Genomic DNA, 55,528 nt, shown 5'->3' with positions numbered 1-55,528 from the left:
GCCGAGGAACGTGCCGAGCACTGACCCCCCTGGGACCCCGGCGATCGTGGCCACCGTGGTGCCTGACAGCAACACGGCCAGCGCCCGACCTCTCTTGACGGGCGAGACCAGCGCGGCGGCGGTCGTCAGGGCTACGGCGAGGAATCCGGCGTTCGCGAGCGCCGCGACCACCCGGGTCGCGATCAGAACGGGCAAGCTCGAAGTGACAGCGCCCACGGCGTGGGCTGTCAGGAACACGAGGACGAACCCAAGCAGGCTCGAACGTCCAGGCCAGTTACGGGCAAGTACCGCCATGAGCGGGGCACCGACGGTCATGCCGATCGCGAAGGCCGATGTGAGCGTCCCGGCTGTCCCGACGGTGACGTCGAGGTCTGAGGCGATCTCCGGCAGGAGGCCGGCGAGCATGAATTCCGAGGTGCCCATGGCGAAAATCGCCATGGCAAGCAGATACAGCGGGAAAGGCATCGAGTGGCTCCGAGGTGAGGAGAAGCACGAGAAGGTCAGCTCGTCACCGCGGCCAGCCCGCCAAGGGCACAGTCGTCCGACGCATGATGCTGCGCCACGACAGGGCTACATGCTCAGTGGTTCAGGGGGCTGACGGCGTGACCGAAAGCCCCCACCCTGTCCGACTCAGGACTCGACATGGCCCGCACGCTACCCGACCCACGCACGCCGAGGCACCTCGGTTTCCTCGGCGTGGCCTGTGCCGGCAACGTCATCGGGGCGGTGACGCCGACCCGGGCGAAGAGGCCTGCCTGAAGAGACAATGTCGCTCCGCTGGTCCGCTGTCTAGGCTCGTTGACGACCAAGCCACATGATCAGCCGCCAGGGGGGCACGCGCGGCTGGGCGCGTCCGGTGCTCTGCGCTCTCCCCCTTGGTTCCGGCTGCCCACCACAGAGGACACCGTGCAACTCCCTTCCGTTCGTGACGCGTTCGGCGCGTTCGCCGCCATGGCGGCGTCGACACTCGTTCTGGCGGCCGCCGTGCCGGCCGCCGCGCACACACCACAACCGGTCGCCGGCACGCACACCTCGCCGTCGGCCTCCGCCACGCCTACGCCCACGCTCCGGCCGACCGCCGGCACGGGCACACCGCAGCCCTCCACGACGCCGCAGTCGTCAAAGACCCCGCATCCGTCACTCACGGCCGACCCGGCCCCCACCCGTTCCGCCACGGACGCCACGGACGCTGCAGACCCCACGGACCCCGCAGGCGACACGGACGCCGCGGACGGCTCATGGACGAGCGAGGCGGCGGAGGCGTTCTGGACTCCCGCGCGGATCGCCGCGGCCCTCCCGGACTCCCCGCGCCCCGTGGCGCCCACCGGCTGGAAGCCCTCGCTCTCCTCCGTGGCGGCGGCCGGCAAGAACGGCGACTACTTCGGGGGTGTCCCCACCGTGGGCACCTTCTTCCACTACGTCCGGGATCCCGCCACCGACAAACTGGTGGGCCGCTTCTGCTCCGCCAGCGTCATCGACAGCCCGCAGGGCAACGTCGTCCTGACCGCCGCTCACTGCTCGGGCGGCTCGAAGGGCATGTTCGTGCCCGGCTACGACGGCGCGGCGAAGAACCCCGCCCGCTACGGCCGGTTCCCGGTGCAGAAGTGGATCCGCGACTCGCGCTGGTACAGGGTGGGCACGCACCCAACCAGGGACGCCTACTCCGAGTTCGACTACGCCTTCGCCCGGGTCGGCCCGAACAGCCACCACCAGAGCGTGCAGAAGGCGGTCGGCGCCGCGCTCAAGCTCGGCCAGGTGGGCGGCCGTTACAACCAGACCGTGACCGTGATCGGCTACCCGGGAAGCCACAACAAGGACAACCGGCCGATCATCTGCTCCGATGTCGGCACCCGGCAACTGCCCGGCTACCGGCAGATGCGCATGGAGTGCGGCGGCTTCTACGGCGGCACCTCCGGCAGCCCCTGGATCACCGGCCTGAACAAGAAGACCGGCAGCGGCACGGTGATCGGCAACCTCGGCGGCTACTACGGCGGCGGCCTGGAGAACGACAGCGACCGCATATCCTTCGCCGTCACGTACGACAAGCGGACCATGGAGATCTACGACGCCGCGAAGCGGAACACCAACCCGCGTCAGTACCCGCGCGGCTACAGCATGTACCCCGAGGGCGGCCAACTGTGGACCCACGCCCAGAAGATGGCCTCCGGCGACTACAACCTCGACGGCAAGACCGACATGATCGTGGTCTGGTCCGACGGCGAGGTCACCTTCTACAGCGGCGACGGCAGGGGTGGCTTCTCCGGCGAGCACAGGATCACCAAGACCAAGACCTGGAAGGACGCCAAGATCATCGCCGGTGGTGACTTCACCGGCAACGACTCGGCCGACCTCATCGTGGTCTGGATCGACGGCGAGGTCACCCTCTACACCGGCGACGGCAAGGGCGGCTTCGCCAAGGAGACCCAGCTCGCGAAGCCGCACAGCACATGGAAGGACGCCACCCAGATCACCGCCGGACGGTACAGCGCCAACAAGTGGACGGACGACCTCATGGTCCGCTGGGTCGACGGGGAGCTCTCCCTCTACACCGACGTGGACGGCCGCGGCTTCCTGCACGAGCACAAGCTCGAGAACCCCAACCCGAAGTGGAAGGACGCGACGATCCTCACCGCCGGTGACTTCTCGGGCGGTGCCAACTGGGACGTGATGGTGCGCTGGTCGAACGGCAGGCTCTCCCTCTTCCAGGACGTCGATGCCTCCGGTGAGGGAACGGACGTGCAGCTGAAGTCCTCTAACGAGCTGTGGACCCATGCCTCCGTGATGACCGCCGGCGCGTACACATCGGGCCGCCCCAACGACCTGGTCGTGCGGTGGTCCGACGGCGAGACCACGCTGTACACCGACACGTCGACCACCCTCGGCCGTGAGCACATGCTCATCCCGCCGCAGGCCAAGTAGGCACCCTCACAGGAAGGCGAGGTACCCGCGATGTACCTGCGCGCAGCAGCAGCCACCCTCAGCCTCGCCGCGGCCGCCATCGGCCTGGTGAGCTCGCACACGGCGTTCGCGGCGGACGGTCCCAGCCTGAGCGTGACCGCCGCCGCGAACGGCGGCGACAGCGACGGAGACGGCCCCCTTCAGCAGGGCGCACCCATCGTGGTCACCTCCGACGTCGACCTGACGTCCCTGGCCGCGGACGGCAACGGCGGCTTCACCGTCAAGTCCCCCGCGTTCGCCAAGGACGTCACGGTCGAGATGCGGAAGAACAGCTTCGGCCAGGGCAGGGGCACCCTCCGCTGCGACATCGCTCCGGGGAGCTACCCGGTCGACATCGCCGGCCGCAAGGACGCCGCCGAACTGATCGGCAAGCGCGGCCATGTGACCATCACGGTCGCGGCCGACGACCACCAGTACTGCAAGCAGGCCTCCGGCTCCTCCAGCCACAAGATGGCCGTGACCGCCGCTGCCGGGGGCGGCGCCGTCGCCCTGGCCATCGGTGGCTACGCGGTCGTACGCCGCCGCAGGACCACGCGCGCCTGACGAAGGCACGGGCGCCCGCCACCGGCGGCTCCCGACCCTTCCGATCTGACCGTCCGTCGAGCCGCGCCGATCGCCGCGACACCTGGGCGATCAGCGCCGCGCCTTCGCGGTGAGCGGGACGGACAAGTTCACGGGGGTGATGCACGACCCGGCGCCCGCCTCGGGTACACCGCGCCAGAACGGCACCGTCGCCTGGATCGACTGCACCGTCCACGCCCTGCACACCGCAGGCGACCCCCTCGTCGTCGGCCGGGTCACCACCCGAAGTAGCTGGTCAGCGGGGTGGTGTGTGGGCTCGATTCGGGGTGCTCGTGCTGGTCGTGGGCGGCAGTCTGTGGTGCAGATCGTCTGGCAGGGCGGTTGTGTCGATGAGTTCACCGTCCTCGAACGGTCTACCCGGCGACAGGACCGTTCTCGACAGGAGCACCATGTCCACCATCCAGCCAGTGATCTTGACTGCCGACCACGACGTCCTGGCCGGCTTCTACACGAAACTGTTCGGAGCCGAGGAGATCTTCCGGGTGCCGGAGGAAGGTCCGGTCTTCTACCTCGGCTTGCGCATCGGCGACACCGACCTCGGGCTGGTGGCCAAGGCGAACCCGGCGGACCGAGAGGCGTCGCGGATCTTGCTCAGCATCAGTGTCGACGACGTCGATGAGACGCTCGGCCGGGTGACAGCGCTGGGCGGCTCGGTCCGCGGCGGCCCCAACGACATGCCATGGGGACAGCGCGTCGCCCACATCCAGGACCCCGACGGCAACCCGGTGAACCTCACCCAGCCGATCCCGACTCAGTGACGCTGTACCGTGTGCTTGTGCTGGGCGAGCTGCCAGCTCACGCCTTCAGCCTCAATCGCGCTACGCCGCGGGTATGCCTGGTCCCGGGCGAACCATGCCGACTGCAACAGGCCGGACGGCCGGCGGTGAAGTCGTGGACAGCGGCAGCGGCGTGGGCCACAACACCCAGTGGGCAGCGCGGCAGCGTGCTCTGCGCCACAGGTGTCGGTACGCAGAGCGCAGAGCTGCTGACGATGACGAGCACTGCGCCTGGCCGCACTCGTCCTGGCCGCGCACACCGGGGTCGCCCTGTGCACAGCATCGACATGGTCGTGCTCACCCGACCGGGCGGGCGCTCGCCTCTCCAGAGCGTCATGCCCGTCCACCTGCGGGCCTGCTGCACCGCTCAACCGGTGGTCGGCTGCTCCCTCCATGCTGACCGATCGCACGGTTCCTTCATCCCGCAGCCCGCGCCGATCCGGCGAAGCATGTCATGCATCGAGACTCCGTAAGTCCCAGTGTGCGTCGTCGGTATAGACAGCCGCGAAGCATGGTGCGAGGCGGTGCTGGTTGACAGCGTCGCCGCCGGGTCCCCTTGGCTCCGATGCCGCCGGAAGCCGGTGAGCCTGAACAGCGCACCTGGCCGGATGCGGCCAGGTGCGCTGAGACAGGGCGGCCGGCCGAGGGGAGGCACGGCACCTGGCGGCCCTTGTCCTGGCCCCGGTGAGCCGCCACTCCGGAGCCGACTCGGCATTCACGGCGCGCACGTCTCCGGCGCCGTACGGCCGGCCGACCCTGCGGGTGGACCGCGAAGGGGCGCTACCGCGGGGCGGTGGCCTGGGCGGCCTGCTCGATCAGGCGGGTGACGGCGTCCGGGTGGGAGACGGCCATGGCGTGGGAGGATTTGACCTCGACGACATGTGCCCCGGCCCGCTCGGCCATGTGACGCTCGGCGGCGGCAGGGATCGTACGGTCGTTGCGCGCAACGGCGTACCAGGAGGGCACGTCGTGCCAGGCTGCGTGCTCGCTGCGGGCGTCCAGAGCGGAGGCGTCGATGGGACGCTGCGCCGCGGCCATCACGCGGGCTTCGGCCGGGGGGGCGTCCGCGGCGAAGACAGCCGGGAACTTGTCGGGCTTGACGTACAGGTCGGTGCCAGTGCTGCCGTCGGGGCGGAGATAGGGCAGAGGGTTGAGAGCATCGGGCAGCTCGCTGCCGGGGTAGGCCTTGAGGATGTCGTTGGCGCTCTCGCCCTTCTCCGGGGCGATGGCGGCGATATAGACGAGAGCCTTGACCTGCGGGTTGGAGGCGGCCGCGTTGGTGATGACCTCGCCGCCGTAGGAGTGGCCGACCAGGACCACGGGGCCCTGCACGCTCTTGAGTACGTTCGCGACGTAGGCGGAGTCGCTCTGAAGGCCGCGCAGCGGGTTGGAGGGGACGACGACCCGGTAGCCCGCGGCCTGCAGGCGCTGGGTCACCTTGTTCCAGCTCGACCCGTCGGCAAAGGCGCCGTGCACCAGCACGACGGTCGGCTTGGCTGCCTTGTGATCGTGCCGCGGCGCCGCCGCCGCGACGGTCGAAGCCGTCCCGGCGACGATTGCCACGGTCGCCAGTGCGGAGAGCGTGAGCAGCCTCTTGTGGGAGTTCATGGCGTGTTCCGGTTCCTGTGAGTCGGGAGCACCGCACCACGGTCGGCGGGCGGCGCGTCGAGCACCCGGCGGCAGGCGGGGGAGGGCCGAGGGGTGGTTCGCCCTTCTGCCGCCTGCATGTCTTCCTTGACTTCGGAAAGCCCGGGGTGCCCCGGCCTCCAAATAGAAGCACACAATTAAATTGTGCACAACTTAGTTGTGTGAGTCGGGTCCGTGTCGAAGGGACCCTGCGGGCCTGCGGTCCTGCGGGCCTGGGGGCCCGCAAGCCCGAGGACCGACCCGTCCCGCGAGCCTTCACTCGCGCAACCGTCTTACGCCACCGTTATGCGGTGGCTATCCTTGCAGTCATGTCTGTCACCACCATGACCCTGCGTATCCCCGATGAGCTGGCCCCCTCGATCAAGGCAGCCGCCTCGGAGGCCGGCCTCAGCGTGAACGCGTATGTCGTGCGCGCTGCTCGGCGGGCCGCCACCCTCGACGCCGCGCACCAGCTCGCCGCGCTCGGCCTCGGCAACGACCTGGCAGACGAGGACGAGGGTGACACCCTGTGAAGCGCGGCGAGATCTGGACACTCCCCGACGGCCGCAACGTCCTGATCGTTTCCCTGACCGGCCTGGAAGAGGCCTACGGCGCGGTACTCGTGATCGTGCTGCACCCTTCCGGCCGCTACCCCGACACCGCCATGTCCGTCGTCATCGGTGACCCGTTCCCGTGCACTGCGGTGGCCGTCAACCTCCAACAGCTCAAGGGCACCCGTTTCGACGGCGCGAAACTCATGGGCGAGGTCGACCCTGCCGCGATGGCTCGCGTGGACCAGGCCCTGCGCGCCGTCCTCGACCTGTAGGCCCGGCTGTACGCAGGCTCTGCAGTCAGCTTGCACTCGCGCGCTGTCCCGCGCGTCGCCGCCCGCTTTTTTGACGCCGGGCAGGCCGACGCGACCGAGGAGCGGTTGGGCGCCGGTCGGGGTGGGCGGGTTGGCGAACGTCACCGAATGATCAAGATGGCGGCGTCCGACTGGTGCAGCCATGCCTCGCCTCGCCCGAGGTGGCAGTGGCCGATCCGATGTCGGACCGGCCACTGCCATGCCGGCGCGGAGCCGGGATTCTTCGGCGACGCCGGCGGTGCGGCAAGAGTGAGCGTGGATTGACCGGCTGGACGACGGGCCGATCAGGACCGGGCGGTGCTGGCTTCCAGCGGCAGGTATGGCGGACAGCGGCCGGCAGTAGCGCAGACAGACCGGCAGCCGCAGCCGCAGCCGTAGCCGCCAGCCATGCCGCTTCCCGGCTACCGCCAGCGCCCACGCACGCCCCGAACGCCGGAACCCTGCAGCTGGTGGGCCGGGGGGCCTGCGTCGCGTGCTCGTGCGCCAGCGGCCCCTATTTCCAGCACCAGCGCTTGATCTCCTTGTAGGGCTTGATGTCCTTGTCCTGCTTGCCGGCAGCCAGCTTCAGCTTGACCTTGCCGTGCTTGTCCAGTGCCTGCCAGGTGTGCCCCGTGCGATTCCACACCGAGCGCATGGGCCTGGTCCACGAGTGCCACGGGTCGTAACTTCCCTTGCCGCACTTCCAGTCCGGGAGGGCGGTAGTCCCCTGGGACTGGGAAGGCGTGGGCGTGCGGCTGAAGTTGCGGTTGCTCCACAGACAGAAGTCCTTCTTGTGGCAGAAGTCCGCTGCCGACTTCGCCGTCACCCCGTCCGACGCGGCTGCAGGGGTGATGCTCGCGCCGACCACCAGGGTGGCTGACGCCGCCGCAGTGGCGAGCAGGGCGAGTGGCTTGAGTCGAGCAGTCATGTGTCCTCCTTTTGATAGTGCTTGCCTGTATTGGATTACCGTCAAGATCGGCCAGCCGAAGGGCTGTTGAGGCACGTCTGGAGATCGCCCCCGTACCTCATACGGAAGGTACTCATCCGAGTAAGGGCTCTCGGCAAGGCTCGGCAGTGTGATCACCGTGACACGGGCCCCCAACCGGCCTGCTGGCAAAGCGCGCCGGTCCACGGCGATGGGCTATCGCCTCACGCATCGGTCTACGCCGGCTGCTGGCCCGGTATCCGGTCGAGGTGCCCCGAGTGCATCGGCCCGGTGCACCATGATGCGCGGGTCAGGGCGGAGACGATCGCCGCTTGTGTCCGCGTCTTCTGCCCCAGCCTCGTCACCATGTCGGCGATATGCGCCTTCACCGTGCGCTCCGCGATCCCCGGTTCCCGTGTGAACTCACCGTTGCCGTACCCCGTTCCCGGCAGTAGGAGAACCTCCCTTTCCCTTTCGGTCAGTTCGTGCAGCCGAGACAAGGCCTCCGTGGCCGGGTTGCGTCTGCGACCGAACGCCAACCTACCTGACGGTAATCGAAGGCTCGCACTTTTGCGAGCCGTCGAATTCTTGTGGCTGAAAAGGGCATTGACCACACGTGAGGGGCCCTTTCGGGCATTGCCCGAATGGGCAATGGCGCTCGAGAGTTCAATTCTTTAGGCTCCACCACGATCACATGGTGGGTGCTGATCGAGCCGATCTTGATGGCCTGGAGCAAGGCCGGGCTCGATCGCAGGCCGACCACCCGGCCGGCCGGCCCTTCCCAAACCCTCGCCGACATGATTCTCGACTACATATGCACCGGACGCCCGAAACCGGCCCAACGGCCCCCGGTCCGCCAGCGACCGGCCCGAGCCGTTCCGGACGGTCATTTTGGATGCGACATGCCCATGCTCCATGGTGAGATGCGCGGCATGAGCGACTCGTTGCGTGCCCGTATCGAGCAGTACTACGCCGCCGTGCCACTGCTGTTCGCCGACGCCGAAGAGTTCGGCCCGTTGCGGCTGTTCGTGCGCAAGGAACCAGGAGCCCCCTACTACGGCGGTCCGAGCCACGCTCAACCCATCGCGGAGGGCTCCGGGACCGTCACCGCAGCTGACATCGCCCGGGTGCGTGCCCGGCAGCGCGAACTCGGCGTGCCGGAAGCGTTCGAGTGGCTCGCCGAGGCGGCGCCGGCGCTTCGTGCCCGTATCGAGGCCGCGGGCCTGCCGGTGGAAGAACGCCCGCTGATGGTCCTCGACCTGCACCATCCGGTTCCTCCGCAGCCCCTGCCGGACGGCGTCACGCTCCGCGTGCTGACGGCCGACGACCCGGCCCTGCCCAAGGCACTCGCTCTTCCTCGCTTGGCTTTCGCCGAGCGGAGCACCGCTGTGGGTCTGGCGGGCCCTGCGGAACTGTCGGCGGCTGCTGACGAGTTGGCCGCGGACGACACGGTCGAGGTGGTCCGGCTCTCGATCCGCGCCGGGCACAAGGTACTCGTCGCTGCCCTTGCCCCGGACGGCACGCCCCTCGCTGCCGGTCACTACCACCCGGCAGGCGGCACCACTGAGATCGGCGGTGTCGGCACCCTCCCCACCGCTCGCCGCCAGGGCCTGGCCGCAGCCGTCACGGCGGCCCTGGCCGTTCATGCGCGCGGCCACGGGGTGCGGACCGTCTTCCTCGCCTATGCGGAGGAGACCGTCGCCCGCATCTATGCACGATTGGGATTTCGGCCTGCAGACGTCACCCTTCTCATCGCCAACCAACCCGCACGGTCGTAAGATCGCAGGTCAGAAGAACGTCCCGGCGGTAGCGTCCCCGCCACCATGAAGGCGGCACGCTCCCCGCGCTCGCGGGGATGGTCCCTACGAGGCACGCGCCGCCGTCGCCCTCGCCGACTCCTTTTCCCCCCGCCCGCGGGGATGACCCACGTGCGCCATGGCCCACGAACCGGCCGCCGCGTGCGCCCTGCGCCCGCGGGGGAGCCGGTCCCGGGCCGCGGGCGCCGGCCGCCTTTCACAGCGCCTCGCCGGCCGCGGCAGTGAGTGCGTTCCACGCCCAGACCGCCACCGCGCCTGCCACGGACGACGGCTGCCGAGGAACGGCGGTCCCGCTCCGCCGCCAGCCGCAGGCGCCGATCCGGCCGCCTACGAACTGGCGCCCGAACTGCGTTCGTTGGAGGGGTCAGCAGGCCTGGGCCAGCTGCTCGACCCTGTCGTGCAAGTGCTCGACGTGATGTTCGGATTCCGGCTTCATCAGAACGCTGCGCAGGACGCGGGCCCCCTCTGCGTCCCCGGTGATTTTGGGGTGGCGGGCGGTGAACGCCTCGTGGTCGGCCCTGAGGGTGCTGAGGAAGACGGGATCGGGGCCGGTCATGCCGTGGGTCAGGATGCGCGCGGATGCGGCGTCGATGCCGGTGAGGGTGGCGGGGTCGGTGGTGGGGAAGTAGGTGACGATGTCCAGCTGGGGTTGCTGGTAGAGCTCGAGGACGTCGGAAGCCTGGATCAGGTCCGCCCACTTCAGCGCTGCTCGCCGGCCGGCCGCCAGGACCCGGCCGAGGCCGTCGGGGGTGGGCGCGAGGAGCTGGAAGGTGAGCCACAGGGCGGCCGCCGAGGCGCCGGCGCGGGAGCACTCCAGGCTGATCTCGCCGAGGTGGAGCTCGGTGGAGGTGAAGTAGGTGTACGGCGAGTCGTGGAGGTAGAAGCGGCCCACCTCCGGGTCGCGGAAGAGGACGGCTCCGCAGCCGTAGGGCTGCAGGCCGTGCTTGTGCGGGTCGACCACGACCGAGTCCGCCCGCGCGATGGCGCGCCAGGGCTCGGCAGGCAGGCCCTCGGGGCCGTCGGCACCGGCGAGGAGGGCGAAGAAGCCGCCGTAGGCCGCGTCGACGTGGACGCGGACGCCGTGGCGTTCGGCGAGGGGCAGCACGTCGTGGACGGGGTCGACGGCGCCCAGGCCGGTGGTTCCGGTGGTGAGGACGACGGTGCCCACCTGCCCGGTGCCGAGCACCTCCTCCAGCGCGTCGAGGTCCATGCGGCCCTGGCTGTCGGTGCGCACGGGATGACTCGTCATGCCCAGGACCTGGCACATCCGGCCGTGGGTGTAGTGGGCGTCGGCGCTGTGGGCGATGCCGCGGCCGGGGTGGAGTTCGCGGGCGACGAAGAGGGCTTCGAGGTTGGCGATCGTGCCGCTGGTGGTGAGGTGGCCGAGGTGGGTGTCGTAGCCGAACATGGCGGCGAGCTGGGCGACGGCCTCGCGTTCCATCGCGGCGGTGGCGGGGCCGCCGTCCAGGGCGTGGTTGTTGGGGTTGATCAGCATGGCGGTGAGGTAGCCGACCACCGCGGCGGGATGCGGGGGCTTGAGCATCTGGCCCGCGTAGTGCGGGTGGAAGAAGGGGTAGTTGTCGTGCAGCCGTCCGGTGAACTCCGCGAAGACCGACGTGAAGCGGTCGTCGTCCACCTGCAGGGACATGTGGGGCTCATAGGTGCCGAAGGTGTCGGCCCAGCCCTGTACCGCGTGGGCGGCCCGGCCGAGCCAGTGCTGCAGATCCACGGGAGTCTCCCTCTCGCTCGCGAGTGGCCACCCACCATAGAATTTCGCTGACTAGTCAGCAATTGACTGCTCAGCAATTGAGACAGCAGTAGGTGCGGGAGCACTAGAGTCGACGGCGATGAATACCACCCCCCGGCACGACGACGAAGCCGCCGCCCGAGCCGCCAACAGCCCGCTCGTCCGCGACTTCGGGCTGCTGATCAAGTCCGCCACCCGCCTGGAACAGCACATCGACAGCGCGCTGCGAAAGGAGTGCGGGATCAGCCACACCATGCTGGAGGTGCTGATACGGCTGTGCCGCCGACCCGGCGAGGAGGTCTCCCAGCGACAGCTGGCCGACGACCTCACCCTCACCAGCAGTGGCACCACCCGCTTGATCGACCGCATGGAAGAGGCCGGCCTGGTCCGCCGCCTCCCGTCCCCCGCCGACCGCCGGGTGGCCCTCGTCGAACCGACCACCGAGGGACGCACGGCCTTCCTGCACGCCGCCGCCGTCCACGCACGCGTGGTGGAGGAGTACTTCGTCAAACCACTCGCAGCCGACGACTACACGCGCCTCATCAGCGGCCTGAGCGAGATCGACAAGGCACTGCGCGACGACACCCGGTAGGACAACCCCGACGTTCACCAGGGCCACGGCCGTTCCCGGTCACACACTCGGGCGATCCCGGCCGGCGAGCCCGAGCCGGCCAACGACAAGCGCCGCGCTCCGCACCCCTCTCGCCACGATGGCGTGACCCCGAGTTGGCGGTCGTCGTTTCGGCGATCAAGTCGACGGTCAACGGCGGCCTGGGCAAGCTGCGCGAACGCCAGGCGCTGTCCTGCGTGAACGACAGCGGAGCAGCCCCACCGAGTCCGGCGGCTTTCACCGTGGCTTCCCCGCTGTCCCGCGCTCGATCTGGTGCGCTTGTGGTGCAGCAGTGGGCGGAGGGCTCAGTCGCTCTCGCTTGGCGTCGCCGGCTCGCCGCCGGCCCTGTCGTACAGGCTGGCGCGGAGACGTGCCTTGGCCGCTTCGAGCCGAGGACCGTAGTCGGGCATGAAGATCTCGCTCAGCGTGTTGTCCAGGGTCCCCGAGATCGCATAGATCGGTGACCAGACGGCTCGGTCACGCACGATCCTCTCAAGGTCGTCGGACTGGAACATCGCTTGGTAAAGCCAGTCCGACAGCACGAACGCTTGATCGCGCGTGAGTCTGATGGTGATCGCTTCCTCGTCCACGACGTCAACCTAGTGCTTGACCAGGAACGCTCGCCGGGTGGTTGAGCAACGTTGTGGCCGTGGCCGAGGGCTATCGGCCTCCGGCGTTGCAGCGGCGCTACTTTGAGAAATACGCGGCCGGACTGCGAGCCGAGCAGCCTGGATGGACCGATGAGCAGATCCGGTCGGCGGCGAGTCGTTTCGTGTCGCCACCGGCGATCGCGCCGCACAGTGCGGGCGCGGCGGTGGATCTGACGCTCGTGGACGCTGACGGTCGTGAGCTGGATCTGGGTACGCCGATGAATGCGACTCCAGAGGAGAGCGCCGGCGCCTGCTACACCGACGCCCCCGGGATCGGCGCGCAGGCACGCGCCCACAGGGAGATCCTGAGGCGTGTGCTGACAGGCGTGGGCCTGGTGAACTACCCAACGGAGTGGTGGAACTGGTCGTTCGGCGACCGCTACTGGGCGCTGGCCACTGGAGCGGCAAGCGCCTGTTACGGACCGAGCCTGCATGGCGTGCACGAATGACGCTCTCGACTGAGCCGCGGTAGCCCGTCAGGCTGTCGCAGTGAGAGGGAGTCCGCCCCAGCGGATGCCTCCTGTGAGGTCCGGCGGGCCTGTCGCACCGGCTTGTGCGGCAGGCCCGCCGTATGCGTGCGGTTACTTCCCGCCGGCTCGCTCGAGTTCGCGGATGACGGCTTGCTCGTTCCGGCCGAGAACTGCCTTTTCCAGGCTGTTGTCGTCCGAGCGGGAGAAGCGTTCGCCCCGCGCGACATCCTCTTTGCTCAGGACGCGTCCACACCACTCGCCCTGGTCACCTATGTGGTCGTCGAAGGGCACGGCGGCGCCTTCTCCGAGGGCGGCCCAACCGTCGTTGGTCCAGCGGAGGGCGAGGAGGTAGGTGTGACCGGTTTCCAGCCGTGGTGCGTCGGTCGGCGTCCTCTTGATGCGGCTGCCGCTCGTGTACACCTGCCAGCCTGGGGCGGTCATATCGAAGGCCTTGCCCATTGCTCGCGTGGGGCGGCGGCTGGACCAGAGGACATTGTCGGTGCGGAACGTCACCGCGCGATCGACCTGGTAGCGAATCGGTCCCTTCGTGAAAGTGCGCCGGTTGGTGTCCCGTTCTTGTGTGGGAGTGGCCACTACGACGTGGTCGGCGTAGGCGATCCAGTCCTTGGCGGTCTGGGACGGATACGCGTCGCTGCCGCTTCCGCAACCGGCCACTGTGGTGAGGCCGGTTCTGCCGATGAGGGCACCGGCGGCGATCCCCGCGAAGGCCAGGACGCCGCAGACAGGCCTGCTCCTGACGGAGCCGCGTAAGGAAAATTGCATGACTGATACACCCTCCCCGTGTAGCGACACCGATCTTCCGGGCGCTGGATGACGTGCGCGGTGACGGAGTGGTCAAGATCCGTTAGGCGCGGCGATCACCATAGCTGCATGAGACGAACCGGGGCGTCGTCGATCCCGTCAAGCGTGGGGAGTGGTTGCTCCGGCAGGTCCGTGGCGGTCAGCCGTGGCCGGTGACGGTGCTGGACATGTGTGCGTGGGAGTTGAGGGGAAGGGACACACACGAATTGTGCGCGGCCTTGGCGGCGGTTCAGGTGGTCGAAATGATCGCTTGGGTGACAGCGGTGACGGCCGGGGCGGGGTGGCCGCAGAGGCGTGCCACGAGCACACGGCGGATCTCGGGGGGTGCGCCGTCGACGTGCAGCAGGCTCACCCCGGGCGGCAGCACCGGTGAGAGCCGGGAGGGCACTGTCGTCACACCGAAGCCGCTGGCGACCAGCTGGAGCTTCGTCAGCCAGTCGCGCACGGAGTGGATGATGCGCGGCCGTCCGGGCAGGCCGGGCCAGACGCCGAGCAGCGGTTCAGACCTTGATGACGGGGTGGCGATCCATGGGGCGTCGACCAGCTCGTCGACGTGCACCGTGGTGCGTCCGGCGAAGTCTCCGGTCGAGGGCACCGCCACGACGAGTTCGGTGTCCGCGACGGTCTCGACGTGCAGGCGCGGCGAGTCGCCGTCGAAAGGCCGGTGGGGTGGGCGGGACGTCAGTACGGCGAGGTCGAGCGAGCCCGCGCGCAACGCCCGGATCAGGGTGGGCGTGGTGCCCTCGCGGGTGGTGACCGTGATCTCCGGGTCGGTTGCCGCGAGGTGTGCGAGTGCGGCGGGCAGGATCGCGGAGCCCGCGCTCAGGACTACCCCGAGCCGCACCAGTTCGGTCCGCGCGACGGTGCCGGCGAGCTCACGCTCGGCCGCTGCGAGCGAGGCGAGGACCGTGTGGGCGTGCCGCAGCAAGGTCAAGCCGGACGGAGTGAGCCGTACCCCGTCCGGGCGGCGTTCGAACAAGGCGGTGCCCGCGCTGCGTTCGAGTGCGGCGGCCTGGCGTGAGACGGCCGACTGCGTGTAGCCGAGTCGGGCGGCTGCCGCGGTGAAGCTGCCGGATTCAGCGATCTGCCGCAGGACCCGGAGTCCCGCGCTGGAGACGTCCATGCGGTATACGCATACCACAGATGCCGGATCATCGCTTCCCGCATCCCCGCCCAGCTCCTAGTGTCGATCGCACGAGCACCGACGAACACGGAGGTCATCACGTGCGAGCAGCGGTTCTGACGCAGTTCGGCGCCCCGCTTACGGTGCGGGAGGTGCCCGACCCCGAGGCCGGGGGCGGTGAGGTGGTGGTCGAGGTACTCGCCGCCGGCGTGGCGCCCTACGCCGCCGAAGTCTTCAGCGGCAAACGGAACTACCCCCTCGTCCCTCCCGTCGTGCCCGGTGTCGGTGGAGTGGGGCGGATCATCCACGTCGGCCCGGACGCAACCCGGCTGCGCGTCGGCGACCTGGTGTGGTGCGACTCGACGGTGCGCTCGCGGGACGACGCCCTGACGCCCGACGTCACGCTCCAGGGCTGGAGCTCGCGCGGCGAGGGCGGCGCGCGGCTCGCCGAGTACCTGCACGACGGTTCGTTCGCCGAGCTCATGCGGGTCCCGACGGAGAACGTCTTCCCGCTGCCCACCGTGGCAGGGGACGATCCGGCCCGCTGGGCCGCACTCACGGTGCACGCCATCTCCTACGGCGGGCTGCTGGCGGGCGGGCTCGCAGCCGGAGAGACGCTGCTCGTCAGCGGAGCCACCGGCAACCTCGGCAGCAGCGCGGTCGCGGTAGCGCTCGCGATGGGCGCGGGCCGCGTGGTCGCCCCGGGCCGCAACCAGGCCGCGCTCGACCTCCTCGCCGACCGGTTCGGTCCACGGCTGCGCCCGATCCCGCTGACCGGAGACGAGGCCGCCGACCGGGCGGCGATGTCCACGGCGGCCGACGGCCCGATCGACATGGTGATCGACCTGCTCCCGCCGAGCGCACCCAGCTCGGCCTCGCGCGCGGCGGCCATGACCGTGCGCGAGTACGGCCGCGTCGTCCTCATGGGCGGCGTCGGCATGCTCGGCGGCGACGACCTCGCCCTCCCGTACCCATGGATCATGCGCAACTCGATCACCGTGCGCGGGCAGTGGATGTACCCGCGCACAGCCAATGTCGGCATCATCCGGCTCCTCGCCTCGGGCACTTTGGATCTCGCCCCCGAACGAGTCCGGTCGTTCGGCCTTGATGCCGTCAACGACGCCATCGCGTACGCCGCCGCGCACGGTGGCCCGTTCGACCGCACCAGCCTCACCCCATCAGCTGCCTGACACGGCCCACTGGTCCCCACCATCCGCAGGTGATCGCGAGGTGATCCAGGTGCGGCGCGGCCTCCCGCAGCCGGACCCGCAGTTCGCCGATCTGTGTGCGGAGGTCGTTGGCCCGGGCCCGGGCGGCGTCCTCCTGGAGGTCCAGTGCGTCGAGCAGGTGCCGAGGGTTCATGCGGCCACCGCCTGCGGTCCGCGTCAGGGGGGCGTTCGCGCCGGTGAGACGGCGGATCATGACGTGGGACATCGACCAGGAGCCGCGGGAGGCGTACGACGAGGGGCACTGCTCGGAGTCGCGGACCAGACGTCGGTGCAGTATCAAGATCCCGTAGGTCTGCTCGCCCCTTGGCCGGCGGCCTGCGGGCCGTCCTGGCCCACCGACACCCCTCACTGAGCCCCTTGCCCTCCGCGCCGGCCCGCCGCCCGCGGACAGCCTCCACGCGCGCGCCCTTGCAGACGTCGGCGCGGGCGGGACAGAGCAGCCGGCGGTGTGCGCTCTGGGCTGCCTGCTCGCATACGCCGCCAGCCAGGCCACCGAAGACGACGAGGCGATTCCCGCGACGTCGTCCGTCTCGTCGCCGACGTCCTGGCCGGCCGCACCGGCGACGAAGTAGTCGCCGTCGTGATCGGCGCGGAGCTGCCGATCCTTCACCGCCGAGCTACCGCGTTCACCGCCGCCCATCCCGAGCACTACGCCCTCGATCCCCAACGCCCCTCAGCGGCCGCCGCCTGGCTTGACCGCGGCACATCTGATCCGCTGTGGCTCGCCACCCTGGACCGCAGCTGGCTCCTTGCCGTGGTGCGCGAACGTGTACGGCGCGGCCACACGTGTTGCGTTCGCGCTCCGGCTGGATGCCCCCACGACCTGCGCGGCGACCCGTGCCGTGGGCCCATGGCGCGAGTTGATGGCCGGTCCGGACGTCGCCGCGGCAGTCTCCCCCTGCTCACGCCGCCGCCCTTCCCGTGCGGGGACGCCCGTGCTCTGGCGGCGCCGAGGGACAGCACTTCGGCACGCACGCGGCACGGCCACCCGCGAGAACCTGGTGACAACCGGGTGGCCCCGGCGTCAGCCCTTGATCGTCAAGAGGACGTCCAGGGCTTCGTCGCGGCTAGCGACACCTGCGCTGACCAGCAAAAAGCTCTCCCCGTGGGAGGGCTGAGGCTGTGCGCCCCCTGCAGGACTCGAACCTGCGGCCAAGCGCGGTGTCCGGTCTCTGTGCACAGGCCAGGGCTCTCACCGGACAGTCGGACGGGGGACACATGACGCCCCGACAGCCTTGGAACGAAGCTCGTCCATTGCGGTCGTTGGCCCGGCCCGTCCGGAGGATGCGATCGGCGTGGCGGACTACCGGACTGATGTTCCTATCTACGTTGCGCGGTAGGCGGCCCGAACAGGGTCCGACGAATGCACGAGGAGCATGATGTCTCTGCGTACAGTCCGAGTGGCGCGGAAGCGGCGGGTGCTGACCGCGGCCGCTCTGGCAGCGACGACGGCAGCTGCCGGCTTGGTCGGCGCTGCCCCCGCCCAGGCGGCCCCGCCGATCCGGGTGCAGTGCCCGACCGACAACCTGCAGACCGCGATCAACAATGCACCCCCTGGATCGACCCTGATGGTGAGCGGGACCTGCATGGGCAACTTCGGTATCGGCAAGACCTTGACCTTGAGGGGCCAGGGCCCCGGCGCGACGCTCGACGGCAACCACACCGGCACCACGCTGACCATCAACGGATCTGTCGGCGTACAACTGGCGAACCTGACCATCACCAACGGTTCGGGAAACAGCATCGGTGGCGGAATCCTGAACAACGGCGCCGCGCTGACGTTGAGCCGCGTCACCGTGACCGGCAACACCGCAAGCAACGACGGTGGTGGCATCTACAACCTCGCCGGGATGACGACGTTGAGCCAATCGACCGTGGAGAACAACAGCACCGGCGCAACCGGTGGCGGGCTCTTCAACGGCAACGGCAGCACGATGACGGTGGACCACTCCACAGTGCGGCACAACACGGCGTCGGCGCCGGGTGGCCAGGGTGGCGGCATCCTCAACGGCGTCGCCACGTTGCGGGTGTCCAACTCCACGATCGATGGCAACACCGGCACTGTCGGCGGTGGCATCTCCAACTCCGGCGTCCCCGCCACGGCATCACTGATCAACACCACCGTGATCAACAACACCGCCGTCACCGGCGGCGGCATCGCAAACCTCCCTGGCGGCACGGCAAGACTGACCAACTCCACCGTGACTGGCAACACCGCGACGGGCAACAACGGCGGAGGGATCGAGAACATCTCCGGCACGGTGACGCTGACCGGCTCCACCACGGTGACCGGCAACAACCCGGACAACTGCGATCCGCCCGGGTCCGTCCCGGGATGCACCGGCTGACCCCGTCAGCTGCCAGACGTCTGTCGGCGTCGTCACGCAGTCGGACGCTCGACCGCTCGATGCGGAACCGTGCATGCCGTGTGATGTCGTGCTGTGTCGTGGACATAGCCAAGCCGAGAACCGGCTCCTGTCTCCCCCCCCCCCCCGGGCGGGCTCTGCAGTGTTCGGAGCTGTCATGGGCTGCGTCGCCTGGTCACTGACGTGTGGGCGCGCGCGTCCTGCGGCGCCGACCGCCCCGTCGTGGCGAGGTCGCCCGACAGCGTCGTCCAGCCGGGCACGGAGGTCGAGCCGGGCGACCCGACGCACGTGGTCACCGTGGTCCAGCAGGACCGCTGGAACGACGACGGCGCCCGCGACCTGACGACCGGCTGGACGGGGGGGCGGCCGCACCTTACACCGGAGCATGTTGTCGTTCAGCCTGTGCGCCCCCGGCGACGCGGACTGCGAACGGGCCTCCGACCTCTGGGCGAGCACCGGACGGGACGGTACCGGCCACGCCGACGGAGAGGGCGTCGACCTCACGAGGAGCACGGTCAGCGCCCTCCTGGCCGCCACGTCCCGCGACGGCAGCCGCACCCGGAGCAAGGCCCGGTCGCTCGCCGACACCAGCGCGGTGCCCGACACCCAGACCATCGGCCATCCGATCGTCTCGACCGGCGCATCGGCACCCTGCACGACTTCTTCGACCGGATCACGGGAAGGAGCGAGACAGGGCGGACTCAATAGGCGACGCGGTCGGCGGAATGACATCGACGGAGCGGCTGATCGGGCGATTCTCCGGGCACGCACGCTACTCCGGCCGTCTGCCCTGGATACCCATCGCGATGAGTACGACTGGGAGGGGCAGGGCCGACGGCCGCGTCCCGCGCGAAACCGGAGACTTCACCATGTTCAGCAACACAGCTCCAAGGAGAGCGCGTCGGTGGCTGCCTGCGACGGTGGTGGCGTCGCTAGCCGTTGGCCTGCCCGGCGCCGCACCGGCGTCCGCGGCACCAGTCGCACTGGTCCGCTGCCCGGCCCAGAATCTGCAGACCGCGATCAACGCCGCTGCCCCGGGATCGACAGTACTGGTGACGGGGACCTGCACCGGCAACTTCAACGTCATCAAGCATTTGACCTTGATCGGACTCGGCGGCGCAGTCCTCGACGGCAATCACACCGGTACCACCGTCACCGTGGCCTCGGGCGTCCGGGCCCAGCTGACCAATCTGACCATCACCCATGGCAACGGCCCCGGCAACGGTGGTGGCGGCGTACTGAACAGCGGCACATTGACGCTGACCCGCTCCACAGTGAGCGACAACACCACAATGGGTAACGGCGGCGGCATCTACAACAACTTCGGATCCACCGTGACGTTGACCAGCTCTAGCGTGAGCGCCAACACCACGCCCAATGGCTTTGCGGCGGGCATCTACAGCAATGGCACGGCATCGCTGACCAACTCGACAGTGAGCGGTAACACCGCGTTCGAGGGTGCTGGTGGCATCGCGAACATTGGTGCCAACGCCGACGTGTTGGCCGTTCTCGTGCTGACCCGGTCGCAGGTACGCGACAACACCGCAGGTGGGCAAGGCGGCGGCATCCTCAACATCGAAGGCACGGCACGGCTGACCAGTTCCGCGGTGACCGGCAACCGTGCCGGTGCCGGCGGTGGCATCTTCAAGGTCGGGGATGGCTCAGTGGTACTGACCCGGTCGCGGGTCAGCGGCAACACTCCGGACAACTGCGAGCCGCCCGGCAGCGTCCCCGGCTGCACAGGCTGACGACCTCGATCCGCCGCCGCACGCCACCACACACCGCAGCCGGGACCCCCTCCATCCCGAGAGGGCCTCTCACCAGCAAGAATGAGGATTGTCGAGGTCCTTGTTCCTGCCACCGCCGGAGGCACTTCCCAGGTGAAGCACTCTATCGAGGTTAGCGCCGGCTACGTTCGCCCCTCCTGCTGCGGTTCGTGGCCGATATTGTCGTAAAGCATGGGGACTTGGGGAAGCGGCGGCACACGGTCAGAAGCACAGGGCGTACGGCGCCCGCAGCCTTCGCCGAAGCCGGATGTGACGCAGGGCGCGGTCGTCGTCGTGTTCGGCATCATGGGCAGTGAGCTGCGCGATGCTAAGACCGGTGACTTGTTGGAGGCATCGCCATGGAACCGGAAGAGATTGCCCAGCTGCGTACCATGTTCGTCTTCGCCCCCGGATTGTGGCAGCCCTCGTCCAGCACATCGAAGACACCGGCGGCCTCGGCCGAGAATGCCGATGACGCGGCGGTCGGCATGCACGTACCACATCAGAACCGCTCCCCTCGGCCCTGCAGCGCGACTTCCGGTCGTAGTCGCAGTAGCGGCCATTGCCGGCGCTGGGGTGCCCTCTCCGCGTGAGGAAACCGCCATTGATCATCTCTGAGAGCACCCTGACGCCGGAGACCGGCGAGTACGGCTACCTCCTCGCGCTCGGTGAGGACTACGAATGGCCGCCTCAGTGGCCATACGGCTGGCGGTGCGGACCCATCGGCACCGACACGGCTCATATCCTCACCGACACCGATACCGGCACCATCACCATCACCGTCCAGACCCGTGACGAGCCGCCCCCACCCGAGACCGACCCAGCGTGGGGGCCCGCAGAAGAGATGAGCCTGCACGCCACCCAGGACACCCCCGTCATCTACATCCTCGGCAGCGGTGACTTCGACGAAGCCGAGCCCGAAGACGGCCCGCTCCAACTGCCCACCTGCCAGGTGTCAGCATGGATCCGCATGCGCTTGTACTGCCACACCCCGGCCCCTGAGTTGTCCGGCACCGGCGGACGCGGCGAGCGCCACCTGATCCAGCTCTGGACCGCCCCGGAGCAACCGCCGGTGCACCCGGAGCTGACCGAATCCGATCTCACGCGCCGCCACGCCTACAAGGAGGACTTCGACCAGGGCGCCGCCGCCTGGCGCCAGTAGTGCATCGACCGGAACGTGAACGGATAGGGCCCGGGCCTTAACCGTGGGAGATGCTGCATCGGGCGTTGAGTTGCTTGATGCACGGGGCCTATTGTCCAAACGGTCCTCAGAAGCCATTTCAGCTGGTGTGGTCTTGCGGCGGTCTGGTGACCTGCGATCGCGGGCGTCCGGCGTTGCTGTCCGATACCTGCTGAGGCAGCAACGGCAGCCGGTGGAACGCGGAACGCAGGCGAGGCCGGACTGTGCTCCGTGTGGGAACCGCTCCTGCGCCAGTCACTCGACTTCTGACAGCGCGGCCTGCTGTCATCGCTGCGGGCACGGCAGCAGTGACAGCGGCATGCGCTGCGGCTGCTACTTCAGGCCGAGCTTGGCTTCCGCGGTGACGGAGACCAGGTGGCCGTACTCGGCGTCGTGCAGACTGTGCCTGTGGGCCCGCCGCAGCGACCACGCGCTGATACCTGGTAATGGTTCCCCGTTCTGCGAGCCGTGGCCACCGGATGAGACGGTCACTGTCACCTGAAGACTTGAGACAGCGTCAGGTCAAGGCACCAGTCCGACTGCCCCACCAGCAACTGCCCCTTCTGCCTCAACGGGCGGCTTCAAACACCAACTCCTCAGCCTGGTCGCAGACGTCATCGGCCTCACCGATGCCTACAACTGCATCTGTCGGCAACCAACTGCCCCCTTCCGCCCTCTTCCTGGTCGACAGACGGATGCGGTCGAAGCGGCCCAGCCATCTCCGACCAGGGGGGAATCGTTGTTCCGCAATGCAGTTCGGGCCGTGGGCGTCGCCGGTCTTGCCGTGGTGCCCGTACTGGGAGGGGCGGCGGGGGTGTCGGCCGCCGAGGGCGCGAGCCCGTCTCCGGCCGTCCGCTTGGAGTACCACGGTGCTCAGAACCTCGCCCTGGAGGCTGGTGACGACCTCTGGTTCAGCCTCGAGGGAATGTCACCGGGATGGGACAAGGTCAAGGTCACCTCCCCAGCACTGCAGGAGCCGATCACTCTGACTCCTCTGAAGAAGGGGTCGACGCAGTCGGTGCAGGTGGACGCGGAGGGCTCAGAGCACCGCATCCGTTCGGGTCTGCGCCCGGGCACCTATCCGGTCACCGCGACCAGCCATGGCCGTATCGTCGCGAAGGCCACGCTCAAGGTCGCGGCCGAGAACTCGGCGCAGATCGACCGGTTCGTCATCGGTCCCCGGGACGCGGTCCCCGGCAGCGGCACGCCGGCCTCCCTCCGACCAGGCGGTGACGTTCGGGTAGTCCTCACTGACCTGCGGGCCGCACCGGGGGAGAACTCCCTGACCGTCACGTCGCGCATCTTCCAGGGACCAGTGACCATCAAGACCAACAGCCCGGACGACCCCGGCTGCAAATGCGATGACTCCGGCACGGTCTACGCGGGGCACACACGACTACGAGGTGACGTACCCAACGGCCGCTACACCGTGACCGTGGTCAGCCACCATGGGCAGCAGACCACGACACAACATGTCACGATCGCGGGCCGGCCCGTCGATGACGGCAGCCCTTCCTGGGCGGTCACCGGTGGCATCGCGGCCGCGGTACTGGCCCTCGCCTTCGGCGGAGCGCTCACGGTGCGGCGCCGACGCTCACGCAGGGCCGAGCCCTCCGCGTAAAGGCAAACCGGCAGCCGCTGACCGTCCCTGCCCTACCTCTTTCTTCGCTCCCTCCGGCCGATGCCGGCCCGGAGGCAGTTGTCCCATGACTCAGAAGGCATTCCTTGCATACCTCACACAGACGAATATCGCGCCTTGCGGTCCTTGCGGCCGGAACTGCTCTCTTCCTGACGGGAGGGGGAAGCCTTGCCCAGGCACAGGCCAAGGTTCAGCAGGTCACACCAGCGCCCCATCTGTCTCCGACCGTGGTGCCGTCCGCTGGAACGTCAGCCGGACCGGCCGTCGAGCCCACGCCCCAGGCCTCTGCCAGCCCCTCGACCCCGAATGGAACGGGGGAGCCCTCGGCCTCGCCGTCGGCGAGCGCGGGCGGCTCCACGGCGACGGAGGGCGGCGACGGCGACTGGTCGGACGCGGACGCCATCCGCTTCTGGACGCCTGAACGCATGGCCTCGGCCACCGACCCGGCACTACCCGCGCAGCAGTCGGAGCCAAGCGCCAGGGGCCTGGTGCGGCGGGCGGCCCCGGCCGGTCCCTCGGTGGCGGCCGACATGCCGACGGCGGAGCACTTCCTCGGCCTGAAGTCCGTCGGGACGATCTTCACCTACGACACGGATCCGACCACCCAACGGATGCACGCGCACAAGTGCTCCGCCAGCGTGGTGGAGAGCCCCGGCCACAATCTGATCCTGACCGCCGGGCACTGCGACGGCGGCAAGGCCGTCTTCGTCCCCATGTACGCCGCCGAGTACACGCTGGACAAGCAGACGTTCGGATTCTACCGGGTCTCCACTTGGTTCACCGACAACCGGTACGTGCACGAAAGCAAGAAGCCCATTTCTGACCTGGACTTCTCCTTCGGCCGGCTCGAGCCCTCCAAGAGCGGCCAGCAGGCGCAGGACGTGGTGGGCGCGAACACGCTGGCGCGCACACCGGGTTACCTGAACAAGGTCACGATGGTGGGCTACCCCTCCAGTCACGACCCCGAGGACCATCCCGTGCGCTGCCCCACGCAGACGGAGGCGCTGCCCGGCTTCTACCAGATCCAGGCCAAGTGCCATGGCATGTGGGGCGGTACCTCCGGCGGACCCTGGTTCTCCCACGTGGACTGGACCAAGGGCACCGGTGAGATCATCGGCAACGTCGGCGGATACAACGGCGGCGGCAACGACGCGAACGTGGACTGGCTCACGTACAGTCCCATGCACGGCGACTGGTTCTTCCGCCTGTACGACGAGGCGAAGAAGAACCAGCACGTCTCGCACGGCAACTCCTACGACCAGCCGCCGCTGCCGTACTCCATGGGCGGTGGTGAGACCTGGTCCCACGCCAAGCTGTTGGCCTCGGGCGAGTACACCGGTGACGGCAAGGGCGACCTGATCGTGGTCTGGACCGACGGTGAGGTCACCCTGTACACCGGCGACGGCAACGGTGGCTTCACCGGCGAGCGCCGGCTGGCCGCGCGCCACAGCATCTTCGAGAACGTCAAGTCCCTCACCGGTGGGGACTTCGCCGGCGGCAACGGTTCGGACCTGCTGGTGGTGTTCGAGTCCGGCGAGGTCAGGCTCCTCTCCGACGTCGGCACCAAGGGCGTGGACGGCGGGACCAAATTGGCCGACGCCGGTTCGATCTGGAGCCACGCCGACCAGATCGTCGGGGGCAGCTTCGGAACCGCGAAGTACGTCAGCGACCTGCTGGTGCGCTGGAGTGACGGCGAGGTCACCGACTACACCGCCGTCGGCGACAAGGGCTTCGGCACCGAACACCAGCTGGAGAAGCCCAAGAGCGCCTGGAAGGACGCCACCCTGGTGACCGCGGGCGACTTCACCGGCGGCAGCAACTGGGACACCCTGGTGCGCTGGTCCGACGGACGCGTCTCCCAGTTCCAGGAGACCGGCCCCGGCGGCACCGGCAACGAGATCCACATGGCTTCGGCCGGCAGCATCTGGTCCCACGACTCGGTGATGACCGCGGGCAGTTACGACTCCAACGGCTGGCCGGACGACCTGGTCGTCCGCTGGTCCGACGGCGAGACCACCATGTACACCCACACCGGTGCCGCCTTCGGCACCGAGCACATGCTCGTCGCCCCGAAGTAGCCGACCCACAGCCGAGGCGGATCCGTGTGACCCGAGCCACCGGGCGCCGGATCCGCCCGCCGGACCCCCCACAGCGCTCTCCAGCCCACGGGAGACCCTGGTACTCCAGCTGTAGATCTTGATTGGCCTGTGAACGGAGGGCATCTCGATTCGGTAGGGCGGTCTCTGCTGTCAGGTGGACCCGGTCCGGTTGAACAGGCACTATGCCCCGTTGAGCATCGCCATCAAGTTCTTCGTGGCGCCGGACCACGAAGCCGCCGCTGCTGTAGCGGAGGGTGGTCCCGACGGGGTCTTCGAGTTACTGACGTCCGGCAGCTTCGATGTCGAGGAGGCCCTGATCGAGTGGGAGAGCACCTTCGCCGGTGGCGGCGCTTCGGCATCAGTCGAGGAGGGTTTCGCCGATACCGGAGCCGGAGGAGACGCCGTATTCCTTGGAGCCGAAGACAGTGACGCTGCCGGTGCTCACGCCGCTGCTGGCGCCCCGCAGTTGCCAGACGGCGCCGTTGCCGTGGTCTTCGTAGGGAGCGGAGACGGCAAGGTCCGCTTTGCCGTCGCGGTTGAAGTCGGCGAGGCGGACCTGGGAGCCGAAGACGTCGTTGTTCTCGGCGCTGCCGGGGACGCCGTGGGTGTTCTGTGAATAGCTTGCGGCGCCGGTGGTGGTGAGCCCGCTGGAGCTTCCGCGCAGCACGAGCACGTCGCCTCCCCTGAAGGCCCGGTCGAGGGTTTCGTAGGGGATGCCGATGGCGAGGTCGGCGCGGTGGTCGCCGTTGATGTCGGCGATGGACATCGCCGCGCCGAACTCGTCCTCCTTTTCGTTGGTGCCGGGGACGCCGGCGGTGTCCTGGTGGTAGACGTGGCCCGTGGGGGCGAGGCCGCCGTTGATGTCGGGATCGCCGTAGCGGACCGTGATGTAGCCGGCGCCGTGGCTGGGATCCGGCAGCCCATTGGGGTTGAGGCGGGGGTTGGACAGGGCTATGGCGAGATCGGCGCGGCCGTCGCCGTTGAGGTCTCCGGCCGCCACGCCGTCTCCGCCGGAGAGCCGGGCCTGGGCGGTGAAGGAGTCGGCGTCGGTCGTGCCGGGGTCCTGGCCGTAGACAATGGTGGTCTTCTGCTGGACGACCGCCAGTTCGTCTTTGCCGTCGCCGGTGAAGTCACCGGCTGCAAGGCGCCCGCTGCTGGTGGAATCGGGGCCGGTCACGTCATGGCCGGCTGGGGCTTTGGTGCGGGTGAACGAGCCGGAATACAGCCGCAGGGATGTCTGCTCGCTGACGGCTATGTCGAGGGCGGAGTCGCCGGTGAAGTCGCCTACGGCGATGTCGGCGCCGAACATGCGGGAGGGGTACGACGGTCCCGAGGGCAACGCGAGGGCACTGCGGAACGGTGAGGCGCCGCCCCACAGAACGGTCACCGATCCGTTCCCCGACGCATCTCCTTCGCTGCCGACCAGCAGGTCGGCGTACCCGTCGCGGTTGATGTCGCCGCTGGCGAGGCTGCTGCCGAAGAAGTCCTGGTACCCGGGCGTGCCGGGGACGTTGGTGGAGTTCTGTGTGATGTAGACGTGCTTGCCGGTCAGGCCGTGGGCGGAGCCGAACGTGAGGAGAACCGCCCCGGCGCCCACCTTCCCGCTGATCGTCTTTCCGGGCATGCCGATGGCCAGGTCGCGGTAACCGTCACCGTTGAAGTCGTCGGCCAACTTGGACCCGGCGGCGACGGCCTGGCCGGTGGAGACGGCCATCAGGCTGCCGGTCAGACAAGCCGCCAAGGCCGCTGCCACAGCAAGGCGAACGGAGTGACGCACGAAAACCCCCCTGCTTCATCGCAGATGCCGACGGCGTCCGCGAACCGAAATGACGTCCCGCAACCCTATGACCATCGGACTACCCGCTTGATCACGCGATGCGTAGCGAAGAACAGACTCCCCACCGGCACCGATGGTTGTGCCCACGGCCCGGTTTCGGCGTAGCGGTTCTGCAGCTTCGCCGCGCCGCGCCCGACCTGACGGATTCCACCGACATCACCCGTGCTCATGGCTCGCCGGGCTGTGAGGGCCGTATTCGACCACGCCTGGCCGGCGGCGCTCCCGACTTGCTGTAGGTGTGGGGTCGACGTTGCTGGTGGGGTCGGGGACGGCGACGGCTGATTCGGCGGAGAGGCAGGTGACGGTGGGTGTGCTGAAGTCGACCTGGTCGGTGATCCAGGTGTTAGGCCGTCTCGCCCAAAGCACCGCCGGATCTTTCCGTAGCCGTTCATCCAGGACTGGGTGCCTTCGACCACGCAGCGCTTGTCGACTTGGATCGGTGCGGGCACGCCTCTACGGGCGATCTCGCCGGTAAGGCCCTGCGCAGCCAACACCTGGCGACTGGGCTTGCCGTCGTAGGCATGGGCCTTCCAGCACGGGCACGATGGCAGGAACAGCGGCAGCCGGGGCTGTGCCTGCGCGGCACGGGGCATCAAGCGGCTCCTCGACCGGTCGGACACCGCTTACGGCATGCTGCAGCTCCCACGTGGACGGATCCGGTCAGTGCAGCAAGTGGGTGGCCATGTGTTCCCTTTGGTGGATGGGGGCGATGCCCGGTGTCGGAGTCAGGAGGTGGAGGCTGACGTGGTCGGCTCCGGCGTCAAAGTGCTCTTGGACGCGGTGGGCGATGTCGTCGGCACTGCCGTGGGCCACCAGTGCGTCGACCAGCCGGTCGTCGAGCGCATCCGGGGACTCGTATCCAAGTTCTCGTAGCAGTTCGCGACGGTTCGGCAGGGCGGCCGCGGCCTGATGCGGGCCAGGTCGGCGGTTTTCGCATAGTCGGGCCCGAGCAAGCACCTCTGGGTGACAGCCACCAGGGCATCGTTTCCCAGGACGGTCCTGGCGGTGCGGGTGTACTCGATGGGCATGCCCAGCACCGTTGCGCCCCGAACGCGTTCGGCGGCAAGGGTGAGCATGTCGGAACGCAGGGACGCGAGTACGCGATGCGGTGATGCGGCCGCCCCGGGTGGCCCGAACGCAGCGGTGTCCAGTGCGTCGAGGTAGGAGCGCATGGTGTCCAGGGGCGGACCGAAGCGGTGGCCGCGGATGTCCTCGGCGAGGCTGGGGTGGCTGTCCCACAGGCCGAGCACAGGTACATCCCGCCATGGAACACCGGTACGCACCCGGAACCGTCTGCCGTCGATCATCTGCCGCCGAGACCAGACGGGTGGCCGCCTCGCCCTGGCACCCTTCGGCAACAGCGGCTCCAGCGCCACCCACTGCTCGTCCGTGACATCTCCCCGCCCCATGAACCTTGATCATTCACAGTCCGAGATCCGCTTTCGATGTCGACGCGGCTGATGGGCGGGTGTCCGCCCAGTGCGGTGTGGCACCGGTGGCCCGATTGCACGGACCCGTCCGGACCGCGTGACCGGTTGCCCAGGGCGGGCCTAACGCTGGAGAAGCTCATGGGGGCGGATGGCGTGGGTTGCTGACTACGGCACCACCGTGCCTTGGGTGTACGCCTCGGCCGTGGAGACCGGGCGCGCGTCGCGCCCTCCCCAGTGCATTGCAGGAATCAGCGTTCCCCACTCCTGCTGCTAGTTTCATGTGGTGATCTCTCTGGGGGAGCCGGCGTTCTTCACCCGCTTGCGTGACGCGCGGCGGGTTCTCATAGCCGGTGCGGGCGGTGGCTTCGACGTGTACGCCGGACTGCCGCTCGCACTGGCGCTGCGGTCGGCGGGCAAGGAGGTGCACCTCGCCAACCTGTCCTTCGCCGACCTGTACGGCCTGAACCTCGATGTGTGGGTGGATCAGGATGTCGCGGCCGTCGGACCCGACACCCCCGTGCGCGGCGACTACTTCCCGGAACGGACGCTCGCTCAGTGGCTCGTGACGCAGGATCTGCCACCGACCGTTTACGCGTTCCCGAGCATCGGCGTAGGTCCGCTGCGGGCGGCATACCGGGCGCTGATCACGCATCTCGGCGGTGTCGACGCGGTCGTGCTGGTGGACGGCGGGACCGACATCCTGATGCGCGGTGACGAGCACGGTCTCGGCACCCCGGAGGAGGACATGGCGAGCCTGGCCGCCGTGAGCAGGCTCGACGAGGTCCCCCACCGCCTGGTTGCCTGCCTCGGCTTCGGGGTGGACGCCTATCACGGTGTGAGTCACTCGCTCGTGCTGGAAAACCTGGCCGCCCTGGACCGGGACGGCTCCTATCTCGGCGCGTTCTCGCTGCTCGGGTCAGGGCGGGAAGGCGCGCTGTATCTCGACGCGGTGGCGCATGCCCAGCGCCACACCGCGAGCCACCCCAGCATCGTGAACGGATCGGTCGCCGCCGCCGTGCGCGGTGACTTCGGCGACGTCCGGTTCACAGAAAGGACCAAGGGCACCGAGTTGTTCGTCAACCCGGTGATGGCGCTGTATTTCTGCGTGGACCTGCCCGGACTGGCCCGCCGCAACCTGTACCTCGACCTGCTGGAGGGGACATCGCTGATGCGGCAGGTGAGTTCCGTGATCGAGGAGTTCCGGACCACGCTGCCCCGTCAGCGTCCATCTCGGGCATTCCCGCACTGAGCCTTCCTCCGCTACGCGCGAGCGGGGTCCGCATCCGTGCTGACAGGTGTCCGCACGCGTGCCCGCTCCCACGTCCAGCGTGGTTACGGTCCTGGCGTCAACCACCACTGCCTGGCACCCCGGTCACCTGGCAGATCGAACTTCAGTGAGATCGGTCAAGGTTCTGTGGGACAGGACAACAGCCTGGTGCAGACGCAAGCCGACGCGCTTGCGGCAGCGACCATGAGCGTCATGTCTTTCTCATGGAGGCGATCAGATCATCGACTCGGCGATGAATGACAGGCTCTTACTGATCATTTCAGCGTGAGGTTCGGAGTCGTCTCAAGCCGAGCATGCTGCAAGCGAGTTGGAGCAGTCCGAGGTGGAGGTCGGCTCGTATCTCGTAGCGGATCCGCGAGCGCCTCGCGATCCTGACCGCCGTGGCGGTCGTGAGCTACCCCCGCGGGCGCGGGGACGACGCCAAGCCGGCCCCGTTTCGTGCTCCCGGCGGCAGCTCCACAGGGCTGGGCCCGGAGCAGGTCGGACCGGCTCCGGGCACGGACCGCTCACTCCAGGTGCATGCCCAGGATGTGGGCGAAGGACCGCCACTTCATGGTGGCGAACTCCTTGTTGATCCCGTCCGGGATGGTGGGGTGGGTGACGGTCGCGTACACCTTCAGGTGCAGGAATCCCTGCCTGTCGTCATAGAAGCGGAACCGGACCATGGAGTCCTTACCGTCGAAGTGCCCCTGCTGCGCGAGGAAGAACCAGGTGTAGGGATAGCTGTTGCTCTTGTGGTAGCGGACCGGGGCGTTCTTGCACCCGAGGTGGCCGATACCGCACGCCTTGAGCTTGATGTACTGGTTCACCGTAGGGAACTTCTTCGGTGCGCCGTCCACCGGGAAGCTACAGTTGAAGCAACGGTGCAGCTCGTCCCACGCCTTCTGGGGCTTGACCCTCAGCTTCCGCACGTCGGTCGCGCCCACCCGCTCGCCGACGAAGAAGTCGACGTCGTACAGGACACGGTCGGTGGACCGCGGCGAAGCCTGCGCCCGCGGGGCCACCTGCCGGGCGGCCACGGCGGGATGGCCGGCCGCGGGGGCCGCCAGCGCGGGTGTCGTCAGGAATGTGGTCGCCAACAGCGCGGCAGACCCTGCGGCTGCCAGAATCTTCTTCAAGTCTTTCTCCCCGTCTGGGTGCGGGCCGACGAAGTCCCGCACCTGATCATGAAGCTCAAGAAGTATCGCCGCAGACCCGACTGATCGTCAATTTTGCGAAAAGCAGGGGAAGATGGTGCTTTCGGTGCGCCGGACGGACGGTCACACGGCGATCGCGCCGGCCGACGCCCGCTGATGCGAACCCGGACTGCCCCGGCGCCGGGAAGGCACCGGGGCAGCTCTCCGTTCCCGCGCAGGTTGTTCTGATGCGCCGCCCTCGCCCGCCCGCGCGTCGCTGTGCATTGAGCTTCTTCAGCGTGGCCGCTCCAGGGCGAGGATCGCTTTGGCGCAGCTCGGCGAGCACGCGCCGCCCGGCTGCGTTGAGCACGATCTCCGCGTCGGCCCGTACGCCGCCGCCGTCCGGCCGGGCCGGGGAGTTGCGGCACGTCCACAGGCGCAACACCTGCCCGGCCCGCTCCGCGGGTTAGAGGTGGCTGGTCCCTTGAGTACTGGCCGTCGTGCGGCGTCTGGCCCGGTCCGCGACCGCGCCGCCGGCTTGCTCCTGCTGCTGTTCGCGCAGCCCCCGTCTCGGATCTGCGCGCTCAGCCGTGGCGACGTCCTCGACGACGGCACCACGATGCGACTTCGCCTGGGCACCCACCCGGTGGAGATCCCGCCACCGCTCGACGGGATGCTCCGTGAGCCGGTGCCCATCCGGTCGGCAAGGCTCATCGCCTCGAACCCGGCCCGAACCGCTGGCTGTTCCCCGGCGCCCGGGCGGCCTGCCCCATGGAGCCGGTCAGCCTCTCCCGCAGGCTCAAGGCGCTCGGCATCCGGCCACGCCCCATCAGGAACGCCTCCCTCATGCACGTCGCTGCAGAGCTGGCTGGATGGCTGTGCCGGCTGGGGTGGCTTCTGGGTGGCCGTGTGTCGAGTTGTTGTCTGTGGACGCGGTGCACGGATGTCGTCGGCGTCCGTTGCGGGATTGTGTGATGGGCCGGCTCGAGGATGTCGGTCCGGTACGCACGTTTTGCTGGTCGCGCGGTGAGTGTCACCTCCCAGGCTGGTACTGGGCGGCGTCGACCAGGCGGCACGGCGGCTTCGAGTCGTGGCTGGCCGATGGAGCGGGTGATTCCGCCTCACCTGGGATCGCGGGACTCCAGATGCTTCTCCAGGAAGGAGATCTGGGCCGCGACGGCCTGCTCGTGCGACTCGAGGAACGGGGCGTAATGACTGCCCGTCAGGTGAAGCACTTCGGACCGGGGCGCGTTCCGGGCGGCCCGGACGGCAGGGCCGGGAAGCAGGCTCTGGTCCTGGTCGCAGACGACGACCAGCAGCGGGCACCGGATACGGCAGGCATGGCGGCCGGGCCGGTACCCGCCGATCTGCAGGGCGATCCGTGCGGCGACCGTCTGCTCCCAGTTCGCATGGCGGCGGTCGGGATCGAGGGCCCGGTCGCCGTCCATGGCGTCGGGCGTGGTGAGCGAGGCGACCGCGCCGCGTGGTCCTGCGGTCGGGACCAGCAGCGGCAGCCGCCCGACGCGGCCCCCGAGCGCGTCCGCGACGCCCCGGCCGAACAGACGTAGGGCTGCAAGGGGCGTCATGGAGCGCAGCGCGTGGGGAGCGACTGCGGGGCCGTCGACCAGCGGGGTCTGCGCGATCGCGCAGGCCAGGCGCGGGTGGTCGGCCGCGACATGGAAGACGTGGCCGCCTGCGAGCGAAAAGCCCCAGACCGAGATCCTGTCCGGGTCGACGTCCGGCAGACCGGTCGCGTACTCGATCGCGGCGTGCCAGTCGGCGACCTGCTCGCCGAAGCGGACGATCTGACGCGGCGCGCCTCCGCTCTCCCCGAACCGTCGGTGGTCGAAGGCCAGGACCGCGAAACCGGCGTCGTTGAACCGCGCGGCGAACAGGTCCGAAGCCGGCTCCTTCGTCACCGAGGTTCCACCGGCCATGATCACGCAGCCGCCGTTCGACCCCGGATAGTGCCAGGCGGCACACGAGGTGTCACCGCTGGCGAAGCGTACTTTCTCCCGTTGCTTGAACGCGGGCACATGGACCTCCGTGGTGAATTGTCGTTCTCGGAGTGCTCTGAAAACCGCAGGTCTCTGGCGTCGCCGCACCGCAGGCCCCCTACGCGGGGCCGCCGGTGGCGGGCCTGGAGCCGACGGTCAGCCGATCAGGCCCGGCGGGGCGGAGCAGATGCCCTCCCTGCTCGGGACGCAGTACCCGAGACGGGCTCCGCTCAGCGCCGGAATGAGCGAAGCTTCCCTTCATGGCGCGCGCATCGGCGGATTCCGTACCGAAGCTCATGGATCAGCGGCTGGTGGCCGCGCTGCAGTGCGACGGCCGCCTCACCGCGGAGCACGCGGCCCAGGTGCTGGGGCTCAGCTCCGCCACCGTTCGCCGCCGGCTGCACGCGCTCGGCGCCGACGGCACCGTGCGCGTAGTGGTCTCACCGGTCGCGCGACCGCGAGCCGGCGGGTCGGCCGGGGCCCTGTTCCTGCGCATCCGGGTCCTGCGGGGAAAACTCGACACGATCGTGGCCGCGCTCGCGGCGCGCGAGGACATCCCGTTCATCGACGTCACCACCGCGGGTGACGAGATCTTCGCGGTCGCCCGCACCGAGCCGGGTTCACGCGACCCGTTGGTCTTCCGCCAACTGCCCTCCGCTTAGGCGGTGACGTCCCTGGAGAGCGCCACGATCCTGCACGTCTTCCGGCTCACCTCCGAGTGGCGGCACCAGGTGCTGACCGTGCCCGAACGCGCGGCCCTGAGCCCGGCCGAGCCGGTCCCCGGGACGACGGCTTCCGGTTCTCCGGGCCCGTACGGCGTCGACACCGATGCCCTGGAACAGTCCCTCATCGATGCCCTCACCCGCGACGCGCGTCTGAGTGCGGCCGCCCTGGCCGCCCGAACCGGCCACCCGGAGAGCACGGTGCGCCGCCGCCTCGCCCAACTGACTGCCCAGAGCCGCCTGATCACCCAGGTCCTGGTCGATCCCCGCCGCCTCGGGCTGCCCATCGAGGCCAAGCTGCTGCTGCATGTGGCCCCCGACCGTCTGGCCGCCGCCGGGCAGGCCCTGGCCGACCACCCCTCGGTGCACGGTGCGTTCGCGACGTCGGGACCCTCGAACCTGCACGCGGCCGCATACTTCCCGGACCTGACAGCCCTCTACGGCTTCCTCTCCCGCGACCTGGTCGGCCTGGGCATCACCCATGTCGAGACGGCCATCGTCAGCCGCGCCGCCAAACGCACTCCCGCGTCGGTCCGGCCGGTACCAGGTGGCCAGGGCCGGGTGAACGCCACATCGAAGAGCCGCAACTGACACCTGTCTCGACGAACCGAGTCCACGCGTCTCACCCAATCCAGTCCAGGCAGGTCAGCACCGCCCGAACGACTGGCTGCGTTGAGTCAGGATCAACTGCTGAACAACTGCTGTCGGAATCTGGTGAGCAGTGTCACCGGGGAATTCCTCACGTTGGAACATCCCGCTGTACCAGCAGGCAGGGTGAATGGGAGCCATTCGCGCGATTGTGAACTACTGCCAGGGGTGGGCGGATCGGGCGGTCGGTAGTGAGGGTGGGCTGTCGCTCGGTCGAGTGGCGTAGGCGGAGCGACGCCGAGACGGGGACCCTACCGGGATACTTGAAGCGATGACCACGGCAGCAGAGTGATGAGCGCATGTGGGTCTCGGCGTGGGCTTGACCGGCGCGGCTGTCGCCATCGCGGCGCTGTACTGGCTGTGGGTTCGCATCGGCTGCCGCTGCCGCTGCCGCTGCCGGGCACGGGATGATTCCGCCGAGGCGGAACACCTGGGCTCGGCTACCGATCAGCTCTCAGGTCCTCGAAGTGAGCGCTGCGGTCGGGCGCAGGGTTGAAACCGTGCCAGATAGGCGAGGGTCGAGCCGCTCCTGGTGCTCAGATGCAGGCCGGACGCGTCGGCGAGACGGTGCAGAGGGCCGAAGGGGATCCAGTGCCGGTCGAAGAACTCGCCCACGACCAGCCGTCCTGCGGGCGTGAGCACCCGTACTGCCTCATCGAGCACCCGTTGTGGTTCCGGGATCTCGCCCAGTGCGGTCACCAGATACATGGCGTCGAAGGTGTCGTCATCGAAGGGCAACTCGCGGGCATCCGCATGGGTGGGCACGATGTTGGGTACTGCGCGCTGCCCCGCGCGGTGCATCACGTGACGGAGCATCTCGGGTTGGATGTCGAGGATGTCGAGCTGCCCGTGGGGCCCGAGTTGCGGTGCGATGTGCAGCGACTGCAGTCCGGTGCCGGGCCCCACTTCGAGCATCCGCTCGCCCGGGCTCGGGGTGAGCACCGCGTCGAGCCGGGCGCAGGTGAGGAACGGCAACGGCAGGTCCAGCAGGCTGCGTTGGGCATAGGGGTACGGCGCCTTGTCGCCGAACCACCAGGCGCCTGCAACGGCAGCGGCACTGAGGGCGCAGGCCCAGCGCAGGCGCAGTGCGGTCAGGACAGCAGAGCCCATGGTGTTCTCCAGTTCTGTGGTATTCGTGGCTGCGGCCGGGTCGGTGTGGCGGGTTTCATGGGGTGCGGGGCAGCGCTCGAACCGCCAGGCGGACGCATACCGCTGCGAGCGGAAGTTCTGCGAACAACGCCATGACCAGCGCCGCGCGCAGTTCACTCCCGCTGGCCGCGGTCATCGTGTCGAACCAGGCGTCGACGGTGAGCAGGGCGGCCGTAGCGGCGGCGGCCGAAGCGAGTCGCCGATCCCCGCGGGTGGCCAGCAGACCTGTGGTGATCAGGCCGACCGCCTCCAGCGCGTCCAGACCCACCCAGGCGGCGGACCAGTGCGAGGCCCGGAAGGTGGTCGGCAGGCCGGTGGCCAACACGACGAGCCACGGCAGCAGCGCCACCCCGCAGCCGGCCAGGACAAGACCCCGCCGTCGGCCTGGAAGGCGGTCCGGACGACGGCGCTGCGGGCTGGGGAGCGATCCCGTGCGCGGGCCGTGCGGCCTGCGTATACCGCGCTCGGCGTCCGGCTCCGGGAACAGTTCGATGATTTCCTGCATGCCCTTCAGCCTGAGCCGCACAGCGATCACAGTCAGTAATGCCGGGTGCCGTTCCCAGGGTGGTGCCAGCTTCACCATCGATCCGGATGCACGGTGCATGGCACAGCCCTCACCTGCCGCTTTACCGTCGAGCCATGACGATTCCCCGGGCGCTGCGGCGCAGAGTTGTTCGGGTCCGCCGGGACACCGGTTTCTTGGCGGCCGGGATTCCGCTGCACCTCGCGCTGGTGCCGTTGTGGAGCTGGATGGCGAGTGTCGCGAAGTACAGGGCGTGGCCGTGGCTTCCGCTCCCGTTTGTGCTGATCTTGCTCGGTGTGCTTGTGCTCATCGCTGTGCAGCGACGCCGTTACCGGATGCTGCTGGGAGTGGAGATCCTCCGGCTGCCGGCCGCGCGCGAGCAAGGGTGGCTGAGGCGCGCGCTGCGGTGGCTGTCCGTGGCCCAGACCTGGCGGCAGGCCGGATACCACCTGCTTGTCGGCCCGCTGCTGGCTGTGGTGGAGCTGGGGGTGCTCGCTGCGTGGGTCGCGGGCCTTGCTGGCGTCACCGTCATCGGGTGGGCCTGGATGTTGCCGGTCCAGGTTCGCCTGGACTATGTCGACTACGCGACCCAAGCGGTGTACTACACCGCGGCCGGCGTGCTGCTGCTGTGCGCCGCACTCTGGCTGACCGGGCCGGTGACCCGCGCCGAGACCCGGATCGCGCTCGCGTTGCTCGGGACCAGCCGCTCCCAGCGGCTTCAGCAGCGTGTCGAGCACCTGTCCGAGAGCCGAACCGACCTGATCGACGCCGTCGATACCGAACGCCGCCGCATCGAACGCGACCTGCACGACGGCACCCAGCAGCGCCTGGTCTCCCTCGCGGTCAACCTGGGCCTGGCCAAGGCCACCCTCACCAACCTGCCGGACGAGGCCCGCACCGTGATCGACGAGGCGCACCGCGAGGCGAAGGAGGCCATCGCCGAACTCAACCACTTGGTGCGCGGCCTGCACCCGGCCGTCCTCGAAGACCGCGGGCTGGACGCGGCGCTGTCCGGGCTGGCCGCCCGGGTACCGATCCCGGTACGGCTGCGAGCCGACCTCGAGGAGCGAGCGGCGCCCACCGTGGAGTCGGTCGCCTACTTCGTGGTCTCCGAGGCGCTCACCAACGTCACCAAGCACGCCCGTGCCACCCGCGTGGACGTCACTGTCAAACAGATCGGGAGAATGCTGCGCGTGAACATCACCGACGACGGGATCGGCGGCGCCGACACCTCCACCGGCAGCGGACTGAGCGGGCTGGCCAAACGGGTCGGTTCGGTCGACGGCACCTTCCACATCAGCAGCCCGGTCGGGGGCCCGACCACCATCGCCGTGGAGCTGCCATGCGAGCCGTGATCGCCGAGGACTCACTGCTGCTGCGCGTCGGGCTCGTCAAGGTCCTGGAAATGGCCGGCTTCGAGATCGCCGCCGAAGTCGGCGACGCCGAAGCCCTGCTTGCGGCCGTCGAGGAACACCGGCCCGGGCTGGCCCTGGTCGATGTCCGCATGCCACCCGGCTTCACCGACGAAGGCGTGCGCGCCGCGCTGGTGATCCGTAAGCAATGGCCGCAGACCGCGGTGGTACTGCTCTCGCAGTACGTCGAGGAGCGGTATGCGGCCGACCTGCTGACGGCCAACACCAGCGGCGTCGGCTACCTGCTCAAGCAACGCGTCGCCGACGTGGAGGAGTTCGTGGCTTCCGTTCGGCGGGTTGCAGCCGGGGGCACGGCACTGGATCCACAGGTGGTCGCCCAGCTGCTCGTGCGCCGCCGCAGTGACCCGCTCGATCGGCTGACGCCCCGCGAACGGGAGGTACTCGCCCTGATGGCCGAGGGGCGCTCCAACACCGGGATCGCCGAGGCCCTGGTCGTCAGCGACAGCGCAGTGGCCAAGCACATCAACAACATCCTCGCCAAACTCGACCTGCCCGCAGCCGACGCCGACCACCGGCGCGTTCTCGCCGTCCTGAGATTCCTCGGCGCTTCCCCGACCTGACCGACCCGCCGCCCGCACCCCTACCGCCGTTCGGCCCGACAGACCGGCAAGCCAACAAACGACGTCTCGCGGACACCGAGCCACGTGGACAGCGGTCCCGCGGGTGGCTCTCATTCTCATTGCCCCGGTGACTCCGAAACACCCTGTCGAAAACATCCGGCCCCTGGTGCGCCGTAGGAGAACCTGTATCCGGCGAAGTCGGCGAGATGGACGTAGCCGATGCGCTGGTAGAGGGCGTTGCTCGTGGGGTTGTCCGGGTCTGTGAACAGGACGACCTCCGTCGCCCCTGCGGCCTGTGCGGCCCTGCTCGCCTCGACCGTCACAGCTCCGGCATAGCCGCGGCCGCGGAGGTGGGCCGGGGTATAGACGGGATCCACCCGGACCATGCCGCCGACGACCGAGGTCGAGGCCGCCATTGAGACGGGGATGCCCTTCGGGGTCTCCCAGAAGGTGAAGTGCCTGTCGCCGAAACGCGAGTCTTCCCAGGAGCCAGCGTCGATCAAGTCGATGGAGCGCTGCTCCCCGACGTCGACGCAGAACTCACGGCACCGGCGCACGGTTTGGGCACGGTCCTTACGGCCCGTGAGGCGGCCCTGGCCCTCCGGGCGCGGCTGCGGCGGGGTGAGCGTGCCGAGACGGTAGAGATGCGTCTTCCAGAAAGGTGCCGACGCCGCGCCCGTGTGCTTCTGCCATGACTCGGAGAAGGCGCCAGCGGTGTCGTGCTCCGCGATGACATGGGCGGGTGAGTGACCCAGGCCGGCCAGGTGTGCAGCGAGGGTGTCGGTCTGCTCGGCAGAGAGCGGAGTGAGGCCCAGGCGTCCGAGGGGGGTGAGATAGAAGATCGCGCGAACCTCACCCTGTGACTCTAGTCGGCCGAAAATGGCGGCTTCGTCGTCGGACTCGGCCGCCCTGTGTGTCCGCAGCTTCTCGATGTCCGTCAGCGGCGTGTTATGCAGGGCAGCGCGCGAACGCAGGAAGTGCCCAGCTCGGGCAAGGAAGGCGTCGACGTCCTGGGTGAGGTGCCAGTCATCCGGATGCATGCTTCATGTTCCCGGACCACCTCGACTCGGGGCCGCTCCTTCAACTCCTTTCAGCCAGGTCCCGTCCTATCGTTTGGTGCGGGCGAGTCGGCCCCAGATAGTCGGAGTATGTCGGACAGTCCCGCAGGGTTGCGGGGGCGCCCGTGGGCTCTGCCCAGCAGCAGGTACCTGGTGGCTTCGTTGCCGTGCCGGGATCCGTCTTCGAGGTGGTCGTCGCTGAGGCGGGCGAGCTTCGGTGGCAGGACGACGGGGTGGCGGATGATCGTCAGGTAGGTGTGATCCGCGTCGTGGTGGAGGTGGTCGGTGGTGAGTTCGACGATGCGGGTCAGAGGGAGGGCGTAGAGGCGGATGAGGGCTGCGGCGATGTGAACGTCCGACGGAAGCGTGGGGTCGTTCAGGCACCGGCGTAGTTCCTCGCAGTGGTCTTCTTCGATCTGGAACTGGCCGCGGAGTTGGGAGGGCGGGTGTTGGATGGTCAGGTCGGCCCGGGTGAGGTGGCGGGCGCCGGCCCAGCGGATGAAAGGGATGAAGCGGGCTCGCAGGGGGGGCCTGGAGATTGCCCAGATGTCCAGGTCTTCCTGTGTGAGGCTCCGGAGGGTGTGTTGCTGGATGTCCAGCCAGGTGAGGAAGTCGATGGCAGCGCGGATGTTGGCGCAGTCGCCCTCGTGGGCGGTGCAGGTGGAGCGGCCGCGCGCCGAGCGCCGACGGGCGTCGCGGATGATGTGCCACTCGGCGAACGGGCGGATCAGGGTCGCCTGATGTCCTGGCAGCTTGGATTGGCGCCGCTACGCAGGTGCGCGATGAACGCTTCGCCGTCGGCTGGAGTCCATTGCGACGGGTACAGCCCCCGTGAACACTTCGAACCGGTTGACCAGACGCAGCCGCGGTTCGATCGTCGAAGCCTTCAGGAACCGGGCGTGTTGCTGCCGGGCCCAGCCCTCCTGCATCGCCGTGAACACCGCTGATTCCGGCGCCAGGTGTACGACGTTCGCAGCGAGGAGGAGACGCGCCGAACCGGGACCGTCCTGGTCGCGGCTCCGCTGTGACGCCGACATGGCAAGGAAGTTGGGGGAGTGATCAGCGGAAACGGCGATTCTGGCGAGCCGCAGGATGTTGCATCAACTGCAATTCATCGCGTTTCGCACCTTCATCCAGCTGCGGCGGCCGGGCCAGTACGGCTGGGCCAGCCCTTTCATGACGATGCCCTCGATGCCTGCCACGCCCCAGGCTGGGTCGAGCCAGTCCTCAGCGACAGCCCCGTCAGTGGCGGCCGGGCAGAGGGTGAACCGGTGCGACAAGGCCGCCGCCCGAGAAGAGGCCCTTGAGGATGTCGCGGCGTTCCCGGTACGGCCGGACCATCAGCACGGTGCCGGCGGCCTCCAGGGCGTCGAAGACGATCAGGTGTGCCGGGTACTTGACGGCCGCGAGTCCGGCGCCCCGGCCGCGGCGCCGCGGGCACACTTTGAGCCTAGGCGATATAGCTGCGCTGTTGTTGTTCCCGTCGCCGCTGTTGTTATTGTTGTTGGTTGCGGCTGCGGCTCCGTTGCCCTGCCCGTCCTGTCCGGTTGTGGCGTGGGCGCCGCCGGCGGCGAAGAGGATCGCTGCCGCCGCAGCGACACTGATCGTGGCAAATCGCTTGGTAGGCTTCACTCGACCACCCTTTCGTCATCTCATCGGATATGAGCTTTAGTGGACAGGGTGGCGAAGATTTCCAGGATCCCCCCGGCGCGCCGGAGGCCACAACCCGTGCCCGCCGGGCCGCCATTGAAGGGGCCGGAATCCGCGAACCCGCGCCCTCCCCACGGGACGGTAAGAGGGGCGGATCAGCGTCGTGACGTTCGGAAACGGGGGAGAGGGCCCGAAGCCGGAAATTCCGAGCGGGTCCGGGCCCTCGTGCATCCCGGGGGGAGTGGGATGTCCATCGCGCGATGCAAATCTTCAACGATTGCCGGCGGGCAGGTCACGAGCCCTTCGAAGATCCGGTGCTCGGCTGCTCCCCTGGCGTCGCAACCTCGAATGAAGCGGCCTTCCAGATGACGCCGGCGGTCCCTCACCACCACCGGTCGTGACCGCAGGTCTGCTCAATACCCGCGGGCTGTATCCCGGACTGCCAGGGGTGACGCCGGCCTGTGACAGCGCCACTGGAAGTGCTCGCATGGGTGATGTGCCCGGTGACAGGCGCGGTCTCCGAGCGTATGCCCTTCTCACGGGCCTCTGCCCGCCACGAGGCCAACCTCCTCCCCGATGATGGGCAGGGGCCCAGGCGGCCTGACACGCACTGGCCGGTACCGACCATCGGGGCGGCCCTCACGCGTCTGTGCGCGCCGCGCACGAGCTGCTCGTGGACCGCGGCGCCGATGGTCCCGTCCCGCCGCCTGCCGGCGACCGCAGCGCCAGCCGCTGCCCGGGGCCCGGGGCGGGGTGTTCGTCTACTGGTCCAGCTTCGTTTCGGGCCGGCAGTGCACGTAGTGCGCCACCTGGCGGCGCAGCGCGTCGAGGGCCTGTCGGCGGGTAGCGGGCTTGCACCGGCCGCTCTTCCTGGCGGCCCAGCAGTCGCCTGCGTGGACGGCATCCATGTTCGTCTTGTTCAGGCCGTGCTGGACCAGCCACTCGGGATCCGCGGGGCGCTGCTCCTCACTCATGCGGCGCTCCGCCTGGCGGCGTTCCCGTCTGTATGCGGCCGGCCGCGCCATCCCGGTCGCCGAACCGGTCCGCACCCGACTGACCGACTACCTCACCCCTCGGCATCAGCGCTGGCCGAACACCACCCACACCTACTGCTTCGTCACGAGCCGCACGGCCCTGTCGACCACACCCGTCAGCCGGCCGTGGCTGTACCGGCATCATCCCGCCTCCACCCACCTGCTGCGCGGCGACCGCATCCTCGACGAGGCCCAGGCCGACGGCAACACCCGGATGACCTGTGAGATGTTCGGACTCAGCTTCAAGGCAGCCACCCGGTACAACACCCCACCGCCCAGCGCCTCACTGATGCACCCGACCACCGGATCCTGACCGCACACATCGCGGCGACGCGTGCGGCGACCTGTTCAGCATCAGCATCCGCACAGCCCAGCGCTTCACGGCCTAGAGCATCACGTCTTCGTGCGGCACTGACCCTGGGCGCGCCGGGCATGCCGGGTCCGCGCGCTGGGTCACGGCGGTGTGCGGGGTAGTGGCCTGGGGTGGTTCGGGCGCGGTCTTCCTGCAGGGAGGAGACTCCCGCTCTTGCAGCGCGGCCAGTGCCGGCGTATCCGGCAGGAGCAGCCAGTGCAGCACAGGCGCCCCTGAATGCGCCTCTGCCCCCGGCAGCCGACAGGTGCGGTGGGCGGGTCTTCAGGGGATATCGGCGAAATCGCAGGTGGGTGAGCCCGTGCAACGCAGAGCTCGCTCTGCTGAGGGGCCCGCACCGGGCTAATAGCTGTCGTAGCTGGGGGTGCCGTTCGGCCGATAGGCGCCGACGATGGTGCCGCTCTTCGTCGTCGAGACGCTGACGGGCTCCAGCGCAGTGGGGATTGCTCCGTCGGTGAACAGCCGCTTGCCGGTGCCGATGATCACCGGATGGATGGTCAGCCGATACTCGTCGACGAGGCCGTGGTGCATGAGGGTCTGGGCGAGGTCGCCGCTGCCGACGACGTTGATGTCGCCGCCGTCGGACGCTTTCAGCTTGTGCACGCCATCGACGATGTCGTCCTCCAGCAGCGTGGAGTTCTGCCACTCGACGGATGTCAGGGTCCGAGACGCGACGTACTTGCGCATGCTGTTCATCCGATGGGTGAACGGGTTGCCGGGATCGGCGGTCGGCCAGTACGACACGAAGATCTCGTACGTCTTGCGGCCGAGCAGCATCGCGTGGGAGGCCTCGTACCAACCGGCGATCGCCGTGCCGGCCTCTTCGTCGTACACCGGTTTCTGCCAGCCGCCGTGCTCGAAGCCGCTCTGAGCGTCCTCGTCCGGACCGCACGGCGCCTACACGATGTAACCGGGAGGCACCGCAAGGACGATATCGGCCCCACCATCTGGTGGAACGGCCACATCATCGGGGCTTGGACCCAGCACCGGGACGGACACATCTACCACCAGGCGGCGCGCACCTGGCTGCGGCAACGCGGCCCACTTCGGACCGCAAAGCCGCAGGCACCGGCAACGAGCATCGGGGTACATGCTGAGGGTGTGCGGCGGGGGGGCACCGCAGAGGATGGCAGGTGCCGTGCACTGTTCGTGGCAACGAGCGGAAGGCCAGGCGGATATGGCGCGTACGCGTGTTGATGCGAGTACCAGGCATCCTCGTCATGAGCGCAGGGGAGAGGCGCGGCTGCCGGCGGTGGTCGCGACCCTTGCTGCGATCGCCCTGTACCTGCTGCTGCCGCAGCGCCTGCTGATCGCTCCCCGCTACGTGCTGCCCGCCCTGGAATGCCTGCTGCTCATTCCGCTCATCGCGATCAACCCGAAACGGCTGACCCGGCAGACCAGGGCTTTCCGCGTGCTCTCGCTGACCCTCGTGGGGGTCATCGCGGTCAGCAACCTCGTGGCGCTGGCCATCCTCATCCATGAACTGGTCTACGCGGGGGTGAAGGACGGCCGGTCCCTGCTGGTGGCCGCACTGCAGGTGTGGCTCACCAACATCATCGTCTTCGGTCTGGCCTACTGGGAGCTGGACCGGGGCGGGCCGGTCAGCCGTGCTCAGGTACCCCGCTCCGCCCTGCCTCTGGCGGACTTCCGTTTCTCCCAGGACGAGAACGACGACGCCGTCCAGGAAGTCGCCGACGGTGCCAGTGCCACCTCGGACTGGGTCCCCACACTGGCGGACTACCTGTACGTGTCCACCACCAATTCCACCGCCTTCAGCCCGACCGACACCATGCCGCTGTCGACCCGGGCCAAGGTCATGATGGGCATCCAGAGCATCTCCGCCCTGTTGACCTCGCTCCTGGTGATCGCGCGGGCCGTCAGCATCCTGCATTGACCGCCGCCCACCGGCGCGCATCCCTCGGCCCCCACAACGTGCGGACACCGCACATCCGGCGTACCCCGCCCGGCCTCAGGGCGTCGCGTCCGTGTTGTCGGCGGGTGTTCCTGGCGGCGTTCGCCCGAGTCCGTCCCATCCCCACCCATGGTTGCCCCACTGAGAGGCGGCCGCTACAGGCTGACCGTGTCGAGGAGGTGGGGTCCGTTGTTGCGGACGTTGTTGACGACTGTGGAGACCGGGCGTGCGTCGAGGTGCCCGTTGGCGGGCTGGCCGAGGGGTGCGCGCAGGTGGTCGGGGTCGTGGTGGGTGGGGTCGAGCCAGGCTTCGTAGTGGTCCTCGGTGAGCGTCAGGGGCATGCGCGGATGCCTGTGGCCGGCTGCGCCGGTGGCCTCGGTGGTGATGATGGTGCAGGTCATCAGCCAGGCGGACGGGGCGTCGTCCTGGGTGACGGTCGGGTCGCGCCAGTACTTGTACAGGCCGGCGGGCGCCGTCACCTTGTCGTCCTGGGGGTGGATGAAGTACGGCTGTTTGCGCGTCTTGCCAGTGGCCGGGTCTTTGCCGGGCTGCCACTCGTAGAAGCCGTCCGCCGGGAGCAGGCAGCGGCGATTGACGAACGCGCGGCGGAGGGCCGGCTTTTCCTGCACGGTCTCCGCCCGGGTGTTGATCATCCGCGCGCCGATCTTCGGCTCCGTCGCCCAGGACGGCACCAGGCCCCAGCGCAGCGGCCGTGGCTCCCTCGGGGATGACGCCGCAGCGTCCTCGCCGCGCGGGGTGCGCTCCAGGGTCGCCCAGACGCCGTTGGCCGGGTCGAGGTTCCAGTTCGGCGCGAGCGTCTCGCTGGCGTCGGTCGGCTACCGGTGCTGCACCCACCACACGATGCCTGCTACGCACGCTGATCCTGCTGCACAGCCCGCCCCGCGGAACCAGGCTGGCGAGCGAGGCACTCTCGTTGTTCCGCTGGGCTGTAGAAGCGGTGCGGGGTGCCGAGGCTCGCGCTCAAGCAGATTGCGGTCGAGGTGGTCCATCTTGTACGCCGACCGCGCCCCTGCCGTGGACGACGTCGGTGAGGCGGGCAGCAGCAGGGTGCCGAACGGCGCGCCTCACTCCGCGACGTTGTCCACCAACGCCGGGTCGCCGCCTGCCGCGTACCAGCGGCGCCAGGCCTATGCACATGACGCGACTCGTCCGCCGGACCCGGCATCTGCGCCTCTCTCCATGGCCGATTCACCGCTCCAGGTCCCGGCACACCGGGGCGGAGTTCTGGCCGCGGAGGTATTGCGTCTTTTCGGCCTCGGTGAAGTCGCGTCCCAGCCCGCGGCAGATGGAGTCGGCGATGGCCCCCGCACCAGGGACACTCGCTTCAGGCAACCGGCAGTCCGATCGCCGTACAGGGGGATCGAACCAATGAGAAGACACGGGTCACCCGCAGTGGGCGCTCCCACGGTCTGTGCGATGAGACGGAAGGCGCCGAAGAAGCGTCGGACGGCAGACGCTCAGGGCCTGTGGCAGAAGAGGCCGGCGCTTCGCCCCGAATGAAACGCCCAGCATCGCCCTCCGTCAAGCCTGCCTCGCCGCAGCGTAGTTGACGCACGCCCGTGTACATCGTTATCACCGCAGCTCAAACCCAAGCGGATCGGCCGAACGGGGGAAATCCGCTTTCTCTCCTCAGTCGACCAAGCCGGCACCGGACCTGCATCGGATTACTACCGGCAGAAGAACGGCAGAAGAAGGTGATCACTGGGCAACCGTCAGGTCTGGGCAGCGTGCAGCAGCACCTCTCACCAGCTGGTTCACCAGCCGTGCGCCCCAAAACGGGGGTACAACAGGCAGGTTCTGCCACTGGATCAACCTGTCCTACCCATTTACGGAACGCTACGCACTGATCGAGCAGTCTGCGGTCGCGAAGGGACGGTCGCGTCTGCCCGAATTCGCCATCGCGCTGATCACCGCGAACTCGGCGGCAGACATCGTGCTAGCTGAAAATGGGCAGGCAGTCCAGTGATACTCCTGTTGGTTATCCACAGCGTATGCATGGCGCCCGCGGCGGCGGGGGGCATCCCCCGGTCAGGGCCTGACCGGCACGGGCATATCCGCCTGGACCGTAGGCCGGCACTGGCCACAACGGATCAGCCGTCGGCCACGGCAGAGCAGTAAGTCGTGCTGATTTTCTACTGCCACAATTCGTATAACCAATCCGCAGTTCGCGTGGCACCGGATTACACAGGGATGTTCCGGCCGGCCACGCCCACGGGAGAGCCATTGTGAAGGAACCAGTACATATCGGCACGAGGCCATCTGCGAAACCTGATCTGCAGCAGCTGCTGCACGAGGTGGCGCTGGGTGATCAGGAGGCGTTCGCCGCTCTCTACGACGCGGTGGCCGGCTCCGTCCTCGGGGTCGCCCGGGCCGTCCTGCGCGATCAGGCGCAGTCGGAGGAGGTGGCCCAGGACGTGCTGGTGGAGGTGTGGCGGACCGCCCCCCGCTACCGGCCGGATCGCGGTACGGCGATCAACTGGATCCTCACCCTCGCTCACCGAAGGGCGGTGGACCGGGTCCGGTCGGTGGAGGCCGCGGCGGCCCGAGACACCAAGGCCGCTCTGCTCGAGCATCAGCCTGCATACGACGAGGTGACCGAGCAGGTCGAGACACGCTTGGAGCAGGAGCAGGTACGGCGCTGCCTGCGCACCCTGACCGAGCTGCAGCGGCAGTCAGTCACCCTGGCTTACTACCGGGGCCTGACCTATCGGGAGGTCGCCGACGCGCTCGCGCTGCCGCTCGGCACGGTCAAGACCCGGCTGCGCGATGGACTGATCCGACTGCGAGACTGCCTGGGGGTGACCGCATGACCACGACCGATCTGCACGGTCTGACAGGCGCCTATGCGCTGCACGCTCTGCACGATGAAGAGCGTGCCGCCTTCGAGCGTCACCTGGCCGCATGCGACACCTGCGAACAGGAGGTCGCGGAGTTCACAGCGACCACCGGACGCCTGGCTCTGGCCTCCACGGTGCGCGCACGCCCCGTCATGCGGGAGCAGGTCCTTCAGCGCATCACCACCGTGCGGCAGGTTCCGCCTGGTGCCGTGCCGCGGGAGCGGGTGCGCCGTGGCGTGCGGCGAGGACGGGGCTTGGTCCGGTGGGCGCTGGCCGCCAGTGTGGCCGCCGCGGCCGCCTTCGGCGGAACCGCGGTATGGCAGTACGAACGCGCCCAGGACGCGCAGAATGAGGCCGCACAGGCTCAGCGGCACGCCGTGGCCGGCGTGCTGGCCGCACCTGATGCCAGGTCGCGTTCGGCGAAGGTGGCGGGCGGCGCGGGCACGCTGGTGGTCTCCGCCAGCCGGAACCGGGCCGTGTTCGTGGCGTCCAGGATGGCGGCACCGCCGCGCGGCAAGGTGTACCAGCTGTGGTTCGCCGACGGCGGGAAGATGCGCTCCGCCGGCCTGATGGATCCCGGCCGCAGTAGCCAGGCTGTGCTGATGCAGGGAGCGGTCGACGGCGCCTCCGGCGTCGGCGTCACGGTGGAGCCGGCGGGCGGGTCGAAGCAGCCGACCTCGGCTCCGGTCGCCCTGCTCGGCGTGCCGACCTGATGCATGTGGGGGAGCCCGTCCATCGGACGGGCTCCCCCACACTGCTATCGGTTTCCGCGGGGTGGGCGTGGGAAGAAGGCGCTGGTGCGTGCCACGTACGCGTCCCAGCCGGGTCGTCCGGCCATCTGCCTTTCCAGCAGCCGTTTCCCGCTTCCGTTGATCAGCAGCACGCTCATCACCAGGGGCGAGACGACGGACACGGCCGCTGCCTGCCATCCGCCGTCGCAGGCGACGAGGAACAGCCCCCACCAAACGCAGAAATCCCCGAAGTAGTTGGGGTGCCGGGTCAGCCGCCACAGTCCCCGGTCCATGATGCGGCCCCGGTTGGCCGGGTCCGCCTTGAAACGAGCCAGCTGGGCGTCGCCGACGCCCTCGAAGAACAGCCCGACAGTCCACACGGCGGTGCCGGCCCAGGCCAGCTCGGACAGCGGCCGGGGCGCGTACTGGGCAGCCTGCACCGGCAGGGACACCAGCCACACCAGAGCCCCTTGCAGCAGATAGATCATCCGCAGGGCGTACAGGTTTCGGTTTCCCCGCGCGCGGGCCAGCATCGCCTCGTACCGCGGGTCCTCGCCGTGGCCGCTGCCCCGGCGCGCGATGTGGACCGCGAGTCGCAACCCCCACACGACGGTCAGGACCGTGACCAGCACGCGCCGGGCCGGATCGCCCTGGCCCGCAGAGAGGCTGAAGGTCACCACGGCCACGGCGGCAAATGCGAGCCCCCAGGCAACGTCAACGATGCGGTGCATGTCTAGGTTGAGGGCGATGGCGAAGGTGCCGAGCATGATCGCCAGGGCCGTTGCGGCCGCCCATCCGAGGTTGGCAGCGAACGGACCCCAGTCGAACGCGTTCACCGGTCTTCCATGTGCCGGTACCAGTCGGCCGCCTCGGCTCCTGTCAGGCCGCTGTCACCGGTGGCCGTCGGGCGTACGGCGAGGAACTGGTCCACCCCCATGCGCCACTCCTCGAAAGCCAGGGCCCCACCGACCAGGTACAGCCGCCACACGCGGGCCGTCTCCTCGCCGACCAGGCCCACGAAATCGTTCCAGCGTTCCTCCGGCGTGCGGTGCCAGGCATTGATGGTGCGCACATAGTGCTCGCGCAGCGACTCCACCGAGCGGACCTCCAGACCGGCTGCCTCCAGCAGGCCAACGGTCTCGCCCATCGGCCGCATGTGCATGCCCGGGGCGATGTACGCCTCGATGAACGCACCACCGCCGGGCGCGGTCGCACCGCGGGACATCTGCTGGACCAGCACGCGCCCGTGCGGGCGGACCAGGCGGTGCAGGGCGGCGGCGAAGGCGGGGTACTCGTCGTCCCCGACGTGCTCGCCCATCTCGACGGTGGCCACCGCGTCGTAGCCCGAGCCGGTGATGTCCCGGTAGTCCTGGCGCACCACCTCCACCCGGTCTTCCAAGCCTCGCTCACGCACTTGCTCGCGCACGTATGCGGCCTGTTCACGGGCCAGGGTGACGGCGGTGACCTGCGCCTTGTGCTCCTGCGCGGCATACAAGGTCAGTGAGCCCCAGCCGCAGCCGATGTCCAGAAGGCGGGCGCCCGGCACCAGGCCGAGCTTGCGGCAGATGAGCTCCAGCTTGGCTCGCTGCGCATCGGCCGGGCCCACCTCAGGGTCGGCACCGGTCCAGTAGCCGCAGGAATACGCCATGGTCTCGTCGAGGAGCAGGCGGTAGAAGTCGTTGGACAGGTCATAGTGATGGCTGATCGCGGCCCGGTCGCGGGCCTTGCTGTGCAGGCCGCCGCGCAGCCGCGCCTGCGAGACGGGTGCGGGCAGGCGCGGGCCGACGGCTCCGATCCGTACCGCCTCAGCCACCGCGCGCGCCCAATCGGCCGGCGAGAGCCTCGGCGTGTGCAGCCCCCGCTCTCGCACTGCGGCCCACATGACGCGCAAGCCCTCGGCCAGGTCGCCGTCCACGTCGAGTTCCCCGGTGACGTAGGCCTGGGCGAGGCCGAGTTCGCCGGGCTGCCACAGCAGGCGGCGCAGTGCGCGCCGGGAGCGCACGACGACCGCAGGGGCGTTCGCGGGGCCAATCTCGCTGCCGTCCCAGGTGCGCAGCCGCACCGGCAGCGGGCCGCCGAGCGCGTCCTCGGCAAGGGCGGCGAGGCGGTGAGCGGCGCCGGTACGGGCGGGGGTGCGGGTGGTCGTCATCGCGCCGGGTTCTCCTTGGTGAACAGGTACTGCTGGACGTCGAGGTATCCGGAGCGGAAACCGGCCTCGGAGTAGGCCAGGTAGAAGCTCCACAGACGGCCGAAGGTCGCATCGAAGCCGAGGGCAGCGACCTCGTCGGCCTGGCCGGTGAAACGCTCCCGCCACAGCCGCAGCGTTTCGGCGTAATGCGCGCCGAAGCCGTCCCGGGCGGCCACCGCCAGACCCGTGTGGTCGCGGACGGCTTGCTCGATGGCCGTCGTGGAGGGGATCAGGCCCCCGGGGAAGACGTACTTCTGGATCCACGTATAAGTGTCCCGGGCGGCCAGCATCCGCTCGTGCGGCATGGTGATGGCCTGCAGCGCCACCCGGCCGCCCGGCGTCAGGCGCTCGTCGAGGGTGTGGAAGTACACGGGCCAGAACTCGACGCCGACGGCCTCGATCATCTCCACGCTGACCACCGCGTCGTAGGTGCCGCGGGCTTCGCGGTAGTCGCACAGTTCGATGGCCACGCGGTCGGCGTACCCGGCCTCGCGTACGCGCTCCAGCGCCAGCTCACGCTGCTCCTTGGACAGGGTGAGCGAGGTGACGTGCGCGCCGCGGGCGGCGGCACGCAGGGCGAGCTCGCCCCAGCCCGTACCGATCTCCAGCAGGCGGGTGCCCCCGCCTACACCGGCCAGCTCGAGCAGGCGGTCGATCTTGCGGTGCTGGGCGGCGGCCAGCAGCGACCAGTCGGCGGGGAAGCCGCGGAAGACGGCCGACGAGTAGGTGAGGGTCTCGTCGAGGAACAGCGCGAACAGGTCGTTGGACAGGTCGTAGTGGCGGCTGATGTTGGTGCGCGACCCGTCAGGCGTGTTGCGCTGCGCGTCGGGCTGTCGCTGCGCCCACGCACCGCGCAGCCGCTGCAGCCGGGGCGGGATCAGGTCGGCCGCGTGGGCGGCGAGCACGGTGAGCGCGCCGACCAGATCGGGGGCGTCCCACTCGCCGGCCATGTACGACTCACCGAACCCGATGAGCCCGCGGGTGCCGATACGGGCATGGAACGCCTTCGGGTCGCGCACCTCTATCAGTGGTCCCCCCGGGCCGAGGGTGGTGCCGTCGGCGAACCGGACGCGCAGGGGCAGTCGCCGCAGCGCGCGCCCCACGACGGCCTCGGTGACGGCCCGCACCGGCCAGGACGCCCTGGGCACGGCGGCCGCGTCGGGCCAGCGCTCGGCGTCCGCGGGCAGGGTTCGGGGGCCGCCGGCGCGGTGGCGGGCGACGGCGCGGGGTTCGACTGTGGGCATGAGGCACTCTCCGGGGCGCGGCGGCCCGGGGCGCGGCTGCACCGGCAGGCCCCCCAGAAATAGGCGGATACCGTGGAAGCGGATGGCGGCCGACACCATCAGGGTCGACCAGGGATGGCGCAGGGCCAGACGCAGCAATGCGGTCGCGGTCACGTCGCGGCGCTCGCCGTGGACCGATGCGGTGAAGGGCGGGCTGTCGGGCCGCTGCAGCGTCACGGACAGACGCAGGCGCTGACCGGGCGGCGGGAGCCGCATTTCGTAGCGGCCGTCCACCGGGTTGAACGGCGACACGTAGAAGTCCTTGGCAACCATGGCGGTGCCGGCTGCGTCGGTGTGCAGCAGGTAGGCGTGGCGCTCGCCGTAGGTGTTGTGGACCTCGGCCACCACACAGCGCAGGCCGCCGTCGGGGCCGTGACGTGCCCTGCACCCTGGCCCGGACGGCGCTCGCCGAGATCCCGGCCGACAAGACCGACATACGCGTGTTCAGCCCCAGCCCGCTGGCCGCCCTCATAGCCCACGATCCGGACGAGGGACGGCGGTTGGGGCAGCAGGTGCTCGGCGCGGTGCTCGACCTGCCGCCGGAGGACCGCGACGCGCTGCTGGACACCCTCGACGCGTTCCTGCACCACGGCGGCTCGGCCGACCGTCGTGCCGCGCGCCTTCTGCACTGCCATCCCAACACGGTCCGGTACCGGCTGAACCGGATCCGGCAGCTGACCGGCCGGTCGTTGAACGAGCCGCTCGCCCGCGCGCCGAACTGGAGACCGCGGCACAGGCCGGTGCGCCTGATGAACGCCGGTCGGTCGTGACCGGGGCGCCTGAACGTGGCCTGCTCACGCGGCGAGAACGAGATGTGCTCACGAGGTGAGAACGAGATGTGCTCACGAGGTGAGGGCTACCACGGCCTCGTCGGTGTACACCAGAAACGTCAGCGTCTGCCGGAAGTACAGCTCGATCTCGTTCGCGTCGTGCGCGGTGTAGCCGATCGCGAGATCCTCGCCCAGACGCAGCTCGAAGTCGCCGCCCCGGGTGGAGAGCAGGAAGGCGCCGTCGAGTGCGGGTGCCCAGATCGGCGGCCCGTCCAGCAGCCGGCCGAGATGTTCCGCGATGGGATACCCGTGGTCGGAGGTCTCGCTCACCGCGGTGTACGCGTCGGCGCCCAGCAGCAGCGCGTACGGGCCGGCCACTCCGGCCAGCCGCAGCGTCGTCAGGGCCCGGCTGACCGCGTCCGGATAGTCGCGTGGCTCCGGCGGCAGGGCGATCACCGGGTTGGAGGTTCGCCCGCGCAGTCCGTCGATGCCCGCTGCCGCGTATCCCCCGAAGACGGCTCTGTCCTCGGCGAACGCCATGGTGCGCGCCGCGTCCTTCACGGGCTGCCAGTCCGAGTCCTGCGCGCCGCGCTCCACGTCGTCCACCGCGTCCCGGCCGACCTTGAACGGCACCCGCAGCTCGACCAATGGCTGCACCTGGCGCAGCCGAGCGGTGACACCCTGCGCGGGAGGGGCGATGCCGGTGAGGTGACCGGTGCCCACCGCCGCCAGCGCGGGTCCGTCGGGCCCTGTCACGTCCACGACACGACGGCCCCCCAGATTGCGCTGGAAGGTGCGACGGGCCTCGTCCTCGATCTGCTCCCACGCCGCAGGCGTGATCGGGGCGAGATCGCGGTGCAGGTTGTTGCTCTCGGTGGGCGTGGACATGTGATCAGGCTCCTTTGAGGCTGCCGATGCCCAGCGAACCCTCCACCACGCGGGGGCTCAGGGGCGGGCCGGGCGGATCGTCGAGGAAGTCGGCGGTCGGCACGTGGAAGAGGGAGCCGGTGACCGCGGTGGAGAAGTCCAGGATCCGGTCGTGTACGTTCGGGCGGTCGCCGAGGAACATGTTGCGCAGCATGTGCTCGATCACCTCGGGCGTGCGGGCGTAGCCGATGAAGTACGTGCCGAACTCTGCGTCCCCGATGCGGCCGAACGGCATGTTGTCCCGCACGATCTTGCGCTCGTTGCCGTTCTCGTCGGTGACCGTGTTGAGGGCGACATGGGAGTCGGCAGGTTTGACGTCGTCGGGCAGCTCCACGTTGTTCAGCTTCGTCCGGCCGATGACCCTCTCCTGTTCCTCGATCGGCAGCGCCTTCCAGGCGGTGAGGTCGTGCAGGTACTTCTGCACGATGACGTAGCTGCCACCGGCGAACTCCGGGTCCTCGTCGCCGACGAACACCGCGTCGTCGGCGAGTCGGCCCTCGGGGTTCTCGGTGCCGTCGACGAAGCCGAGGAGGTCGCGTTCGTCGAAGGACTTGAACCCGTGCACCTCGTCGACCACGGTGGCCGCCCCGCGCAGCCGTTCGGCGATCAGCTGGGCCAGCTCGAAGCAGAGGTCCATGCGGCGGGCCCGCAGATGGAACAGGAGATCGCCCGGGGTGGACGGCGCGTGGTGGCGGGTGCCCGTCAGCGGCACGAAGGTGTGCAGGTCGCGCGGGCGCGGCCCGGCGAAGAGCCGGTCCCAGGCGGTGGAGCCGATCCCGGCGACGCATGTGAGGTCGGCGTCCGGAGAGCGGAACCCCACCGACCGCCGCAGCCCCGCCAGGTCCGGAAGCAGGTCGCGTACGACGGTCTCGCCCCCGGACGCGATGGTGAAGACGAGGAACACGGCGGACTTGGCCGGCGGGGCGATCACGGTCTGCGACTCGACCACAGGGTCTGCCTCTCCTGGTTGTGCGGAACGTGACGGATCAGTGAGCTGCCGCTGCCGTCTCCTCGCTCGTCTCGGGCCGAAGGACGGTGCAGTGCAGGGTGTCCTTGACGACGTCGGCGACGATGGTGTCGCCCGGTTCCGCATCTCCGCCGAGCAGGAGCGAGGCGATGCGGTTGCATTTCGCTCTGGATGGTGCGGCGCAGGGGGCGCGCGCCGAACTCGGGCTGGTGGCAGTACGAAGAGGGCGTGGTCAGGCACTCTGCTCTTCGCTGTGGTACAGCCAGTCGGCGAGGACGGCGGCTTCGCTGGGGTCGACGTCCTTAGTCACCGTGAGGAGCGTGACCTTGCCGTGCGCCGCCAGGTGGTGCAGAAGCTCGACGGCCGGCCGGTGATCGCGGTCGTTCAGCTCGGCTGTGCAACGGCGCCGGAACTCATCGAAGCGCCCGGGGCCGTGGTGGTACCAATGCCGCAGCTCGGTCGACGGCGCGACATCCCCCAGCCACTCGTCCAGATGGGCTTCCTCTTTGCTCACGCCGCGCGGCCACAACCGGTCTACGAGTACCCGCTTGCCGTCCTGCGGCGACGCGTCTTCGCAGATCCTGTGGTATCCGATCAGTCCAGCCATGACAGCCCCTTCGTCAATACGCTGGGCAAGTCTAGATTTTCGTCAGCGCCCCGCCCTTATGCATCGCGGCGTGATCCGTCTTGTCGCTCTTGATCTCGTATTGCGGGTCGCTTTCCGTGCAGTGACGGACATGTCCTTTGAACTCCATATCGCGGGTCTGTTTCCTGATGATGACTCCCTCGACATATCCGGCTTCGGAAGTCCATCGCACATGGTCTCCGACAGCGAATTGTTTCGTGATCGCGCTCCTGTTGACACCGACGCCCTCCTCGTCACACAGGGAGCAGAGGGACGCGACGAGTGGCACCGCGGGCATTCGATGCATTCATGGTCCCATGCGGCCGGAGCCCCGGCCACCGCGCACCTGGCCGAAGTAAACAGGCAGAAAGGACCATGCGCCATGACGCACACCGACCGCATCTCGGACCTCTGGGGCCCTCGCACCCCGCACTCCGGCGGCACACCGTGGACCCGGTGGGACGATCAGTTCCCGGCCGACGGAACCCCCGCAGCGGACGTTCAGGCCTGGGTGCGGGGCGCCTGTCTGCTGTGCTCGAACGGATGCGGACTGGAGGTCGCGGTCCGTGACGGTCGGATGGTCGGGGTGCGGGGCCGGGCCGAAGACCGGGGTCAACCACGGTCGGCTCGGTCCGAAGGGGGCTATACGGCTGGCAGGGGGAGCAGAACGGCCGTCTCACCGCACCGCTGGTCCGCGAAGCCGGACACCTGGTCGCGCACCAAGACCCGCCGCAGTCGCGCGCTCGACGACGCCGCCCCGGCGACGTGGGTCGAGTTGTCCGAGCCCGACGCTCGCCGAAGGTGACATCGTGCGCGTGCCCTCGCGGCGGGGCAGCATCGAGGCCCCGGCCCGCATCTCACACCCCCGCGAAGGCGTGGTCTTCGCGCCCTGGCACTGCGGCGCGGGCACCGCCGCCAACGAACTCACCCTCACCGGCTGGGACCCGGTCTCCACGCAGCCGGAACTCAAAGTCGCCGCGGTCTCGGTCGAACGCGTCGGACCCGGCCACGGGCCCGCCCCGGCCCCCGCGACCACGGCCTCCGCGCCGGTACGGCCCCTCGGCAGCACCGGGCAGGAGTGAGGACGCCATGCAACTGGTCACCTATTTGGACTTCCTCCGGACAGCGTTACTGACTTTGTAGTCGTGGTGTCGTCGGCGTGAGTCCTGTTCCGGTGAGGCATCCGTCGATGATGCTGCTGCGGTATTGGAGCTGGCGGAGGCC

Annotated in this window: 51 protein-coding genes and 10 pseudogenes (1 of these 61 cut by a window edge); 28 read left to right on the top strand and 33 right to left on the bottom strand. The window is 69.2% G+C overall.

The genetic code is table 11. The features are described 5' to 3' along the window. Window positions 1-465, bottom strand: the start of a protein-coding gene (locus AB0N17_RS33790) for a Cmx/CmrA family chloramphenicol efflux MFS transporter (RefSeq protein ID WP_366015412.1). 714 nt of this gene lie to the left of the window's left edge; 465 of the gene's 1,179 nt are visible here — the first part of the coding sequence; it begins with the start codon at window positions 463-465; its stop codon lies off the left edge, out of view. A 441-nt stretch (window positions 466-906) separates the two neighbouring features. On the opposite strand from AB0N17_RS33790, the gene AB0N17_RS33785 reads away from it, so the two are divergent. From AB0N17_RS33785 to AB0N17_RS33770, 4 genes and pseudogenes are all read left to right on the top strand, one after another. Then, complete coding sequence (locus AB0N17_RS33785; protein WP_366015411.1) at window positions 907-2,919, top strand: FG-GAP-like repeat-containing protein; 2,013 nt, start codon at window positions 907-909, stop codon at window positions 2,917-2,919. A 30-nt stretch (window positions 2,920-2,949) separates the two neighbouring features. After that, on the top strand, window positions 2,950-3,501 hold the full coding sequence (locus AB0N17_RS33780; RefSeq protein ID WP_366015410.1) for a hypothetical protein: 552 nt from the start codon (window positions 2,950-2,952) through the stop codon (window positions 3,499-3,501). A 97-nt stretch (window positions 3,502-3,598) separates the two neighbouring features. After that, window positions 3,599-3,757: pseudogene (locus AB0N17_RS33775) on the top strand (flavin reductase family protein); the annotation flags it as partial. Window positions 3,758-3,929: 172 nt separating this feature from the next. Continuing rightward, entirely contained in the window at window positions 3,930-4,298 is a 369-nt protein-coding gene (locus AB0N17_RS33770; protein WP_366015409.1) for a VOC family protein, read from the top strand. Between the two features lie 798 nt (window positions 4,299-5,096). On the opposite strand, the gene AB0N17_RS33765 is transcribed toward AB0N17_RS33770, so the two are convergent. Next, on the bottom strand, window positions 5,097-5,924 hold the full coding sequence (locus tag AB0N17_RS33765) for an alpha/beta hydrolase (protein ID WP_366015408.1): 828 nt from the start codon (window positions 5,922-5,924) through the stop codon (window positions 5,097-5,099). Window positions 5,925-6,271: 347 nt separating this feature from the next. Between AB0N17_RS33765 and AB0N17_RS33760 the strand changes: the two genes are divergently transcribed. Next, complete coding sequence (locus AB0N17_RS33760) at window positions 6,272-6,475, top strand: toxin-antitoxin system HicB family antitoxin (RefSeq protein WP_366015407.1); 204 nt, start codon at window positions 6,272-6,274, stop codon at window positions 6,473-6,475. Next, complete coding sequence (locus tag AB0N17_RS33755; RefSeq protein WP_366015406.1) at window positions 6,472-6,768, top strand: hypothetical protein; 297 nt, start codon at window positions 6,472-6,474, stop codon at window positions 6,766-6,768. Before AB0N17_RS33760 ends, AB0N17_RS33755 begins: the two co-directional genes overlap by 4 nt. Before the next feature lie 532 nt (window positions 6,769-7,300). Here the strand turns inward: AB0N17_RS33755 and AB0N17_RS33750 are convergent. After that, window positions 7,301-7,714 carry a peptidase inhibitor family I36 protein gene (locus AB0N17_RS33750; protein ID WP_366015405.1) on the bottom strand — a complete coding sequence of 138 codons (414 nt, stop codon included), beginning with the start codon at window positions 7,712-7,714 and terminating at the stop codon, window positions 7,301-7,303. A 233-nt stretch (window positions 7,715-7,947) separates the two neighbouring features. Continuing rightward, complete coding sequence (locus AB0N17_RS33745; protein ID WP_366015404.1) at window positions 7,948-8,325, bottom strand: LuxR C-terminal-related transcriptional regulator; 378 nt, start codon at window positions 8,323-8,325, stop codon at window positions 7,948-7,950. 318 nt (window positions 8,326-8,643) lie between these two features. Here AB0N17_RS33745 and AB0N17_RS33740 point away from each other — a divergent pair, with 318 nt between their 5' ends. After that, a complete protein-coding gene (locus AB0N17_RS33740) occupies window positions 8,644-9,489 on the top strand; it encodes a GNAT family N-acetyltransferase (RefSeq protein ID WP_366015425.1) in 846 nt (281 codons plus the stop codon). A 403-nt stretch (window positions 9,490-9,892) separates the two neighbouring features. On the opposite strand, the gene AB0N17_RS33735 is transcribed toward AB0N17_RS33740, so the two are convergent. Then, the gene (locus AB0N17_RS33735; RefSeq protein ID WP_366015403.1) at window positions 9,893-11,257 is read right to left on the bottom strand and encodes an aminotransferase class I/II-fold pyridoxal phosphate-dependent enzyme; all 1,365 of its coding nucleotides are present in this window, start codon (window positions 11,255-11,257) and stop codon (window positions 9,893-9,895) included. A gap of 118 nt (window positions 11,258-11,375) precedes the next feature. On the opposite strand from AB0N17_RS33735, the gene AB0N17_RS33730 reads away from it, so the two are divergent. Then, entirely contained in the window at window positions 11,376-11,867 is a 492-nt protein-coding gene (locus AB0N17_RS33730; protein ID WP_366015402.1) for a MarR family transcriptional regulator, read from the top strand. A 323-nt stretch (window positions 11,868-12,190) separates the two neighbouring features. Here AB0N17_RS33730 and AB0N17_RS33725 read toward each other — a convergent pair whose 3' ends face one another. Beyond that, window positions 12,191-12,475 (bottom strand): hypothetical protein, encoded by a 285-nt coding sequence (locus AB0N17_RS33725; RefSeq protein ID WP_366015401.1) that lies wholly within the window; start codon window positions 12,473-12,475, stop codon window positions 12,191-12,193. Between the two features lie 65 nt (window positions 12,476-12,540). On the opposite strand from AB0N17_RS33725, the pseudogene AB0N17_RS33720 reads away from it, so the two are divergent. Then, a pseudogene (locus tag AB0N17_RS33720) lies at window positions 12,541-12,984 on the top strand (M15 family metallopeptidase); the annotation flags it as partial. Between the two features lie 132 nt (window positions 12,985-13,116). On the opposite strand, the gene AB0N17_RS33715 reads toward AB0N17_RS33720, so the two are convergent. Together AB0N17_RS33715 and AB0N17_RS33710 are read right to left on the bottom strand one after the other, a co-directional pair. Further along, window positions 13,117-13,818 (bottom strand): hypothetical protein, encoded by a 702-nt coding sequence (locus tag AB0N17_RS33715; protein ID WP_366015400.1) that lies wholly within the window; start codon window positions 13,816-13,818, stop codon window positions 13,117-13,119. A gap of 238 nt (window positions 13,819-14,056) precedes the next feature. Beyond that, window positions 14,057-14,950: a LysR family transcriptional regulator gene (locus AB0N17_RS33710; protein ID WP_366015399.1), complete on the bottom strand. Its 894-nt coding sequence runs from the start codon at window positions 14,948-14,950 to the stop codon at window positions 14,057-14,059. Window positions 14,951-15,051: 101 nt separating this feature from the next. On the opposite strand from AB0N17_RS33710, the gene AB0N17_RS33705 reads away from it, so the two are divergent. After that, window positions 15,052-16,140 (top strand): zinc-binding alcohol dehydrogenase family protein, encoded by a 1,089-nt coding sequence (locus AB0N17_RS33705; RefSeq protein WP_366015398.1) that lies wholly within the window; start codon window positions 15,052-15,054, stop codon window positions 16,138-16,140. Between the two features lie 199 nt (window positions 16,141-16,339). Here AB0N17_RS33705 and AB0N17_RS33700 read toward each other — a convergent pair. Then, window positions 16,340-16,492: pseudogene (locus tag AB0N17_RS33700) on the bottom strand (IS5/IS1182 family transposase); the annotation flags it as partial. Between the two features lie 1,087 nt (window positions 16,493-17,579). On the opposite strand from AB0N17_RS33700, the gene AB0N17_RS33695 reads away from it, so the two are divergent. From AB0N17_RS33695 to AB0N17_RS33685, 3 genes are all read left to right on the top strand, one after another. After that, window positions 17,580-18,527, top strand: coding sequence for a hypothetical protein (locus tag AB0N17_RS33695; RefSeq protein ID WP_366015397.1), 948 nt, complete (start codon window positions 17,580-17,582; stop codon window positions 18,525-18,527). 887 nt (window positions 18,528-19,414) lie between these two features. Further along, the gene (locus AB0N17_RS33690; protein WP_366015396.1) at window positions 19,415-20,293 is read left to right on the top strand and encodes a right-handed parallel beta-helix repeat-containing protein; all 879 of its coding nucleotides are present in this window, start codon (window positions 19,415-19,417) and stop codon (window positions 20,291-20,293) included. 622 nt (window positions 20,294-20,915) lie between these two features. Continuing rightward, entirely contained in the window at window positions 20,916-21,473 is a 558-nt protein-coding gene (locus AB0N17_RS33685) for a hypothetical protein (protein ID WP_366015395.1), read from the top strand. A 351-nt stretch (window positions 21,474-21,824) separates the two neighbouring features. On the opposite strand, the gene AB0N17_RS33680 is transcribed toward AB0N17_RS33685, so the two are convergent. After that, window positions 21,825-21,983, bottom strand: coding sequence for a hypothetical protein (locus AB0N17_RS33680; RefSeq protein WP_366015394.1), 159 nt, complete (start codon window positions 21,981-21,983; stop codon window positions 21,825-21,827). Window positions 21,984-22,254: 271 nt separating this feature from the next. Between AB0N17_RS33680 and AB0N17_RS33675 the strand changes: the two genes are divergently transcribed. After that, the gene (locus tag AB0N17_RS33675; protein ID WP_366015393.1) at window positions 22,255-23,112 is read left to right on the top strand and encodes a hypothetical protein; all 858 of its coding nucleotides are present in this window, start codon (window positions 22,255-22,257) and stop codon (window positions 23,110-23,112) included. 443 nt (window positions 23,113-23,555) lie between these two features. Continuing rightward, window positions 23,556-25,208, top strand: a complete 1,653-nt coding sequence (locus tag AB0N17_RS33670) for a hypothetical protein (protein ID WP_366015392.1) — start codon at window positions 23,556-23,558, stop codon at window positions 25,206-25,208. Between the two features lie 379 nt (window positions 25,209-25,587). Here the strand turns inward: AB0N17_RS33670 and AB0N17_RS33665 are convergent, their stop codons facing one another. From AB0N17_RS33665 to AB0N17_RS33650, 4 genes and pseudogenes are all read right to left on the bottom strand, one after another. Further along, complete coding sequence (locus tag AB0N17_RS33665) at window positions 25,588-26,943, bottom strand: FG-GAP-like repeat-containing protein (protein ID WP_366015391.1); 1,356 nt, start codon at window positions 26,941-26,943, stop codon at window positions 25,588-25,590. 485 nt (window positions 26,944-27,428) lie between these two features. Next, window positions 27,429-27,545, bottom strand: a pseudogene (locus AB0N17_RS33660) (IS5/IS1182 family transposase); the annotation flags it as partial. A gap of 246 nt (window positions 27,546-27,791) precedes the next feature. Further along, window positions 27,792-28,316 (bottom strand): hypothetical protein, encoded by a 525-nt coding sequence (locus AB0N17_RS33655; RefSeq protein WP_366015427.1) that lies wholly within the window; start codon window positions 28,314-28,316, stop codon window positions 27,792-27,794. A gap of 9 nt (window positions 28,317-28,325) precedes the next feature. Further along, window positions 28,326-28,475: pseudogene (locus tag AB0N17_RS33650) on the bottom strand (transposase); the annotation flags it as partial. 304 nt (window positions 28,476-28,779) lie between these two features. Between AB0N17_RS33650 and AB0N17_RS33645 the strand changes: the two are divergent. Next, window positions 28,780-29,745 carry a DUF1152 domain-containing protein gene (locus tag AB0N17_RS33645; protein WP_366015390.1) on the top strand — a complete coding sequence of 322 codons (966 nt, stop codon included), beginning with the start codon at window positions 28,780-28,782 and terminating at the stop codon, window positions 29,743-29,745. 298 nt (window positions 29,746-30,043) lie between these two features. Here the strand turns inward: AB0N17_RS33645 and AB0N17_RS33640 are convergent. The 3 genes and pseudogenes from AB0N17_RS33640 to AB0N17_RS33630 form a co-directional block, all read right to left on the bottom strand. Next, window positions 30,044-30,148 (bottom strand): annotated as a pseudogene (locus AB0N17_RS33640) (IS5/IS1182 family transposase); the annotation flags it as partial. Window positions 30,149-30,290: 142 nt separating this feature from the next. Continuing rightward, on the bottom strand, window positions 30,291-30,902 hold the full coding sequence (locus AB0N17_RS33635; RefSeq protein ID WP_366015389.1) for a hypothetical protein: 612 nt from the start codon (window positions 30,900-30,902) through the stop codon (window positions 30,291-30,293). A gap of 1,118 nt (window positions 30,903-32,020) precedes the next feature. Then, a complete protein-coding gene (locus AB0N17_RS33630; protein ID WP_366015388.1) occupies window positions 32,021-32,935 on the bottom strand; it encodes an alpha/beta fold hydrolase in 915 nt (304 codons plus the stop codon). Window positions 32,936-33,156: 221 nt separating this feature from the next. On the opposite strand from AB0N17_RS33630, the gene AB0N17_RS33625 reads away from it, so the two are divergent. Next, window positions 33,157-33,558, top strand: coding sequence for an Lrp/AsnC family transcriptional regulator (locus AB0N17_RS33625; RefSeq protein ID WP_366015387.1), 402 nt, complete (start codon window positions 33,157-33,159; stop codon window positions 33,556-33,558). A 3-nt stretch (window positions 33,559-33,561) separates the two neighbouring features. After that, entirely contained in the window at window positions 33,562-34,209 is a 648-nt protein-coding gene (locus tag AB0N17_RS33620) for an Lrp/AsnC family transcriptional regulator (RefSeq protein WP_366015386.1), read from the top strand. A 504-nt stretch (window positions 34,210-34,713) separates the two neighbouring features. Here AB0N17_RS33620 and AB0N17_RS33615 read toward each other — a convergent pair. Beyond that, window positions 34,714-35,376 carry a class I SAM-dependent methyltransferase gene (locus AB0N17_RS33615; RefSeq protein WP_366015385.1) on the bottom strand — a complete coding sequence of 221 codons (663 nt, stop codon included), beginning with the start codon at window positions 35,374-35,376 and terminating at the stop codon, window positions 34,714-34,716. Window positions 35,377-35,431: 55 nt separating this feature from the next. Beyond that, on the bottom strand, window positions 35,432-36,019 hold the full coding sequence (locus AB0N17_RS33610) for a hypothetical protein (protein WP_366015384.1): 588 nt from the start codon (window positions 36,017-36,019) through the stop codon (window positions 35,432-35,434). A gap of 35 nt (window positions 36,020-36,054) precedes the next feature. On the opposite strand from AB0N17_RS33610, the gene AB0N17_RS33605 reads away from it, so the two are divergent. Continuing rightward, entirely contained in the window at window positions 36,055-37,293 is a 1,239-nt protein-coding gene (locus AB0N17_RS33605) for a sensor histidine kinase (protein WP_366015383.1), read from the top strand. Further along, on the top strand, window positions 37,281-37,931 hold the full coding sequence (locus tag AB0N17_RS33600) for a response regulator transcription factor (protein WP_101401131.1): 651 nt from the start codon (window positions 37,281-37,283) through the stop codon (window positions 37,929-37,931). The genes AB0N17_RS33605 and AB0N17_RS33600 overlap by 13 nt, the downstream gene beginning before the upstream one ends. A gap of 116 nt (window positions 37,932-38,047) precedes the next feature. Here AB0N17_RS33600 and AB0N17_RS33595 read toward each other — a convergent pair whose 3' ends face one another. Beyond that, on the bottom strand, window positions 38,048-38,971 hold the full coding sequence (locus tag AB0N17_RS33595; RefSeq protein WP_366015382.1) for a GNAT family N-acetyltransferase: 924 nt from the start codon (window positions 38,969-38,971) through the stop codon (window positions 38,048-38,050). 143 nt (window positions 38,972-39,114) lie between these two features. Here AB0N17_RS33595 and AB0N17_RS33590 point away from each other — a divergent pair, with 143 nt between their 5' ends. Continuing rightward, the gene (locus AB0N17_RS33590) at window positions 39,115-39,381 is read left to right on the top strand and encodes a hypothetical protein (RefSeq protein ID WP_366015381.1); all 267 of its coding nucleotides are present in this window, start codon (window positions 39,115-39,117) and stop codon (window positions 39,379-39,381) included. Window positions 39,382-40,231: 850 nt separating this feature from the next. Here the strand turns inward: AB0N17_RS33590 and AB0N17_RS33585 are convergent. Then, the gene (locus AB0N17_RS33585) at window positions 40,232-40,621 is read right to left on the bottom strand and encodes a hypothetical protein (RefSeq protein WP_366015380.1); all 390 of its coding nucleotides are present in this window, start codon (window positions 40,619-40,621) and stop codon (window positions 40,232-40,234) included. A 779-nt stretch (window positions 40,622-41,400) separates the two neighbouring features. Then, a complete protein-coding gene (locus tag AB0N17_RS33580) occupies window positions 41,401-41,613 on the bottom strand; it encodes a DUF6233 domain-containing protein (protein ID WP_366015379.1) in 213 nt (70 codons plus the stop codon). On the opposite strand from AB0N17_RS33580, the gene AB0N17_RS33575 reads away from it, so the two are divergent. After that, entirely contained in the window at window positions 41,612-41,986 is a 375-nt protein-coding gene (locus AB0N17_RS33575; RefSeq protein ID WP_366015378.1) for a hypothetical protein, read from the top strand. The genes AB0N17_RS33580 and AB0N17_RS33575 overlap by 2 nt on opposite strands. Window positions 41,987-42,385: 399 nt before the next feature. Here AB0N17_RS33575 and AB0N17_RS33570 read toward each other — a convergent pair. Beyond that, window positions 42,386-42,976: pseudogene (locus AB0N17_RS33570) on the bottom strand (dihydrofolate reductase family protein). A gap of 319 nt (window positions 42,977-43,295) precedes the next feature. Between AB0N17_RS33570 and AB0N17_RS33565 the strand changes: the two are divergent. Beyond that, complete coding sequence (locus AB0N17_RS33565) at window positions 43,296-43,937, top strand: hypothetical protein (protein WP_366015377.1); 642 nt, start codon at window positions 43,296-43,298, stop codon at window positions 43,935-43,937. Window positions 43,938-44,110: 173 nt separating this feature from the next. Here the strand turns inward: AB0N17_RS33565 and AB0N17_RS33560 are convergent, their stop codons facing one another. Then, window positions 44,111-44,722 (bottom strand): SOS response-associated peptidase, encoded by a 612-nt coding sequence (locus AB0N17_RS33560; protein ID WP_366015424.1) that lies wholly within the window; start codon window positions 44,720-44,722, stop codon window positions 44,111-44,113. A gap of 1,479 nt (window positions 44,723-46,201) precedes the next feature. Here AB0N17_RS33560 and AB0N17_RS33555 point away from each other — a divergent pair. Together AB0N17_RS33555 and AB0N17_RS33550 are read left to right on the top strand one after the other, a co-directional pair. Next, window positions 46,202-46,786, top strand: coding sequence for a sigma-70 family RNA polymerase sigma factor (locus tag AB0N17_RS33555; RefSeq protein ID WP_366015376.1), 585 nt, complete (start codon window positions 46,202-46,204; stop codon window positions 46,784-46,786). Continuing rightward, window positions 46,783-47,526, top strand: a complete 744-nt coding sequence (locus AB0N17_RS33550; protein WP_366015375.1) for an anti-sigma factor — start codon at window positions 46,783-46,785, stop codon at window positions 47,524-47,526. Before AB0N17_RS33555 ends, AB0N17_RS33550 begins: the two co-directional genes overlap by 4 nt. A gap of 44 nt (window positions 47,527-47,570) precedes the next feature. On the opposite strand, the gene AB0N17_RS33545 is transcribed toward AB0N17_RS33550, so the two are convergent. From AB0N17_RS33545 to AB0N17_RS33530, 4 genes and pseudogenes are all read right to left on the bottom strand, one after another. Beyond that, window positions 47,571-48,380, bottom strand: coding sequence for a DUF1295 domain-containing protein (locus AB0N17_RS33545; RefSeq protein ID WP_366015374.1), 810 nt, complete (start codon window positions 48,378-48,380; stop codon window positions 47,571-47,573). Beyond that, window positions 48,377-49,693, bottom strand: a complete 1,317-nt coding sequence (locus AB0N17_RS33540) for a cyclopropane-fatty-acyl-phospholipid synthase family protein (RefSeq protein ID WP_366015373.1) — start codon at window positions 49,691-49,693, stop codon at window positions 48,377-48,379. Before AB0N17_RS33540 ends, AB0N17_RS33545 begins: the two co-directional genes overlap by 4 nt. After that, complete coding sequence (locus AB0N17_RS33535; protein ID WP_366015423.1) at window positions 49,690-50,976, bottom strand: cyclopropane-fatty-acyl-phospholipid synthase family protein; 1,287 nt, start codon at window positions 50,974-50,976, stop codon at window positions 49,690-49,692. Before AB0N17_RS33535 ends, AB0N17_RS33540 begins: the two co-directional genes overlap by 4 nt. 27 nt (window positions 50,977-51,003) lie before the next feature. Next, a pseudogene (locus AB0N17_RS33530) lies at window positions 51,004-51,390 on the bottom strand (DUF1365 domain-containing protein); the annotation flags it as partial. Window positions 51,391-51,392: 2 nt separating this feature from the next. Between AB0N17_RS33530 and AB0N17_RS33525 the strand changes: the two are divergent. Then, on the top strand, window positions 51,393-51,785 hold the full coding sequence (locus AB0N17_RS33525) for a helix-turn-helix domain-containing protein (protein ID WP_366015372.1): 393 nt from the start codon (window positions 51,393-51,395) through the stop codon (window positions 51,783-51,785). Between the two features lie 72 nt (window positions 51,786-51,857). On the opposite strand, the gene AB0N17_RS33520 is transcribed toward AB0N17_RS33525, so the two are convergent. The 5 genes and pseudogenes from AB0N17_RS33520 to AB0N17_RS33500 all read right to left on the bottom strand — a co-directional run bounded on the left by AB0N17_RS33520 (window position 51,858) and on the right by AB0N17_RS33500 (window position 54,527). Beyond that, the gene (locus AB0N17_RS33520; RefSeq protein WP_366015371.1) at window positions 51,858-52,673 is read right to left on the bottom strand and encodes a family 1 encapsulin nanocompartment shell protein; all 816 of its coding nucleotides are present in this window, start codon (window positions 52,671-52,673) and stop codon (window positions 51,858-51,860) included. A 4-nt stretch (window positions 52,674-52,677) separates the two neighbouring features. Continuing rightward, a complete protein-coding gene (locus AB0N17_RS33515; RefSeq protein ID WP_366015370.1) occupies window positions 52,678-53,661 on the bottom strand; it encodes a Dyp-type peroxidase in 984 nt (327 codons plus the stop codon). A gap of 37 nt (window positions 53,662-53,698) precedes the next feature. Further along, window positions 53,699-53,900 (bottom strand): annotated as a pseudogene (locus AB0N17_RS33510) (hypothetical protein); the annotation flags it as partial. Between the two features lie 11 nt (window positions 53,901-53,911). Next, window positions 53,912-54,286, bottom strand: coding sequence for a DUF488 family protein (locus AB0N17_RS33505; RefSeq protein ID WP_366015369.1), 375 nt, complete (start codon window positions 54,284-54,286; stop codon window positions 53,912-53,914). Between the two features lie 31 nt (window positions 54,287-54,317). Then, window positions 54,318-54,527: a DUF2945 domain-containing protein gene (locus AB0N17_RS33500; protein WP_366015422.1), complete on the bottom strand. Its 210-nt coding sequence runs from the start codon at window positions 54,525-54,527 to the stop codon at window positions 54,318-54,320. Here AB0N17_RS33500 and AB0N17_RS33495 point away from each other — a divergent pair. Then, a pseudogene (locus AB0N17_RS33495) lies at window positions 54,498-54,863 on the top strand (hypothetical protein); the annotation flags it as partial. The gene AB0N17_RS33500 and the pseudogene AB0N17_RS33495 overlap by 30 nt on opposite strands. 7 nt (window positions 54,864-54,870) lie before the next feature. Beyond that, entirely contained in the window at window positions 54,871-55,386 is a 516-nt protein-coding gene (locus AB0N17_RS33490; RefSeq protein WP_366015368.1) for a molybdopterin dinucleotide binding domain-containing protein, read from the top strand. Window positions 55,387-55,528 lie beyond the last annotated feature (142 nt).

It is taken from the genome of Streptomyces sp. NPDC051133 (genome assembly GCF_040682635.1).
In the GTDB taxonomy this organism is placed as follows: domain Bacteria; phylum Actinomycetota; class Actinomycetes; order Streptomycetales; family Streptomycetaceae; genus Streptomyces.
The sequence above is the reverse complement of the archived record's forward strand: the minus strand, read 5'-3'. Positions and strand labels throughout refer to the sequence as shown.

Bases quoted from the DNA above. Each gene is read 5' to 3' on its own strand.
- AB0N17_RS33780 (WP_366015410.1), top strand. From the start codon at position 2,950: ATGTACCTGCGCGCAGCAGCAGCCACCCTCAGCCTCGCCGCGGCCGCC.
- AB0N17_RS33770 (WP_366015409.1), top strand. From the start codon at position 3,930: ATGTCCACCATCCAGCCAGTGATCTTGACTGCCGACCACGACGTCCTG.
- AB0N17_RS33765 (WP_366015408.1), bottom strand. From the start codon at position 5,924: ATGAACTCCCACAAGAGGCTGCTCACGCTCTCCGCACTGGCGACCGTG.
- AB0N17_RS33760 (WP_366015407.1), top strand. From the start codon at position 6,272: ATGTCTGTCACCACCATGACCCTGCGTATCCCCGATGAGCTGGCCCCC.
- AB0N17_RS33750 (WP_366015405.1), bottom strand. From the start codon at position 7,714: ATGACTGCTCGACTCAAGCCACTCGCCCTGCTCGCCACTGCGGCGGCG.
- AB0N17_RS33740 (WP_366015425.1), top strand. From the start codon at position 8,644: ATGAGCGACTCGTTGCGTGCCCGTATCGAGCAGTACTACGCCGCCGTG.
- AB0N17_RS33730 (WP_366015402.1), top strand. From the start codon at position 11,376: ATGAATACCACCCCCCGGCACGACGACGAAGCCGCCGCCCGAGCCGCC.
- AB0N17_RS33710 (WP_366015399.1), bottom strand. From the start codon at position 14,950: ATGGACGTCTCCAGCGCGGGACTCCGGGTCCTGCGGCAGATCGCTGAA.
- AB0N17_RS33690 (WP_366015396.1), top strand. From the start codon at position 19,415: ATGTTCAGCAACACAGCTCCAAGGAGAGCGCGTCGGTGGCTGCCTGCG.
- AB0N17_RS33670 (WP_366015392.1), top strand. From the start codon at position 23,556: ATGGCCTCGGCCACCGACCCGGCACTACCCGCGCAGCAGTCGGAGCCA.
- AB0N17_RS33665 (WP_366015391.1), bottom strand. From the start codon at position 26,943: ATGGCCGTCTCCACCGGCCAGGCCGTCGCCGCCGGGTCCAAGTTGGCC.
- AB0N17_RS33625 (WP_366015387.1), top strand. From the start codon at position 33,157: ATGGCGCGCGCATCGGCGGATTCCGTACCGAAGCTCATGGATCAGCGG.
- AB0N17_RS33615 (WP_366015385.1), bottom strand. From the start codon at position 35,376: ATGGGCTCTGCTGTCCTGACCGCACTGCGCCTGCGCTGGGCCTGCGCC.
- AB0N17_RS33610 (WP_366015384.1), bottom strand. From the start codon at position 36,019: ATGCACCGTGCATCCGGATCGATGGTGAAGCTGGCACCACCCTGGGAA.
- AB0N17_RS33605 (WP_366015383.1), top strand. From the start codon at position 36,055: ATGACGATTCCCCGGGCGCTGCGGCGCAGAGTTGTTCGGGTCCGCCGG.
- AB0N17_RS33600 (WP_101401131.1), top strand. From the start codon at position 37,281: ATGCGAGCCGTGATCGCCGAGGACTCACTGCTGCTGCGCGTCGGGCTC.
- AB0N17_RS33595 (WP_366015382.1), bottom strand. From the start codon at position 38,971: ATGCATCCGGATGACTGGCACCTCACCCAGGACGTCGACGCCTTCCTT.
- AB0N17_RS33575 (WP_366015378.1), top strand. From the start codon at position 41,612: ATGCGGCGCTCCGCCTGGCGGCGTTCCCGTCTGTATGCGGCCGGCCGC.
- AB0N17_RS33580 (WP_366015379.1), bottom strand. From the start codon at position 41,613: ATGAGTGAGGAGCAGCGCCCCGCGGATCCCGAGTGGCTGGTCCAGCAC.
- AB0N17_RS33550 (WP_366015375.1), top strand. From the start codon at position 46,783: ATGACCACGACCGATCTGCACGGTCTGACAGGCGCCTATGCGCTGCAC.
- AB0N17_RS33540 (WP_366015373.1), bottom strand. From the start codon at position 49,693: ATGACGACCACCCGCACCCCCGCCCGTACCGGCGCCGCTCACCGCCTC.
- AB0N17_RS33535 (WP_366015423.1), bottom strand. From the start codon at position 50,976: ATGCCCACAGTCGAACCCCGCGCCGTCGCCCGCCACCGCGCCGGCGGC.
- AB0N17_RS33520 (WP_366015371.1), bottom strand. From the start codon at position 52,673: ATGTCCACGCCCACCGAGAGCAACAACCTGCACCGCGATCTCGCCCCG.
- AB0N17_RS33505 (WP_366015369.1), bottom strand. From the start codon at position 54,286: ATGGCTGGACTGATCGGATACCACAGGATCTGCGAAGACGCGTCGCCG.